This is a genomic window from Alphaproteobacteria bacterium (assembly GCA_030680745.1).
Classification (GTDB): domain Bacteria; phylum Pseudomonadota; class Alphaproteobacteria; order JAUXUR01; family JAUXUR01; genus JAUXUR01.
The window spans coordinates 1-57,254 of sequence record JAUXUR010000057.1 but is presented as its reverse complement, the minus strand read 5'-3'; the positions used below and the strand labels follow the sequence as shown (position 1 = coordinate 57,254).

The following is a 57,254-nucleotide window of genomic DNA, read 5'->3' as shown; positions in this document are numbered from 1 at the left end:
TGTTCACTGAGTATTAATTTTTATAGTGTGACGTAAAATTATGTTGTTTGCTCTGCTAAAGGGTTCGTCTCTACATTAGATTCTTTACGTAGTCGTGAGAATGTTTTTTGTAATGCTTTAATGATTTCTTCTTGAGGATCATTCGTGTTTTTAATTGATTGAAAGCTTTGATAGAATAAATTATAAAGGGCTGAAAAGCTTCTTTTTCCAAGTGTTAGGGTTGTATTTTTCTGAATATCGTTCCCAATATTATTGAACAATTCATTGCGTTTATCTGCTTTTAACTGATCAATGTTGTCAATGGTTTTAATGCGGTTTTTAGCGTAATCACAAATTTTATTTATCATTTCTTTTTTTGCTTCATAGGATAATTTTGAATTATAAGCCTTATGTTCTGAGTGTTTACGCTTTGTAGTTAATTTTCTTTTTTCTTTTTTTAATTTGTTGGTTTTGTCAAAATCATCAAATGCTTTGCGTAGTTCTTTCAGAATGTTTCTGTGATTGTCTTCTAGTTTTGGGTTTGATTTCATAAGACGCTGAAACATAATATTAAGAGCGCTAAAACTTCTTTCTCCCCTTGTTAGGTCATGTTTTTTTTGAATATCAGTTGCCATAAAGTTCCAAATATTAATTTGAATGAGTGTATGTTTTGATAATTTTATTTCATAACTTTCTTCAATTTTTTTGGAAATGTCATTATAAATAATTTTTATAGATTCGTTTTCTGTGTTGTTTTTCATATTTTCTTTTATGTATTCGCTTGCATCAGAAATTAATCTATCCATATCTTCTTTTTCTTTTAAAAAAATTTTTGTGGTTATTTCATCAATAATGATGTTTGTTGTACAATTAATTATATTGTCCAAAACATAATTAATTATGTCTGTCATCATGTCTTCTTTTTGTTTTGTTGTTAATTTTTTGTTCGTTTTAGTAGGTTTGTTGTTTTTAACATTAAGATTATTTTTGTTGTCGCTTGCTTCTTCTTGTATTTTTTGTTTTTTTATAGGTGGTTCAGAATTATCTAATGTAATAGTTGGGTATAACATAACATTTGGAACATCAATGATTTTGTTTTCAGTGATTATTGGTTGATCATTTTCTTTAAGATCATCATTGATATTAGTAAGATTAATTGGTGTATCTTTTGTTGCATACGATGCAGTTGATAATAAAACTAATGCAAAAATATGCGTATATAGAAGTTTTTTCATGTTTATTTCCATTTAAATAAGCTTTAAGAATAAATATGTTTTGACTTTAATTTATTTATTTTATGTTGTCAATAAAAATGTTTTATATTCATGAATATAGTTTTTTTGTTTGAATAAAAAACTATTTCAATAATGTCTTTAATTTTTCCTGAATCTTTAAACTTTCTTGCGTATTGCCTATTTGGTCAAGATATGTCGCTTTGAAATAAAGGCCTAATGGGTGATTTGGATTTATTGTTAAAGCTGTTTCAATCTTGTTTAGTGCATCTTGAGTGACCTCACCATTTTGGCTTTGAATAAGACATTCAGCATAATTAATCAGAAAATCAGCATCTTCTTTATAAGTTGAAAGGCAAATATCGTATGCAGTCATAGCTTGGGGGAGGTAGTTAATATTTTTATAAGCATCGCCTATAATACGCCAGGATTTATGATCATTTGGGTTTACTTTAAGATGTTCCTCTAATTTTTGAATGAGAGTGTTGAGTTCTTTTTCTTCCTCGCTTTGGTGGTAGGGCCAATCGGGTAAAGAGGGGGATCCTAAAAATGAATAAATACCTAACGATGTAATGCTTAAGAAAGTAATTGTTAAATATAGGTGTTTTCTATGTGCTTTGGGGTTGATTAAAAACATTATGATGAAAGCTAATAAAAGAAAAAAAGCTATATAAATCATTGTTTTTTGCGCCTGTAAAAATAAAGCAAAAAGCCTAATATGCCGCCAAAGGCGATAATTAGACAGCCTAACCAAATAAGAATCACTAATGGGTAATAATGAAATTTAAAACCCCAGCCTCGTTTCAATGGATCTTCCTCACCCAGGACTAAATAATAATCATTTAAAAATTGGGTGTGAAGAGCAATTTCGGTGGTTGATTTTTGCTCGATAGGATAAAGACGCCTTTCAGGGCTTAGAATACCTTTTGAAGCACCATTTTTTGTCAGTTGAAAATCGGCCATTAAGGATAAATAATTGGGGCCTTTGATTTCTTTAAGCGCTAAAAGTTTAAAGACAATGCCTTGAAATTCAATTTGTTGTCCCTCTTTAAGAAGCAATGTTTGTTCCTTGTGCCAGGTTGTTGATCCAATCATGCCTAATAGGGCAATGCCAAATCCAAAATGGGCGAGTAGCATCGGCATTTTTTCAATAATGGCTTGGAATTTATCTTTTTTATACAATTGATAGGCATACAGAATAGTGCCTAAAAGACACCAAAAACTTAAGAAAAGACCTAAAAAAGGATAAAATTTTGTGGTGTTATAATTTAATCCAATAATAGTGCTTAAGATAATGGCGGCAATAAAAGGAGCTGCAATAATATGTTTAATAGTTCGAAAATTACCATGTCGCCAATTCAGAAAAGGGGCGATGGGCAGCAAAAATGCAAATGGAATCATAAGGGGCAAAAAGCTTTTTTCAAAAAAACTGGGATCCAGGCTGATTTGATTGCCATTATAAATTTCAACTAAATAGGGGTAAAGCATTGAAAAAAAGATGATAAGGCTTGCTGCGATTAAAAAAATATTCTGTGCAACAAGGCTTGTTTCTTTTGAAAAAAATGAAAACTGAATCAGTGTTTTTTGAGGCGTTTTATAGAAAAAATAATGGAGAAGGCTTAAGGTAAGTAATCCTAATAATATGCTGAAAAGAATGATGCCACGTTGTGGATCAAGGGCAAAAGAATGGACTGAGGTTAAAAAGCCTGAGCGTACAATAAAGGTACCAAAAACACTTAAGTTAAAAATACATAAGGCTAATAATAATGGCCATTTTTGATCAATACGATTTTTTTGGACAAGGGGTAAAACGTGTAATAAAGCAGTGCCCAAAAGCCATGGCATAAGGGATGCGTTTTCGACAGGATCCCAAAACCACCAACCACCCCAGCCTAATTCATAATAGGCCCAGAAACTGCCTAAGGTGATGCCGATGGTGAGCATGCTCCAGGGCAGGATCGTCCAAAAACGTAAAGTTTTAACCCAATTTTGGGGGAGGGTTTTCTCTTTTAAAAAAGCGAGGCTTATGCAAAAGCAAATTGAAAAACCAACATAGCCCAAATAAAGAAAAGGGGGATGAAAGGCCAAAGCAGGGTCTTGTAATAGGGGGTTCAAGCCTTTGCCATCCGTGGGCGCTGGCCATAGGCGCTCAAATGGATTAGAGGTGAATAATAGAAACGCTAAAAAGGCGATGCTTAAAATTGCATGAAACCCAAGACTATTAGACGTGAAGGGGGTTGATTTTTTATTCATGAACACAAATAAAGCGCCAACAAAGCTGTGAATCCATATCCATAAAAGCATTGACCCTTCATGATTGGCCCAAATGCCTGATATTTTATATAAAAGTGGTTTAGATGTGTGAGAATTTTTAGCCGTTAAGGCAAGCGAAAAATCTGATAATACAAAAGCATAGGCAACACATAAAAAAGCGATGCTAATACATATAAAATTTAGAAGCGCAAGTTGTTGGGGCTGTATCGTTTTTTGATATAAAGGGCTGTTTCCCCAAACAAGGCTTCCTGATTGTAGAAGACTAAGGCTGAAGGCGATGATAAGCGCAAAATGTCCGAGTTCTAGTATAATGATTTTAGCCCATATTTTAGTTTACGCCACCATAACGTTGTTAAGGATATTTTTCAATCTTCTTGGGCAGGTAAAGATTTTTATCATTATTTTTTATAAAAATTTAATAATAAAGTAAATGATTGTTTTTATTGATTTTTAGTTTAAATTATAAGTAATAAGTACAATTACTAATGTTTTACTTTAATAATTATTGACATTTCTTTTGTATTATGCGACAGTGTTGTTCACATTTTTACGTATTATAAAAAATATACAGGGTAACATTATGAAAAAAATTATTACTTATGCTTTAATAGCTACTTTGTGCTGGAATAATTTGTCTTATGCTATTTCTGACGATGGAGATCATTCGCCCTTATCTACGTCTGAATTGGATCTTTATTATTATGAATCTTCGTCTGATAGTGAATTGAGTCCAAGAAGTTCAGATGAATTTATTGATTTAGAAAACAATGAAGAACAGATTATTCAAGATTCTATTGATAAAGCTGTAGAAGAAGCAAGGCCTAATCGAACAAGCCCCTGGATCCGATTCAATAGTCAAAACAAACAAATTGCGTATAATGAATATTATATATCTGGGAAAGATTCTGCTTGTGGCTTCAGAGCATTTGGATATGATTCAAGAGTTCAAGCTGTAGATACGTTAATAGGTGCATTGACTAATCCAGCAATAAACCCAGCAAAAAAAAATCAAATTAAGGAATATATAAAAAATTCTATTTATACTGCTGAAGATGGTGTGTTGTGTGCTATTTTTGGAGCAGATAGACCTACGTCAGATTCAAAGGAGCAATTTGCTTCCAATGAACAGAATCAAATTACTTATTTAAATTATTTTAAAACGCCTGGCATAGAATTATCTTTTCAAATACATTTTGATGATGAAGGTAATCCAATTGAAAATGATAGAAAATATGATTTGATTGATGCTTTTGCTGTTTTAAAAGAGGTTAATCTTTATATATACCGACCTCAGGGTGCAGATAAAAAATTGCGTTTGGCTCATTTTATTTCCTTTAATGCTGCTCGAAAAAACCTTTTATTAATATATAAAGACGCTCATTATAATCGGCTTGCTTTATGTGATGTTGCAGCTGATTGTAATGAAGCATTATTAGATGAAAACAGTGATTTAGAGATTTTAAGAAATTCTTTAAGTCAAGCAGGGGTAAGTGCGTCAACTTTGGATGAATCCCTTTTTACGCATACAAGTGAAGATCCATCTATTTCATATGAAGTATTGCCAGCGTTAACTTTGAATATTTCGTCTGAAAATCAATCTTCATCATCAGCAATAGATTGCGCTTCAACGTTTTCCTCGGTAAGGGATCAAGCAAGATCTAGGCGCGAGATTCAGCCCGTAAGAGAAGCAAGACCTTTGCCTGCTTTTACACGAGAACAAATTCTTCATTTTGTTAAAAATCCTGCAAGTCGCTTAGGCGCTTTGGGGTGTAATGATTCTTGCCAAGCTGCTTATGCGTTTTTAAAAGAAAAAGAAGATCTTGAGTCAAAATGTGTTTTAGTCCGATTAGCGCTTAATCATAATTTTATTCCACATGGAATGAGTCTACGATGTTTTTTTAACGAGTTGCTTGTTAGTATGCAGCAATCTATAAAAACTGCCAATCAAGAAAGAATAAGACATTATCTTAATGTTTATATTGGTAAAATATATATTAAATTAGGAGAATTTGATAAGGCTTGGCGTATTTTTAAAGGATTGAGTAAAAAATATACGCAAACTTTTTTAGTTGATATGGTTGAAATGATTATTGAGCATGATTTTTTGCCAGAGAATATGAATCAATGGGAAGCCTATAAATATGCAATGGATATTTTGGATGATTTATATCAATCTGGAAATGGTAAAGCACCGCATAGTCAACGTAACGGAAGAGCTCAAAAACCAACAAAAAATATAGAAGCGCCGGATTATCTTACAACGCGGATTGTAAAACAGCGCGTTGAATCTCTTAAAAGGCAGAGAAGGGTCGCAATAGAGCAAGATGCTCCAGTTGAAGAAGAAGATCAAGGTGAAGCAATTGAAAGAAGCTGTTATTCTACTTTTCAGGTCCAGAGAGATTTAGAAGCGAGCGTTTTGTCTGAACGGAGAGAAAGAGCGGCGCAAAGTGTATTAAGAAACGGACGTTATGATGGTGGACGCGATGTTCGAAAACGTCCAAGAGAAAATATTGAAAGTGATTCTGATAATGATTTAATGCATCATGCGAAGCGTAGCAGGACAACAGAGGTATCTCTAATTCAGCGTGATGATGTCGCCACAGTGTTAGATTCATCAGACTCTTCAAGTGCAGATGATGTTGAGATTGATTTCTTTGATGAAGAAAATGAGCAAATAAAAAATAGAATACGTTGCTTAATTATTAAGGGAAAATGTTTTGGAAAACAAAAGAATAATAAAAATTCTGTTAATTTTTATTTAAAATCACTTGAGCTTCTTGATAAACATGATGATGTCAATTTACGTGTTCAAACTTTGATTGGGCTTGGGAATGCTCGATATACAGATAGTGATCATCAATCTAATGTAGATTGGTATCTTGAAGCATTGCAGCTTTTAGGTGAAAGTGATGATATTAGTTTGCGTGCTCAAGCCTTGATCGGTCTCGGCAATGCTCGATATGCAGATATAGGACACCGAACTGATGCAAGTTGGTATAAAGAAGCATTGGATGTTTTGGGAGATTCCGGTGATATTAAGTTACGTGCTCAAGTATTAGTTAGTATTGGCAATGCTCGATATGAGGATCGTGATCATAAACGTAAAGATTGGTATCTTAAAGCATTGCAACTTTTAGGTCGTAATGGTGATGTAAATTTACGTGCTCAGGCTTTGATTGGTCTTGGTAATATGCGATATGCAGGTGATGTGCATCAATCTGATATAGGTTGGTATCTTGACGCGTTGAAGCTTTTAGGTGAACGTGGTGATATTGCTTTACGCGCTCAAGCCTTGATTGGTCTTGGTAGTGCTCGATATACAGATGATACGCATCAATCCGACGCCGTTTGGCATCAAGAAGCATTGAAGCTTTTAGGTGAGAGTGGCGATATCAATTTACGGGCTCAAGCCTTGATTGGCCTTGGTAATGCTCGATATATAGATGTTGGACATCAATTGAATGCGGCTTGGTATCTTGAAGCATTGAAGCTTTTAGGTGAGAGTGGCGATATTAATTTACGGGTTCAAGCCTTGATTGGTTTAGGTCGTGCTCGATATAAAGATGATGATCATCAATTCAATGCAGATTGGTATCTTGAAGCATTGGAGCTTTTAGGTGATTGCGGCGATGTAGGTTTACGTGCACAAGCGTTGATAGGTCTTGGTAATGCTCGGTATGAGAATCGTGAACATAAGCGTGAATATTGGTATTCTGAGGCATTGCAACTTTTAGGTCGTAATGGTGATATCAATTTACGTGCTCAAGCGTTGATAGGTTTAGGTAATGCTAGATATAGGGGTGAGCAGAATAAATGGTATTTAGAAGCATTGAAGCTTTTAGGTGGGCGTGGTGATGTTGCTTTGCAGGCTCAAGCGCTGATTGGTCTTGGTAATGCTCGATATGAGAATAGAGATCATAAACGTGAAAATTTTTATCGTGAAGCATTACATCTTTTAGGTGAGAGTGGTGATATTAATTTACGGTCTCAAGCTATGATAGGTCTTGGTAATGCTCGATATGAGGATCGTGATCATAAACGTGAACATTGGTATTGTAAAGCATTGAGGATTTTAGGTGAAAGTGGCGATATTAATTTACGCGCTCAAGCATTGATAGGTCTTGGAAATGCTCGATATATAGATGTTGACCATCAATTCAATGCGGCTTGGTATCTTGAAGCATTAGACATTTTAGGTGAACGTGGTGATATTGCTTTAGGTGCACAAGCGTTAATTGGTCTTGGGAATGCTCGATATACAGACAACAAACATCAAAAAAATGCAGATTGGTATTTAGAAGCATTGCAGCTTTTAGGCGATCGCGGTGATATTAATTTGCGTGCACAAGCGTTGATAGGTCTTGGCAATGCTCGGTATGAGAATCGTGAACATAAGCGTGAATATTGGTATCATGAAGCATTACGACTTTTGAAAGGGAGTAGCAATCGTGCTCTTATTCAAAAAGCACAGGAAGGACTCGGCAGGGTATAATATTATGAAGATAGATAATTATTGGTCGTAGAAAACTACTAGGCAAACTACCGGCTTTGATCGGTAGTTTGACAAATGTATAGCACATGGCTAAGATTAAAAAAACTTCTAAGTTTATAACAAGCTTCTTTTTTTATTGCAGTACTTTAATTATTAACTAGTTTTTTTTGTTCATTTTTTTTACGAATTTTTCCATATCTTTTGCATCCATTCTAGGGTTTCTTATTTCGACTTTACATTTAAGTTTATCGACGCCAAAGAATTTCCAAGATTTTGATTGATGCACTTTAACATTATGATACTCACTTGCTTTGAGTTCCTTATTGGGAACCGAACAACTGGCAGGTCTTGCTTTAGCGTTTAATGGTTTTATTTTAAGAGTTGCGCCTTTTTTAAGGTTTTTGCTTGTATTAAGTGATAGCTTTGAATCAAGTGTTTCACTCATGCAGGGTCCGTTGCAGGTTGGGTGTTTAACGTCAATTTTAATTTTATGTTGCGCGTCATTTTGAACATTTACTGTAAATCCATCATGTGCACAGAATAAAAAGGATGTTGTGATAAGTGTATATAATAGCGTTTTCATTTTATTTCTCCATGGTTAAAACAAAAAAACTTCTATTATAATTTTAGTTTAAATTATATTAATAAATAGTTAAGTAATATATATTTATTATTCTGTTTGTTTTTGTAATTGTATTTTAATGGAATTATACATAATGATTTAATTTTAAAAACGTGCATAAAATTAAAAAATATTTAAATTTGTATTTGGTGAAATTAATCTTCATATTTTGGTTAGCAAAGTTGATATAAAAACTTGATTTTCTTTAAGATTTTATATATAATTGATGTTTAATGTAGAAACTTAATCATTAAAGGTCAGTGTTCATGTCGGTTTTATTCAAAGATGGTCTTGTTTTCCAAGGAAAAAAAATTCTTCCTTCGGGTTTTTGTGTTCTTGTGGAAGGTAATGTCATTAAACGTGTTGCGCCACATGCAGAGTTTGTTGGCTTTGATGGTGAGGTTATTTCTTTAGAGGGAAAAACCCTTTTGCCTGGTCTTATTGACTGTCATGTGCATCTTGTTTTTTCTGGCCAATCAGATCTACAAGCAACGGTTAGCACATTAAAACAACATGATCTTGTGTTGCGATCTTTATATAATGCGCAACAAATTCTTGAAGGTGGCGTAACGTCAATCAGAGATTGTGCTGGCCATGATTATATTGAAGTTGCTGTCAGGGATGCCTGTAATGCAGGTTTGTTTAAGGGGCCTACCATTAAAGTAGCAGGTAAGGCTATTTGTATGACGGGTGGACATATTCATTTTATGGCGCGTCAAGCTGATGGTCCTCAAGAAGTTATTAAAGCGGTACGTGAACAAATATTGCATGGCGTTGATCTTATTAAATTAATGGCAACAGGTGGTGTTGTAACGGAAGGTGTCAATCCTGAAGATAGTCATTTTGATGATCAGGAATTGATTGCTGGTGTTAAAGAAGCACATCGTTTCCAAAAAACGGTTGCGTGTCACGCGCAAGGATCTGACGGTATTAAAAATGCTGTGCTTGCAGGTGTTGATTCTATTGAACATGGTATTTTCTTGAACGATGATTCGATGAATGAAATGGTTAAACGTGGTACATTCTTAGTGCCAACCATTTGTGCACTTAAAGCAATGCTTGATGGTGATGAAATTCCCGATTATATGCGTGAAAAATGTGCGCGTCTTGAAGATCGTCAAAAAGAAGCAATTATAAGCTTTTACAAGGCCGGTGGTAAACTTGTCATGGGAACTGATTCAGGCACACCAGGTAATCATCATGGCGATAATGCTCAAGAATTACAATTTATGGTTGAAATGGGTATAAGCCCAGAAGATGCATTAATTGCGGCGACGTCTAATGGTGCAGATCTTATGCGTTTGAAAGATCGTGGGTCGATTCAAGAAGGCTATAAAGCAGATCTTTTAGTTGTTGAGGGTAATCCTTTTAATCATATTGCTAAGGCGTCTGATAAAAACAATCATCAAATTGTCATGAAAGATGGTGGTATTGTTGTTGATCGTCGAACTTCAATTGCCCATAAAATGTCTTTAGCAGCTTAGAATTTTAGTGTTTGGCGTACTTTATTTTGTGCGCCAAATATAAGTACGTGTGTTGTTCCTTGTCTGAATTTCAAATTATACCAATTTCAGAAATGATTAATTAGTTTTTATAATTTTTTAGGTTTCAATATTTATGGAACCGCCCTCTTCCTACGTCCCGCGACTTGTTCGCGGGATCCAGTCCTAGAACTTACAAAGAGAAAAAATTATTTTTTTTCAGCACATTAAACAAGATGCATCTTTCTTTGTCATTGTAAGACTGGATCCCGTGGACAAGCCACGGGACGTAGGAAGGGAGAAAAAAAGTTATTCATTTAATTTTGAAAACACCCTATTCTTTTTTGAAAATGGTATTATTTCATAATAAGTTTTTTTTAAAGTAATTCTAGGTTTATTGAAGAAAATATAACTTGTATTTTAGTTTTTAATTTAAATTTATAAATATTAATTTTGCATGTTTAATATTATTTATTGAAATATTAATTTTTAAATGTTAATGCTCAATAGTTTTATAGTTGTATGTTGAATTTTTTTTTGACATTAACAAAATTAAGTGGTATTCAATATGTAATTTAATATTTTCATTAACAAAAGGCGATTTACATGAAAAAACTAACATTTATTTCTTTATTAGCATTTCTTTCATTGGAATTTAAAGCAAATGCATGGGTAGATACTCAAAAATTTGAAACAAGTTTTATTAATCACTTTAATATTTCTGTAGAACAACTAGATGCAACACTTCAAAAATTGATTTTTGAACGACAAAAACAATTAGAAGGAAAAAGCACTATTGAATCAAATATTTTTGCAGAAGCAAAATATTTACCTGATACAATGACCCGAATTAATAAACTAAGTCAGTTTCAAATTTGTAATCAAAGGGATTTAATTACAGCAACTACATTAGCCTTATCGTTAGAGCGTTTTTTTAAATTAGAATTAGAAATAGGTCAGGCAATTATTGATGATAGTATAAGAGTGCCACTTAAAGACTTATTATCATACATATTGAACACTATTTTTGATTCACCGTTCTATTCTAGCAGTGATTTAATAAGTCAATTTCAAATTCTTGAAATTGGTTATAATGCACAAATATTAACAGGCATTAATGGGTTTGATCTTCTGTCAAAATACTCTAGTCTTCTAACACTCGCCTGCGACAATGAGTCTAATTTAGTAGGTGATATTTTCATCAAAATAGAAGAATTAAATGCATCTACACTTATACAGTCAGATGAATCGCAAAGTTATAATTCTTCTACTTTTCCAGAATATACATCAAGTTCTTCATCCTCAGCAATTTCAGCGAGTTTGACACCAAAAACACCTAAAAGTGTTGAAATTAGTCTATCAAAATTAAAAACCGCATTAGCAAACTTTAATTACGAAGAATTCATAAAAATCGCTTATGAGTTAAATGAAGTATTAAAGGAAAACGTAGATCAAAAAAAATTAATCCTTACAACATTTATAGAAATTTTTAATAATTTCATAGATAAAAATTTGGTAAACAATTTATCGTGGAATGAAGAGAAAACACTCATTATTATTGCTCTAAACGATCATTTCGGTTCACGCATTAATGAATTTGGATTGCTCCGAAAAGCAATTTACGAAAAAAGTTTTAGTTCCATAGAAGGGACAGATTTATCAACAGTTACTGAAACGAGCGATACATCCTCTAGCAGTAGCTCTAGTGAGGTTAAATCTTCATCGTCTGACGATGATGTAATGGCCGAAACGTTGATTTGCCTCGGACATCTATTAAAGGAAAATAATTTTGATCAAAGCAAAGTTGACACAATGACAAAAGGAGATATTGTTAACTTTTTTAAAAACGCTACTATCCCAATAAAAATAGCAGCAGATTTTAATGCATTAACTGAGAATCAAAAAGTTAAAGCTTTTTGTGAAATGTTTTTTCTTGATTTATAGTACAAATGCAATGCCACGGGGTATGTCTCGTGGTGTTGCCCTATTATTTTCATTATAGTTAAATAACTTCAAATTGATACATCGTCAAACTTTTCTCATGTAGGAAGAGACTACACATTGCCCGTTATTCCTTGTCTGAATTCAAAGTTATTTAACTATACATAAATTGTCTTTAGCTACTTAGCATTTTATTGTTTAGCGTACTTGTTTTGTGCGCCAAATAAGTATGTGTATGAGTTCCTACTATAGTATTCATTTTAATGTTTTTGGTATTGAAGTATTTTTGTTTAATTTAGTATTAATTTTTATAAAAAAATAAGTCTTTTCAAGACAGTTAAAAACTTAACATGTTTTTCTGTTCTTGTGGATATCGATTATGCTCTTTCTTGTTTAAATTTAAGATGTTCTTTTTTAAAATAATTATATGTTTGTATTAAAAAATACAATTTTTCTTTTATTTTTTAATTTAAATTATTAAATAATATTAATTAATTATGTTTTGTTGTTATGTTGTTTTTGTAAAATTATATTAGTTTTATTTATCATATAGTTGCGTTATTTGCTTAAAATTTATTATCGATGTACTATTGTTCTACAAATGATAAAAACATAAATGGGAGACTAAGTGTGAGTAAAGATCAAAATCAAAATCCAGGTCAACAAAGAGATCCTAATCAAAAACAAAATCATGGTGGAACAGGAAGTACTAATCCAGGTGGTGGTACAGGCGGCGGATCTGGTGGTGGCAGCGGTGGATCAGGCGGCGGATCTGGTGGTGGCAGCGGTGGATCAGGTAGTGGCACTGGTGGACAAAAAGGCACTAGATAAAATTTGAGCGTTTTTAATTTTCGACGCTAGAACATAGTCAATAGAATTGAGAAGTAGACAAGGAACAACCAGCGAAGTGTATCCTTATATACATGAGTGAGGCGTGACTGTATCCTACCAATGTCTATTGACTATATATCGTAAAAAGGCTGTAGATCTTTGTTTTGCAGCCTTTTTATAAAAAGTATTTATACGTTAATTACAAAATATGCGTTACTTAGGTAAATCGCTTGTTTTGAAACATGGGGAGTAGACAGATGAATGAAGATATTTTTAAAGGATACTGGCATGAAATCAAAGGAAAATTAAGAAATCAATGGGGTAAGATTACAGACGATGAAGTTGCTCAAATGAAAGGTTCTTACGAAGAACTGCATGGGTCTTTACAAAAAAATTATGGCTATCAAAAAGAACAGGCCGAAAAAGAGATTAAAGATTTTTTTGATAAAAATAATTGGAAAAACAAGTAAGTTAACTTTTTACCAATCTACGGGACAAAAATTTAATTAGGACTCGAAACTTACCAAATGCCCAGTTGTTTCCCTGAACAGGCGAGAAGCAAAGCTTCGAGCACGGATTCAGGGTCCAGTTAAAAAGCATGATCGAAGATCATGACATGCTTTTATATAATAGAGTTATGCTCTTACGAGCATATATTTCTTTCTGGACCCTGAATTTGCGTATGAAGCGTCGCTCCAACGCGTTCAGGAAAGCAAAGGTATTTGCATGAATATCGCCGCTTATTTTTGATAATAAGCGTAGGTTTAAACCTTAGTTGTTTTTGTATCGTCTATGCCTTTTCTTAAGTTTTTACGCGCTTCTTTTGCTAATTTTTCATATTTCTCTTTGATTGTTTCAAGTTCTTTTTGTGTAAGCTCTTCAAGGTCTAAAAGAGCATTATGTGCGCCTTCATGGGAGCGAATGAGCTCATCAAGTTTTATTTGAACAGCTTCGTTGTCGCGGTTTTGAGTATTTTGTACTAGAAAGATCATAAGAAAAGTCAAGATTGATGTTGATGTATTGATGACAAGCTGCCATGTATCAGAATAATTGAAAATAGGACCAAGAAGCACCCAAGCAATGATAATGCAAACGGAGGAAATGAAAGTTACAGGATGACCGGCCAAAAGCGCACATTTACGTGCAAAATTAGAAAAAATCTTCATTATTTTCATTATGTTTTCCTCGTTATGTTTGTAACTGCCCAAGAGGGAGTGAGAGTTTTAAAGATCTCTCTTCCTACGTCCCGCGGCAAAACCCGCAGGATCCATAAAACTTTAGAAATCTGACAAAGACTTACATTGCACTTTTGACCCATGGACACCGTGGGTTTTGCCGCGGGGCGTAGGAGGGAGGGCTTGGCGATCATTTTATTTTAGTGTAGATAGATCTAAAGTCAAATAATCATTGTAGTGGTAAAATTAAAATCATCTGCTTTGTTTATTGGATGGCCTTCAAAAAGTAAGAATATTGTACATTTTTCTATTTTAAAAGAATATCATTCTAAAATTCTGTGTTCAAAATCTATGAATTGACTTTTAATCATTGTATAATGTATGTCTTAAGCTAATTATAAATTTTGGGTTTTTCAAATGCGTGTTTTATTTTTTGTGCTACTTGCAACTTTTTGTGTGTCTAAAACTGAAGCTCTTATCATTAATGAGTCAGCGATTATGCAGAAAATTTTCAATAAGGAAATTTATCATCCCGACTATCCAAATTATTTTGATTTATCAGATTTAATTTTGAATGATGATGGATCACCATTACCTTCAGGACTTTGGTATTGCAGCAATAATGGTTTTTTTGAGAATTTCAATGCTGACTTATCGGAAGGTTTTACAGTTATTATAGCTGATGTTGATGAAAGGTATGCGATTCTTTTTAAAAGGAATGATGGTTCTTCAAAAGATTTTTGTATAGATCAATTGAAATACAACGACAATGATTTATTTGTTGTGGGGGCCGTTATTGCAAATATGAAAGCTGGATTGAGTGCTATGTTAGGGTATGATGAAGAAGACCCTACTTCAACGTTAAAATCTTTGGACGCGCAGATTCAGAGTATTGAGCAAACACCTTATTTATTTGAATATGGATATTCTGACGACATAATTTATGATGAATCTTATGTTATGTCTAACGCTCTACAAGAGCATTTGGATGGGTTAAAGGTACAACGAGCTTCTCTAACGGAATTTACGCAACAACTTTTATCGTTAGATCAAATTTTGGCAAGATTATTTGCTGATGAAACAACACAACATTTTGAGCTTAATAAAATGTTAATTATTTTGCAAAGTATGGGCTTTTTCTGAATCTAAGGTCGATAATTTATTATTTTCTTTTTCGTCCATTTTTTGAATGGGTTCAAAGCTTTTGGGTAATGACGGATACGACTTAGGGTAACTGCCAATGGGGCCTGGTTGAACAAGCTTTCCTTTTTTGCCACAAGCGCTAAGTGACAATCCTAAAAATAAAATGGTAAATAATAAACGCATCATCCAAATATCCCTTTTTTCGAACGAATATACTCGATTTCTTGACGAATGTCTTGAAGTTTTTGACGTATTTGATGTTTATTTTGAATAAGTTTTTCAGAACGTAAAACCTGTTGCATAGCATCATCTATGTTTCCGATGGACATGTTTTTCTCAGCCAAAGCGTAGGCAGCCATCCCAATATCCCCATTTTGGCCATAGGCTGTTGCAAGAAGCTCCCAACCAAAAGTATTTTCAGGTTCTGTAATAAGTGCTTTTTCAAGATGCGCAGAAATTTCAGCTAATTTAGGGTTAGGGAGTGCAAGTTCAATTTGAGCAAGGCTAATGTGCATAAGGCTTGCATCGGGTTTTAAAGAGAGTGCTTTTTGATAGCAGGGCAGGGCTTCCTGTGTTTTTCCAGCTTCAAATAAGATTTGTCCTTTAAGCTCATGAAAAAAAGGATCTTCAGGATAATCATTGATAAGTGTATCGAGAATGCTGATGGCTTTAGGTGTTTCAATCTTCTTGTAATAGGCAATAGCACGCCCATAGCGTGACTCAATGGATTGGTCGCCCTCTTTATAATGACGCAGATTTTTGTTGGGGCTATCTAAATGGCCATTTAATTTGGCTGTTAATCTTTTATGTGCATTTAAAATCTCAGGTGAAAGATTTTTTGCGCGATGTGGGGAATGTGTGCATGCATTTTCAATGTGTCGCATACGTTCATCTGTCATCGGATGGCTTAAAAGATAAGGATCCTGAATGGACGTTGAAATGGCTATTTGATGATTAAGGGTTTTGAACATATCGTAAAGGCCTTGTGGCGATTGCCCTGATTTTTCAAGAAAAAGAATTGCTGCTTGATCGGCTGATGCTTCTTGTGTGCGCGAGAATCTTAAAAAACCACGCTGTGCCATACCCATACCAGCCATACCGCCAACGGCAAGTGCTGATGGATCTTTTGTAGCAAGGGCCGCTGCAGCACCCACTAAAAGTCCAGCAAGGCTTGTTCTGCTTGCGCGATCAATTTCAGCATCAAAACGGGTTAAATGACCACCTGCTATATGACCAATTTCATGCGCCATAACACCAATAAGTTCAGCCGGATGTTTTGATTTTTGGATAAGACCTGTGTGAATAAAAAGATTTTGGCCGCCAGCTACAAAAGCGTTTATATCTTTGCTATCTACAATGAAAATGCGTAAGGCTTTTGGATCTAAATGTGCAGCCTCTAAAATAGGTTTGGCATAAGATTTAAGAATATCTTCAATTTCTGAATCTCGAATGAGTGACATGCCATTGCCGCGTGCATTGACATTATTGAAAGATGTTAATAAAAGAATAAGCATTGAAAGGATGCGCATTTTTATGCCCTTGTGTTTTATACTCTTTTTTTAAACCTGCGTTTTAAATAATTTGAGTATAGGGAGTAAGATATAATTACTTCTACCACAAATTAATCAAGAAGAAAATAATTCAGGTCTTAGTCTTGCATTTTATCAATGCCGCTGGTTTTTTTATGATTTTTGGAACAAGGATGGCGTGTCAGGGAAGAATCCCTAACATCCTTAGTAATGATTCGTTTCTTTCTCTATTTGCACGTTTGCGTTCTCTTTTTTGTCTTTGACGTTCCATGATTTCCCAATGTTGCATTGAAATTGAGGGTGTTGCGTATCTGGTTTGTGGTACAGATCGAATTGTGGGTGTGGAATACCGCGTGGGTGGTACAGAAGTAGTTCCAGTTGTTGCCGGAGAAGAATTCATTGATTTGCCGCCAACATAAGTTAACCCAAAGTTACTTGAGTTTTCTGCATAAGAAAATCCAGAAATAATAACATTCTGTAAAAACAAAAGAAAAGACAAACTGCATATTTTCCACATTTTATTAAATCTCCTATTTTATTCTTTTATTAAAGCTATATTCTATTGTTCAGCTTAAAACAAATTATGGAATGCCAAACAATCTGAGTAAATCGTTATTCCTTTTTCTAATCTGTTTTTTTGTCTGCTTTTTTTCCATCCGTTTTTCGAGATAATGCGTTAAGGGACTACCACCACGATATTGAAAAGGCAAATAGACTCCACCTCCATACGGTTGTGTTGAATAACGTGTCGAGGGAACAGAAGTCGTGCCAGTTGTCGCTGGTGAAGAGGACATCGACTTACCTCCAATATATATTATGCCAAAATCATTCACACTATAACCAAAAAGCAAATTCGTGGCGCCTAAGTTTGACAAAAACAAAAAAAACATCAACGCAGTACCCTTAACCATTTCAGCTTTCCTTGTTAACACTACCCTACACTATAATTATACTACATAATTATTAATATTTACTGCAATATTATTGAAAATTTGAAAAACGTTTACTGCACAAGATATAGTTTACGATTTTAGTCAACATGATCCCCTTTCGCAACAGCATTTAAAAGTTAATTTGAATAACACGATGATATATTGAATTTCTGATGTGACAGGCGTATTTTCATATACAAAGAATGCTGTAGCGTTTGTTTTTGCTTCTAGAGTAAAAAACTAAAGATGTTACACTGTATAAATATGTATAAAAAAAATAGGTGTGTCTCATGCGTGCAGATTGGGGTAAACGATTTTTAATCGGGCTTCTTTCAATTATTGGTCTCAACCCATCCTTATGGGCGGATAAACCGCATCGTTGGCAAATGCTGCTTCAGGATCCTGTAACGCCTGTTGCTCATCGTATTGTTTCATTTCATAATCTTTTAATGATCGTGTTGTTGGTCATAGCGGCTCTCGTAACATTTTTGTTGATTGTTGTGATTTTCCGTTTTAATTCAAAAAAGAATCCTGTGCCATCAAGCTTTACTCATAATACATTTTTAGAGATTGTTTGGACGGCTATTCCTTCGATTATTGTTCTTTTTATAATGGTTCCAGGCGCTAAACTTATTTATTTTAGTGACAAAACGCCGAATGCCGAAATGACTTTAAAAGTGACAGGACATCAATGGTATTGGTCTTATGAATATCCAGATCATGGGAATATCAATTTTGAAAGTCGTCTCATTCAAGATGCCGATTTAAAATCAGGGCAAATGCGATTGCTTGACGTTGATAATCGCGTTATGTTGCCGATTAATACAAATGTTCGCGTTATTTTGACCTCTGGTGATGTATTGCATTCTTGGTCAGTACCTAGTTTTGGGGTTAAAACAGATACAGTGCCCGGACGTCTGAATGAAACATGGGTTAATATCGAAAAAGAAGGCGTTTATTATGGCCAATGTTCAGAATTGTGTGGCGTTGATCATGGGTTTATGCCTATTTCTGTGGAAGCCGTTTCGAAAGAAAAATTTAATGCATGGGTTGCGCAATCAAAAGATAAACATGCTTCTATTGTAGTGGATGAGCCTGTCAAGCTCGCTTCAATCAGTTCTAATGCTTTATCTGCATCATCTTCAGTGCCTAAATTATAAGGCAATCTAGGAGAGGTGAGTGCAGCTGAATGTACTTATAAGTATAAGAATGCTTAGACGTGATATAAATTTACCTATGTGATGGGCTGTTTATATCAATTAATCGTGATTTAGTAGGGGAATAGAATGTCACAAGTAAGCGCAGTTCATCATGATCATGTGCCAAGTTTTTGGAAACGTTGGTTGTTTTCAACGAATCATAAAGATATCGGAACGCTTTATATTGCTCTTGCAATTGTAGCTGCTGTCGTTGGCGGTCTTTTTTCAATATTGATTCGTATGCAATTGCAACAGCCCGGTGGAACCATACTTGCGGATCGTCAATTTTATAATGTGGTGATGACGGCTCATGGCTTGATCATGGTGTTTTTTGTTGTGATGCCGGCTTTAATTGGTGGTTTTGGAAATTGGTTTGTCCCATTGATGATTGGGGCGCCTGATATGGCTTTTCCAAGACTCAATAATATTAGTTTTTGGCTTATGATCCCATCTTTACTGCTTTTGGCCGCTTCTGCTTTTGTCGATGGAGGAGCAGGAACTGGTTGGACGGTTTATCCCCCTTTATCTGACTCTGTTTATCAGCCTGGTATGGCTGTTGATATGGCGATTTTTTCATTGCATTTAGCAGGGGCTTCGTCTGTTTTGGGCGCTATTAACTTTATTACAACTATTTTTAATATGCGTGCACCTGGTATGACGCTTCATAAAATGCCGCTTTTTGTATGGTCGATGTTAGTCACTGCTTTCTTGCTTGTGTTAACGATCCCTGTTTTGGGTGGTGGTATTACGATGTTGTTGACGGATCGTAATTTTGCTACATCGTTTTTTGCGCCAGCTGGTGGTGGTGATCCTCTTCTGTTCCAACATCTTTTTTGGTTCTTTGGTCATCCAGAAGTTTACATTATGATTTTACCTGCTTTTGGTATTATCAGTCATGTGATCTCAACATTTGCGAAGAAGCCAATTTTTGGTTATTTAGGCATGGTTTATGCGATGGTGGGTATTGGTGCTATTGGCTTCGTCGTTTGGGCGCATCATATGTTTACCGTTGGTCTTGATGTAACGGTGCGTGCTTATTTCTCACTTGCGACATTGATTATTGCGGTTCCAACAGGTATTAAAATTTTCAGTTGGATTGCAACAATGTGGGGCGGATCCATTGAATTTAAAACGCCAATGCTTTACGCGATGGGTTTTGTGTTCTTGTTTACAATGGGTGGTGTAACCGGTGTTGTGCTTGCAAATGCTGGGATCGATGTTGTGTTGCATGATACTTATTATGTCGTTGGTCATTTCCACTATGTATTATCCTTGGGCGCGCTTTTTGCGATGTTTGCAGGTTTTTATTATTGGTTTGGGAAAATGTCGGGACGTCAATATCCAGAGCTTTTAGGTAAAATTCATTTTTACATGACTTTTATTGGTGTTAATTTGACTTTCTTCCCTATGCATTTCTTAGGTCTTGCTGGTATGCCGCGTCGTGTACCTGATTACCCAGATGCTTTTACGCCTTGGAATCATATCGTATCAATGGGTGCTTATTTGTCAGGTATATCCGCTTTGTTCTTTATTTTCATCGTTATTTATACGTTGATAAAAGGTAAAAAAGCTGAAGCGAATCCATGGGGTGTAGGTGCAACGACATTGGAATGGACGATTCCGTCGCCAGCGCCATATCATTGTTTTGAAGAGCAACCTAAGATTAGTTGATTGGTAATACCGAATGAGCTCAAACATGAGAACAGCAAATATTGTAGTGCCAAATGAAATGACGTCAGAGGGTAACACCTCTGAGCTCAAGGATTTTATTGCATTGATGAAACCACGCGTCATGAGTCTTGTGATTTTCACAAGCCTTGTAGGGCTTATGATAGCACCTGGTCATATTCATCCTGTTCTTGGATTTACAACGATTTTGTGTATTTCGTTGGGGGCAGGGGCATCTGCTATTATCAATAATTGGTATGATCGTGATATTGATCGTCTTATGGTGCGTACACAAAATCGTGCGTTGCCTGCAAAACGCGTAGCACCTCAAGATGCTCTTGCTTTTGGCGTGTTTTTAGCGGTTTTATCGATTGCTATTTTGGCTTTATGCGTTAATTTGCTTTCAGGTCTTATATTGGCAGTGACTATTGGTTTTTACGTCTTCATTTATACAATGTGGTTGAAACGAACAACCCCTCAAAACATTGTGATTGGTGGTGCTGCAGGTGCTTTTCCTCCTATGATTTCTTGGGCTGCCGTCACTGGTGACATTACTTTGATGCCGGTTGTCTTGTTTTTGATCATCTTTTTATGGACGCCACCTCATTTCTGGGCGTTGGCATTGTATAAATGTAAGGATTACCAAAAAGCGGGTGTGCCGATGATGCCTGTCGTTAAAGGTGATTTGCATACTAAAAAGCAAATGATTTCCTATACATTGCTGCTTATTCCTGTGACGCTTGCACCTTATTTTTTGAATGTTGTTGGGCTTCCTTATTTGGCAATTGTGTCTTATTTAAATCTCGTATTTTTATATCTTGGATATAAAGTTTATAAGGATCCTGCACAAAAATTGGCGCCACGTATGTTTGGTTTTTCGATTTTGTATTTATTTGCCATTTTTTTGCTGCTTATGCTAGATCATAGACCTATTTAATGAACCAGAGTGAGATATAAAATGACAAAACCAATGAAAAATACGAAAAGAAGTAAAAAAAACATAGCGATAGGCTTAGGTATTTTTGCTTTAGCTATCCTGTTTTATGTGATTACTGTCACACGTTTGGGTGGTTTTAGGTGAGTGACCTTTTATTAAGTTCAGCAGATCAACAAGCAAGAAAGAATAAGAAATTTCTTTTCTCTCTTTTGCTTTTGTTTAGCGGAATGGTGATGCTTACTTTTGCTTCTGTGCCTTTGTATCAAATTTTTTGTAAAGTGACGGGTTATGGCGGGACAACACAAACGGCAATTCTGCCATCGAGTGTTGTTTTAGACCGAGAAATTAACATTCGTTTTAATTCTGATGTTGATCCAAATTTGCCTTGGGCTTTTAAGCCCCAACAACTTGAGTTAAAATTGCATATTGGTGAAACAGGTGTTGCTTATTATAAGGTTCAAAATTTAACGAATGAGCCTTTGGTAGGTATTGCGACTTATAATGTGACACCACTTAAGGCTGGTAAATATTTTAATAAAATTGAGTGTTTTTGTTTTACGGATCAATATATAGCGCCTGGTGAAACAAAGAACATGCCCGTTACTTTTTTTATAAGTCCTGACCTTGATCGTGATCGTCACATGAAAGAAATTGAAACCATTACATTATCTTATACTTTTTTTTCATCTAAAGCAGATCCGAAGGATGTGATAGGCCTTCACCGTGAGGGTATCGGAGATCAACTAAATTTAGGAAAGAGGGAGTCCTAATCATGGAACACGCAACGCATAAACATCCATATCATATTATTACACCAAGTCCTTGGCCTATAATGGCTGCTTTTTCGGCGGGTGCAATGCTGTTTGGTGGTCTATTATATATGCATCACCAAGTATTATGGTTGTCTTTAGTAGGTTTAGGCTTTTTGCTTTTGACATCATGGCTTTGGTGGCGGGATGTTATTAAAGAAGGCATTCATGATAAAGCGCATACAGAAGAAGTTTCGCACGGACTTCGTATGGGTATGTTATTGTTTATTGTCTCGGAAGTCATGTTTTTTGCTGCTTTCTTTTGGGCATTTTTTGATGCGAGTCTTTTTCCAAAAGAAGCGATTGAGTTTACGTGGCCCCCTAAAACGATTAAAACGCTTGATCCTTTTGAGCTTCCCTTTTTGAATACACTTATTCTTTTGCTGTCAGGTTGTACAGTGACTTGGGCGCATTATTCTATTCGCGAAGGCAATAAGGATGATACGGTTAAAGGGATTGGGCTTACTGTTGTTTTAGGAATTATCTTCTTATTCGTTCAAGCTTATGAATATTCACATGCAAGTTTCAAATTTGCCGATGGGATTTATGCGTCAACTTTTTATATGGCGACAGGCTTTCATGGTTTTCATGTGTTGATTGGAACGATCTTTTTAGCTGTGTGCTATTTTAGGGCAGCTAAAGGTCAGTTTACGTCAGAAAAACACATTGGGTTTGAAGCAGCTTCTTGGTATTGGCATTTTGTCGACGTTGTGTGGTTGTTCCTTTTTGTCTCAATCTACTGGTGGGGCGGCGCACATTAATTAATGTGCTTTTCCCTTTTGTGGATTTTATAATGTCCTACAATAAGCGGTTTTGACAAAAACGTTTATTGTCGATAGACTTAGGTGAATCAAAATTTATGATGAAGGATTTATGATGTCTTCTTGTCCCTTTAGTAGAAAAAAAATTGTGTTGGCTTTTGCAGCAAGTTTATTTCTTTCACCTTGCTTTGCAGAGGAAACATCTCTTACAAAAGATGATGTCGAAAAAATTGTTAAAGAGCTTTTAACAAAAAAAAGTCCTGAAATTGTGGATGAAGCAAAGACAATCGTGAAGCAAAAAAAGCTTGATGAGAAAAAAACAAAACTTGCTGAAGTTATTTCAAGTTACAGGCAATCTATTTACGAGCGAAATGGTGATCCTATTGGTGGCAATCCCCAGGGTGACGTAACAATTGTTATGTTTCAAGATTATCGATGTGGACATTGTAAAATTGCACATAAAATATTAAACGAGTTGGCGGATATAGATAAAAATATTCGAATTGTTTATAAAGAATATCCTGTTTTAGGTCCAGATTCTATTTATGCATCTAAAGCATCGCTTGCAGCCCTTAAGCAAGGAAGTGAAAAGCAATTCAAGTTTTCAGAAGCAATGATGGCTTCATCAGACCCCGTTTCCAAAGATGATGTTTTAAAGCTTGCACTAACCTGTGGTCTTAATACAGATCAACTTAAAAATGATATTGGAAGTGCAGATGTTGATCATTTGATTGCTGAAAATCTTAAAATTGCAAGAACTTTGGAAGTTAGAGGAACGCCTTCTTTTGTTATTGGGCCTAAAGGTGAAGAAGAAGTTTTAACAGGCGTTCTTGAAAAAGAAGAACTTGAAATCTTGGTTAAAAAAATGCGCGACAAGCGTGTTCAAGCCTAAGACGATTTGAATCGTTATAGTCGATAGACTTGAGAAGTAGAGAAGGAACAACGAGCGAAGTGATCCTTATATACATGAGTAAGTCGTGGCGATGATCGTTCCAATGTCTATCGACTATAAATGAGTAATTTGGACTGTTTTTGCTAAACAGTCCATTTTTACTACTATACCCCTCGTGAATTAAAGTGTACGAAAACAAAGCAAAAAAAGCTATGCCATTGATATAAAAAATTTTTTAACAGAAGAATTACGATCAAGGTTAAAGTTGCAGCACCGAACTGAAAAGAATGCTCGTGTAAAAGATCGAATCAAAGCAATAATATTGAGCGACATGGGATGGACGTATCTAAAAATAGCAGAAGCTCTATTAATAGACGATGAGACGGTTAGTCGTCATATAACTGAATATATTGAAGAAAAGAAACTAACACTTGAAAGTGGTGGGTCAGAAAGCAAATTAGATTCAGTTCAATCAGAGGAATTAATAAAGCATCTTGAAGATAATTTATATACAACAATTTTAGAAATTTGTTCGTATGTAGAGAAAAAATACAAAGTAAAATATACAATTGCAGGCATGACGTCTTGGATGCATTTGCATAGATTTTCATATAAAAAACCAAAAGAAACGCCTGCAAAAGCTAATGCTGAAGAACAAAAAAAATTTATTAAAAAGTACACTGAATTAATGAGAAATACGCCTGAAAATGAACCTATTGAGTTTGGTGATGGCGTACACCTAATATTGGCAACAAAAGTTAGTTACGGTTGGATACGCACAGCTATTGAGAAACCCATTTCAACGACAGCATTACGAACACGGGTAAATATGATGGAATCCTTGAATTTAGAAACCATGGATGTTATTATTGATCCATATGAAACAATCATCAATAGTATTGCGGTCAGTGAGCATTTTAAAAAATTGAAATTAAAATACCCAGATGCACCTAAAATTCACTTGATTTTAGATCGTGACCCATACAATACAAGCCTTGCAACACAGGAGGTTGCCAAAGATTATGGCATAACTTTGCACTATTTGCCCCCTTACATTCCAAATTTGAATTCGATTGAGCGCTTATGGAAAGTCATGAACGAGCATGTTCGTAATAATAAATTTTTTGCATCAGCTAAGGAGTTTCGTACATCAATTATGAACTTTTTTAAAATTACATGGCATACAATAGCAGGCGATATGGTTGATAGGATTAATGATAATTTCCAGACTTTAAAATCGGTACTTTGAGTTTAAATAAGTATATACCCAAATAATTTGGAAATGCCGATTTTTTAGACATGAGATTTGAGATCATTTTTGATGCCAAAAATTACGACAAGTAATTGATTTACGTTAGAAATTTTTGTCTCAAAAAGCAACCAAAGGTCATCGACTAAAAACTGTAGTTTCAGACCATTTGGGTATAGATGTCTAAATAAAAATTAAACTTCTTTAGATCCATGGCTTGCCTTTAAAATCAATCAATTCATTCACTCTAAACCAGGGTAATTTATCCATAAATCAATTTCTTGAGCGTTATTATTAGGATCCTCTAAATATTGATATAGCTCGCTTGTCTTTACTTCTCGGGCATAATGACACCATCCCTCTTCGTAAGCAGCAATGTAACCCACGCCTAAGCTTTTAACAATCAAGGCAGCCATTGGTGTGGGCTTGGTAAACAATCTTGGCTCAAGTGACCCCTGCAATTGATCCGATGGTTTTAGTAAGTTAATACCAAACTGATTATAAAAAAGTGACCCATCCATGCCGTACCTATTGCCTGCAGTACTAATATAAGCAATGTCAATCCAAGAAAATTCTTTTGTGATAGGGTCATAAAATAAATTGCCTATATGCCCATCAGGATGCACTACAAACGGTAATCCATTCTCATTAACCAAGCGATCCAAATTGCCCATTTGGAAGCCAATATTTTCAAACATTTCTTTTACATCTTCATCATGCATATCAAGAATGCTAGTATCTTGAAGTGATTTGCCTTTTGCCAAAGTTTGAATTTCTGCTTTCATGTTATCTAAAACTTGAATCTCTGCAGATGAAACAATTAAGTTTGGTATTTTCAGATTATTTTTTAAAGCCAAAAAATTAATTTTGTTAACAAAATTTAAATCATTAATTATATTTTTTGGATTGCACGATGTATTAGTTTTATATAATTTTATTATTTTTTTCAAATTTAAATCTTCCACATAAATAAGACCAACAACTTCTTGTGTAAGTATGTCTTCCTTAATGTTTATAATTTTTGCTGGATTGTTTAACAGCCCTTTTTGAATAAATTTTTGAACTATTTCTTCATGAAATGCTGAAAAAGGAAAGCGCCCCGATGCAATGATCGGATCTTGATTTTCATGATCAGCATTAATAATCTTCGCATCATTATTGTTGGTATTGTTGTTTAATAAAGATTTATTACTATCAATCTGATCGTCGTTTGGGTTATTGATAGTAACAACAGGCCAATTAACTGCAAAAGAATCAATCGATTGACATAATAACGTCAAGCTTAGAATTATTAATAGTAATTTTTTAATAATTACATCTGTTAAGTAATTTTGTTTTATCATCTCATATATCCATTATTAATTAATATTAAAATTAATTATAAAATAAATAATAATAAAAATCAATTTTTTTTGTTTTACGAATATTAAATTGCAAAAGCTATGAAAATTAATGAATCCACAGAATATTCAACCATAATATTAAAAAAATTATTTTTTATGAATATACCCAAAATGTTTCAAATTGTGGGTAGAAAGATGAGTGGTGAGGCACGCGGAGTGTACCTTCTTTTACATGAGTATGCTGAATCCCGAAATCTCACGACCTCCACAGTTTGAAACAAGAGTGGTATAGTCGATAGACTTGAGACGCAGACAAGGAACAACGAGCGAAGTGTATCCTTATATACATGAGTAAGGCGTGACGGTGTATCCTTCCAGTGTCTATCGATTATCAATCTACGGGATAAAAAATAACTTTGGCTAAAATCTGCCAAGTATCCAGCCGTTTCCCTGAACAGGCGAGAAGCGAAGCTTCGAGCACAGATTCAGGGTCTAATTAACAATCATGATCGAAGATCATGACATGTTTTATATAATAGAGCCATGCTCTTCGAGCAAGTATCTCATTTTGGATCCTGAATCCGCATCCGAGCCTTTTGGGCTCTCATTGGTTCAGGAAAACAGCTGATTTGTTGACAGGTTACCCACTGAAACTAAATTTTTGTCCCGTAGATTGATTAATTCGAGTTATTTGACTATATTTAGAACAATCTATCATCTTGTTCCAAAGCGCCAATCTTAACCAACGCTTTAACCGTCCCATCAAGAGTAATCACAGGCGCATCTTTTTCATCTAGCTCAAAATCGTCTGGATCTTCGCCCAAGAGATGAAAGAGCTCGGTATAAAGTGTTGCCCCGTCAAGTGTGTTGATTTGATTGTTAATCTTTGCTTGTATGATAGTAATAAGGTCCTTTAAAGAAGCATGTGCATGTTTATAAAATAATTCTAAAGCTTCTTGACGTGATAAATCGAGTAAGGGTGTGTAGTAAAGGCCAGCATTTAGATCAAATTTAACCTTGTGCCAGGATCCAACTAGATCACCAATAAGATTTCTTAAATAGAGCCCTTGATGAACAGGCTGTGAGATATTTTTAATTAACCCCTCCTGAGAAATTTCGAGCATTAAATCATTTGTGCCAGAGAACATATTTTCAACCAAGCCATTGAGTGTCGCATACAGAAATTCGCATGCTTTTGGTGTTGTGGCTAGGTTGCGATTCATCGCCATAGAATCAAATATGTCATTTGACAAAGTTTTAAGCTTGAATTCATTGTCTAATTGCAAATAAGCCTCGTTAATCGCACCATCCCTTCCTGTGGTGCAGTTAAGAATTGATGCAAGGGTTTTAAGAATCGCCATTTCTTGAGTCGATAATTCAGTCTCACTTCCGTCTTTTGCTTCAAGCTTTGATAACTTATTGAGAATGCATTTAAGTTGCGCCGCAATATAGCTATTGCCGCATTTTAAAAGATTTTCTAAATAATTATTTTCATCCGTTGCACCTATTTTTATATCCGCAAAACTCATTTTCGTTATGGTTTGAATCTGATTCAATAAATTCGGATTTAATCTGGCTTCAATAACATTAAGCATCACTTGAATGATCATAGGATCAATAAAAGGTGCCGAACTCAAATCCACTTGCATTTCAGATAATTTTTTAAAAAAGCTTGGATTCAAAGAAAGTTTATAATCTTTGAAATTACCCTTTATAAATTGAAATTGTCTTAAATTTTCAAAACTGATTTCAGATATTCTTTTATTTTCAAGGTCGCGATAAATTTTATAAGGATTTTTAGGATCGTCAGACTGATCTAATAAAATGCGCACACGTATAGCCTGCTGCACAAACTCGTCTTCTTCAGTAAGCCCTATAACCTCAAATTCTTTTGTTACGAAATAAGAAGCGCCAAGCGCAATATTCTCATCAGGCAAATGAATAGCATCACGTAAAAATTGATTTAATTCTTTTTTTGTTTTTTCGTCGGATTTTTCATATATCTCTTTAAGAGTAAAGCGAATCAAACGAGAATAATTATTGCTAAATCTTACTAAATCCATTGCATTTTTTACAAACGGCTCAAATAAAGAATCAGGCAAACTATTTGCAAAAAAAATTACTTTTTTCAACAATTCTAATTCTTCACTTCTTTTGTAAAAATTATTTAAAAGATAATATTTAATGTTTTTTATGATTATTTTATTTTTATTATTCTTAAATTTTGGCATTATGAATTTGATAAAATCTGTGATGTGTGAATCACATAAATGTTCAATTTCTTTTATTTCATCAACGGAAAATATATTTAGAAATTGTTGATATTCTTCATCATTAAAATTTTCTAATATATTGCTAAATATTAAAAAATTCTTAACATTCAAATCATCTTTTATAATTTTAATTACTTCATCTGTTTTATTTGCAAACGATTTATTTGTTTTAAAATCAAAATAATTTGCTATTCTATACAAATCATCCACATCTATTCCTCCAAATTGATTGCATAAAAAGTCAATCAATTTTTTCATTTTTTGCAAATATTCCTTAACTTTAATATTTTCAAAAAATAAAGGAAAAATAAAAAGCCTAGTGTTACATAACTTAAATAATTTTTCTTTTCCCAATATATTTTGACAAATAGATTGTATGTATTTCATTGTTTCTATTATGTTTTCAACATTGTCCTTGCTCATTTCTGTTGCAGCTTTAAAAAATTCTCCAACAGAAGAAAATTCATCCACTTCACGCCAATCAATAAAGGGTGAAAATTTTTTATGTAAAACATAATAATTAAAATTATCTAAAAACCAGGATAGTGTTGCTCCAACTATAAGTTTATCTATATGTGTATCTATATCCAGATTAAGAGAATAAACAAATAACTCTTTGGATTCTTTAAATTTTTGCATAGCATTTCTAAAGCCTACCGAGGCATAACGTGAATAAATTTGATTGTAAAAATTAACAACTTTTTTAATATTTATATCGAATATTTTTAATTCATCAAAACATTCAACAAAAAATTCAAAATCCTTAATATCTTGTCTATTAATATTTTGGATCATTTTTTTAAAACAAACATGAAAATCTGTTACGATGCCTAAATCTCTTGTATCTTCAAATCTTAATTCATTCCATGAAAATCTTCCTAGGAATTCTGTCAGATGGGGTAGTTTATCATTATCGCAATGTCCTAACCGGCCCAACAAAAAGAGCATAGCATGTAAATTCATTCTATTTTCAGGAATAGATTGAATTTGATTGATAATTTTAAGTCGTGCCTCGGGCTTTATATTTTTAAGGTGGATTACAATTTGATCTCGCAGATCTGCTAGCGCCTTAAACCCAAGGCGAAGGGCATATTCCTGAATAGCTTCAAGGGAAACATAGATTGAAAGCCAATCATTACCCTTGAAGAAATCAAAATAAATAAATAAATCAGGATCATTTCCAAAATAATATTTAATAAAAGAACATATTTTTTTACAATCTAATCGATTTTTTAAGCTTTTTATAAATAGGTCTAATCTTAAATCGTCTTGAGTTATACAAAAATTTGTACCGAATGTGTTAAAATTTTCTCTAAGAATTACAGCAACCTCATTTGCCCCCTCTGGCAAACCCTCTTCAAACAAACCTTTTGATTTACAAAATTTATAAGCAAAATGATCTTTTACTTTTTGCAAAACCAGTAAAGTTAACGCATAATTTTCTTCCTCGTGGATATTTTCCAGAATATCAATTGGATGGGAGCGCGAAATCTCTTCAATCGCAGAAATCCCAGCCGCACGATGCGCTAAATCTACTTGATTTGGATCAAAAACATCTTTTGCTGTACTTGAATACAAAAGTTTTGCACAATTATATCTAATTAGGGTATCAATTTTTGGATCCCGTGCAATTTTTAAAAGTGCTTCCTGCATTAGATCCATTTGATCTATATCCAAAAGAAGCTTCATGCTTTCTTCAAAAAATTCACCTAAACACGATTCATAATCATTTAAATTTAATTGACGACATTCAATATCTTGAATGATTTGATTTTTAACAGTTCTCTGTTTTTTGTGTATTTCTTCTAATGTTACAGTTGCAGCATCACCAGCTCTGTCTCTTTTGAGGCCAGTGTTGCCACCTGAAAAAGCGTTAGATTGAAACAATAATGATGTAATAAGTACAAAAAGCGTTTTTTTCATTTTAAACCCTACATTATAATAATAAAACAATAATAATTAAAGATATTATCATAAAATAAAAATTATTTCAACAATTCTTTAATAAATGACGTTATACTTAATGTAAATCTAAATATAATTTATTTTATTTTGTGTTGTAAATAATTTTAACCTAATTATTTGAAATTTTTTATAACCAAACACATTTATTTTGAGTTTAGAAAAGAATTACAAAGTATATGTTTATATAACTGAATCAATATAAAGCGGTTAAAACTGATGATTTTGAAAAATATTGTCAATAATATGTAATATATTATTTTTAATACACTTAATTTAATCAATTTGTTAATAGGGGGTTATCTGATGGAACTAAATGTGACATCACCCACTGGCTATGCTCTTCTTAAACACTTAACAGGCCTAAAGTCCCAGAAAATTATCTGGGACAAAGCCCTAGAAAAACGATGATCTAATAAAATAACGCCTATAGATTAAAACAATCTATTATTTTGCTCTAAAGCGCCAATTTTGACCAACACTTTAATCGTGCCATCAAGTGTAATAACAGGTGCATCATTTTCATCGAGTTCAAAGCTGTTTTTATCTTCATTCAACAATTTAAAGAGCTCGTTATAAAGAACGGCTCCCTCAAGTGTGTTGATTTGATTATTAATCTTTGAGTGTATGATTGTGATAAGATCCTTTAAAGAAGTATGTGCATGTTTATAAAACAGATCTAAAGCCTCTTGCCGTGATAAAGCGAGTAAAGATTCGTAGAAAAGCCCCGCATTTATATCAAATTTAACCCTATGCCAGGATCCAACTAAATCTCCAATAAGGTTTCTTAAATAAAGTCCTTGATGAACGGCTTGGGAGATATCTTCAATTGCTTCTTCCTGAGAAATTTCGAGCATCAAATCATTTGTGCCAGAGAACATATTTTCAACTAAGCCGTTAAGCGTCACATACAAAAATTCGCATGCTTTTGAGGTTGGAGCCAAATTTCGATCCATCACGATAGAATCAAATACATTATTTGTGAGGTTTTTCAACTTGAATTCATTATCCAATTGTAAATAAGCCTCGTTAATTGCCCCATCTCTTCCTGTTCCACATTCAAGAATGGATGCAAAAGTTTTAACAATTGCCATTTCTTGAGTTGATAATTTAGTCTCGCGTCCATCTTCCCCATTAAGCATTGATAAATTGTTCAAAATGCATTTAAACTGCGCAGCAATATAACTATTCTCGCATTTCAAAAGATTTTCTAAATAATTATCTTGACCCGTTGCAGCTGCTTTTAGATTCTCAAAAGTCATTTCCGTTATCGTTTCAATCTCACTGGAAATATCAGCATTCAACCTAGATTTAATGCTATCAAACATATCGCCAATAATGCTAGGGGCGATATGAGGCGCCGAATCCAAATCGACTTGAATTTCCGATAATTTTTTGAAAAAACCTGGATTCAAGGATATTTGATATTCCCTAGAATCACCTTTTACGAACTGAAATTGACGAAGACACTCAAAATTAATTTCAGATTTCCTTTTATTTTCTAAGTCGCGGTGAACCTTGTATGGGCTTTTGGGATCATCAGATTGATCTAAGAGAATTCCGACACGAATTGAAAGTTGAACAAATTCAGACTCAGCAGTCATCCCCATCGATTCACAATAAGTATTTATAAAACGACTTACACCCGAAACCAATAATTCATCAGAAGATTGAATTGTTTTATATAAAAATTTAATTAGCTCTTCATTGTATTCACTATCCAAAGGTTTGTAAAAATACTCTAATGTGTAATAAATTACATCTGAATAATTGTTTTGTTTATTTTTTTTGCTACACACGTTAATGGCGATATCTGTTATATCCTTAGCAAATGCATCAAACAAGGAATCAGGTAATGTATCCGCAAAATAAATGATTTTCTTTAATAACTCAAAGTCACTAATATCTGTATAGCTGAAATTCATAGCTTCAAAATATTCACCCATATTTTCTATTATTGTTTTAATTTTATGATTTGAAAAATTTTTCATTAAAAATTTAATAAAATCTGCGAACCTTGGTATATATAAATAAGGTATATTTTTTATTTCATCCAAAGAAAATATATCTAGAAATTGTTTGTATTCTTTATCATTAAAATTTTCAAAAATATTAAAAAATTTCAGAAAATCTGAAATTGTTAAATCTTTTATATTGAGATTTATTCTTGAAAAATTACAGAGTTTTTCTTCATCGCTCATAAACAATATATTTGATTTGGATTGCAAATATATTAAAACATTTGAAAAATCATGCTTACTCTTTGCATTAATATTATTTTTTAAAAACAACATAAATTCATTTACTTTTTTGAAATATTCTTCAGCATTAATTTCTTTAGTTTCAGAATAACAAAGAAGAAGATCTCTATTAAAATTACCTAAAAAAATTGATTGCATTTTATTGCCCATTACGTTTTTTGCTATTTTCTTCATTGTGTCAGCTATATTTTTAAGTTTATCCTTGGTAAGATCTTTGATTGGATCATTAATAATAGAAAAAATATCTTCCTCTTCATATCTATTACTCCAAGAAACTAAATATTCAAAAGCTTTAATCATTTCATAATGATGAGGATTTTTTAATAAAGTGTCCCAATAATAACTGCTTTGATCAAATAAAAAACTTAGAATATCATTATCTTTATTGCAAAAATTTATAAATTTTTCACTACAATCATCATTTTCAAAATAAATTTTTTGATATAAATCAACAGGAATTTTAATATGTTTATTCTTTACATTTAATTTTTCTAAAAGTTTTGAAAAACTTTCAAATTTTTTAATATTTTTATTGATATGATGAATCATTTTTAAAAATTCTCTAGAAAAATCATATGCATACCCACTAGTATTATAAGTTGGGAATCCATTCCAAGAAAATTTCCCCAAAAACTTTACAACATCTGGCAATATTGAAATCGAACAATGCCTTAAATGATCTAACAAAAAAACAATATTTTCAGAATTTATTTCTTTTTCTAAAATTGAAGTTGCATAATTCGTCATTATCAATCTGTCTTTTGGATCTATTTTACTCAGTCGATCTATAATTAAATCTCGGGAATATACAAGATTAGGAAGTCCATAACGAATAGCAGATTCATGTATAGCTTTAAGGGAAAAAAAGATTGAGTTCTGAGAGTCATTTACTTTGAATAAATCAAAATAATCAAATATTTCAGGATCTTCACCAAAATAAAATTTAATAAAAGAACATAATTTTGATTTACTTCCATGACGTGCATCTGAATAATCTGCGTTGGTAAAACTTTGTATAAAAGAATCTAATTTCAAAAATTCCGATCCCATAAAAATTGCAGCAAGATCCTCTCTCAGCTCTGGCAAAACATCTTCTAAAAAAAAGTCTTTTGATTTGCAAAATTTATAAACAAAATGATTTTTTATTTTTTGTAAAACGAATGAAACTAACTCAGAATTTTTTTCCTCGAGAATACTTTCTAGAATATCAATTGGACAAGATTGTGAAATTTCTTCAATAGCCGTTATTCCAGCTGCGTGATGTGCTAAATGTACTTGGTTTGGATCAAAAAAATCCTTTGCTGTACTTAGAAACAATAGCTTTGCACATCTATATCTATCGCGAACAGAAAAACAATTGTTTTGAGAAGCTTTAATGAGTTCTTCTTGCATTCTGTACATCAAATCTGGATCTAGAAGCGTTTTGCTGCCTTCCTCATAAAAATCATCAAAAAAAATTGAATAATCACTCAAATCAAAAGTATTATATTCTAAATCATGAATAATTTTATTTTTTATGTTTAGGTGTTTTTTATTTACAGAATTCTCCATCAGAAATGAATCCTCTCCTATTTCATCTCTTTTTCTTTTCAAAGACTCCGATTCGATTTCATTTCCTGCTGAAAAAGCATTTGATTGCACCAGAAACGATACAATAAGTACAAAAAATATTTTTTTCAATTTAACACTCACAATCTGAACAAAAATGTAATAATAATTACTTTAATTTACAATAAAAAACATTTTTTGTCAACTTTATTATTATATATACGGCAAGCAATACATTAATGTTCAATCAAAACATAAGTATTTGAAAAAAATAAAATGATCTAATTTGTTTGAACAATTGATAAAAATATTTAGGGAGTCGCAACCGAATGGTCGCTCGAATTTCAACCATCGCCTTTCAGGGGATTGATGTCTTAAACATCGATGTCTAAGTTAGCTTTACCCCTGGCTTGCCAGCCTTCACCATAGTGGCGCTTCCCGATAAAGCTGTCGGTGAATCCCGCGAACGAGTAAGAACGGCACAGTTGAATCACATGATTTGATGCCTCGAGAAGAAAAATTAGCTTTAGTCTTAAACCCTTTTTTAAAAGAACATGGTCTTTTTTAGTTGGTATCGATATCATGGGGGATTGCCTGAGGGAAGTAAATGCAACATCCCCCACCGGATATACTCTTCTCAGTCGCTTAACAGATGGGAAGTTCCAGAACATTATCTGGCAAAGCCCTTGCAAAAAGACGATCAAGCGTCTCTCAAATCAGATCACGTATAGTTAAATAACTTGAAATTCAGACAAGGAACAACGAGCGAAGTGTATCCTTATATACATGAGCGAGGCGCGACGATGTTTCAATTCGAGTTATTTTGCTATATTTAGAACAATCTATTATCCTCTTCAAGAGCGCCAATCTGAACCAACACTTTAATCGTGCCATCACGAGTAATCACAGGCGCATCATTTTCATCAAGTTCAAAGCTTGTTTTATCTTCATTCAACAATTTAAAGAGCTCGTTATAAAGAGCTGCCCCGTCAAGTGTGTTGATTTGATTGTTAATCTTTGCTTGTATGATTGTAATAAGGTTCTTTAAAGAAGTGTGCGCATGTTTATAAAATAATTCCAAAGCTTCTTGCCGCGATAAAGCAAGTAAGGGTGTGTAGTAAAGGCCAGCATTTAGATCAAATTTAACTTTATGCCAGGATCCAACCAGATTACCAATAAGATTTCTTAAGTATAGTCCTTGGTGAACAGGCTCATGGATTTCTTCAATCGTCTCCTCTTTGCAAATTTCGAGCATCAAATCATTTGTGCCAGAGAACATATTTTCAACTAATCCATTAAGTGCCGAATATAAAAATTCGCATGCTTTTGGTGTTGTGGCGAGATTTCGATCCATAACCATAGAATCGAATATATGATTTGAAAGGGTTTTAAGCTTAAATTTATTATCTAATTGTAAATAAGCCTCGTTAATGGCCCCATCTCTTCCTGTTCCACACTCAAGAATGGATGCAAAGGTTTTAACAATCGCCATTTCTTGAGTTGACAATTCAGTCTCATTTCCGTCTTCTACGTTCAGTTTTGATAAATTGTTCAGAATGCATTTAAGTTGCGCCGCAATATAGCTATTGTCACATTTTAAAAGATTTTCTAAATAATTATTTTCACCCGTTGCACCTTCTTTAATATCAACAAAATTCATTCCAGCTATTGCTTTAATTTGATTTGACAAATTGGGATTTAATCTGGCTTCAATAACATTGAGCATCATCTGAATGATCATAGGATCAATAAAAGGTGCCGAACTCAAATCCACTTGCATTTCAGATAGTTTTTTAAAAAAGCTTGGATTCAAACAAAGTTTATAATCTTTGGAATTGCTTTTTATAAATTGAAAGTGTCGCAAATTTTCAAAACTGATTTCAGATTGTCTTTTATTTTCAAGATTACGTTGAATTTTGTATGGGCTTTTGGGATCTTCAGACTGATCTAACAAAGTTCGCACACGTATTGCGAACTGAACAAGGTCCTGCTCTTGGATCATATGCATGTCTTCAAAATGTTCTATTACGAAAAAACAAGCCGCATTCGCCATATTCTCATTTGAAGATTTTAGTGACGTAGAAAGAAAATCTTCAATTTTTTTTCTATCTGGTAATTCTGATCTTTGATATAAATTATATAACATTTTATTTAGTAATTCTTTATAAGATCTTTTTGCATGAAAATGAGGATCGAACCTATATCCAGGAATGTTTTGTATCATTTTTTGAAATAAATCATTTGGAAACTCTTTTGTGAAATAAAAAACATCATTTAATATATGAAATATATCATTGCGTTCATTTAAATGATAAGTTAATTTTCTAGAAATATCGTTATAATTATTTATAGCAATTTTAAATTTTTCTTCGTTTAAAAATGATTTTATAGAATCTAAAAAGTTTAAATCACTTGGAAAAATAAAACTATCTATCAATTTTATTTTTTCTAATGAAAACAAATTCGTTAATTTTTTGAATTCTTCGTCATTAAAATTTTCAAATATATTTAGAGTAGCTAAAAAATTTTTTATATCACAATTATTTTCTAAAAATGTCTCTACTTTTAGAAAATTATTTTTATCAGGATGATTTTTGTCTATTAGAAAATAATGAGATAAGCCAGAATTATGCAATTCATTAACACTACATTTTTTTTTGGATACATACTTAGTAACAATTTCCAAATAATTGATATGCTCTTTGAAATTATATTTTGATTTATACATTCTTAATATATCTAAATAATTGATATTCTCTTTGATATTATTATTTGATTCATTCATACTTGATATGTCTAACATACATAATATGTCTAAATTATAATCTGATAAAATACAAGGAGCCCGTTTCAATTTAAGGTGAGCTTTAATATTTTTAAGTTTTTCCATTACTTCTTTTAAATAATTATCACTTTTATCAATATCAGTTAGAATTTCAATTAGTTCGCCAAAAGAATTATTTTCATCATTTTCTAATAGATCAAGTGTATATCCCACGATCTCATAGCGTTTATCTGTCTTAATAGATTCAATAGCTTTGATGATAGAGCAAATGAGTGCTTGATTCGGAGCATTAGGATTAGAAACAGTAACAGATGTATATTTTGCTGTCGCTGGAATCATTTTAAGAATGTTTACCATTTGCTCTAAATTTTCTTCATGAACATCTTTTAATGCTTCAAATAATGTACGAAAATTATTTTGGTTGATGTTTTCTTGTAAAATAACAAAAGCATATATCGCAATTTTAGTATTCATATTTGGGATAGCAGATGTTTGAAGCAACAAATATTGACGTAGCCAATTAGGCTTAATGATATCTGTTTTAACATTCATATTTACGATAGCTGATATTTGAAGCAAATATTGATCTAGACAATCATTCGTCGTATATAAAGGATCTTCAATGATATCTATTATTTTTAATAAATTGTCAGGATTTAAAAAATGTAATTCTTTACATAGATCAATAAAAAAATTAAAATCTTGTTCATCGAACATAATTGTTTTGATAAATTTTACAATTTTATTTCGATTTTCTTCTTTCATGTTTTGAAATAAATCGTGAATATACTGAAAATTATTAAAATTAAAATTAAATTTATTAATCAGAGATTTTTTGATAAAAGTTTGCAGTGATTGTGAAAAATTTCCAAACAAACACATATAGAGATTTATGGGTTGAGCGGATATCATATCCTCTGCTGCTGCTTCACTTTTCTTCCACCATCTTTTGTCCGAATTCGAAGATATCTCTTTACGACTTGAGAACAACAATTCGAGGCATTGCAGTCTATCGTTTAAATCAAGGTTCGTGTTTTGTGTAATTTTAACAAGCGCTACTATCATGTCTATTTGATGAATTGGGTCTAGAAGAATTTTACGGCTTTCTTCAAAAAAATCGTCTTTGCAGAGTTTAAAAGCATCAAAATCAAAATGAAAATTTAAACTTACACTTTGAATGTGTTGAATGATTTCTTGTTTAATATTTTTTCTTTTTTTGGAATTTAATTCATCTTCACCTCCAACTGAAAAGGCATCCGTGTGAAATATTAATGATAATATAATTATAAAAAAATAGTTTCTCATTTAAATTTCTCCAATTTTAAAAAAAATATGACACAATATATAAATATTTCTCTTTTTTGTCAATTTTTTACTTTCAGGAAAATCTTCAAGAGCTTTTCTTAATACTGCTCTAATGTTTTCCGAGTGACCAAGATTATTTTTGATACGTATTGGTTTAAAAAAAATTTGAGTAAAATAAACTTTTGTTTTTTTTCAAAATAGTTTCTTTGCTTGGTTTTTTACATTTGATCTAAAAATTGTCCGGGAAATGTTTTGTGTAGATCGGCCATTATTTAATGATTGAAACATGTATAAAATTTAATTTTAACGTATGATTTATTTAATTTTGAACTAAAAAATCTATTTTATAATATAGTTTTAATATACTTGTTGATTTTTAGAAAATTTTATGTAAAATGCTTTTAATGTAATTAATTTTAATTTGTAGGAGTTGTTTTTTTGGGATTTAAATTTTTAAATTCAGTTTTTTTTCTTTTTTTCATTTCTTCTTTTTCATTTGCTGTTGGAAATGATGAGGATGGTAAAATTCTAGGAAAACGCGGGAGAGATGAGTGGAATCAACAAGTTCTTCAACAAGAAGGTTTTCCTGAACAGGTTGTTCCTGAAGATGCGCTTCCCCAGCAAGAGATTAAGAAGCATAAGCCTTTGAGTACACACACAGATTTTCTTCTTCATTATTATAATACCAAATATTTAGAATCAAGAAATATAACCTATGATGCGCTCAACAAAATTTTGGACCCGCAAAATGCTGAGATTATAGAATATAAGGCTGCAAAAAAGGCGTTTATTGAGCTGAGCTGTAAACAATTATTGGAACCCGCTTGGAACTTTTCTATGCCTGAGGCGCCTCACATTGCGCTTGAAATGGCAATGATTCTTTTTTTGGATTTTGTTCCTGCGTATCAAACAACAAATGAAGATTTTGAAAAAGAGGGCGTCCCATTTTTATATAATGCTATTTTAAAAAACCTATCAAAACTTGAGCCAGAAAGATACAATCGGCATTTTGCGGTTTGGGTGGCAATTTTCCTTAACTGGCGCGAAATCCAAAGACCAAAACCTAAAAAGGCAGTTTTACATCAAAAACAAATATTGCAAGATAAAATTAGAGATTATCTTCATCAAGACGTGACTCAAGAAATGGGTATAAATACATCTGGCTTATATGCTTATCCCTATCCCTATGTTGATGTAGTCAATAAAAACACTCTCTTTTTTGATCGTTTTAGTGAATTTCCGCATATTTTGAATGTCTTGAAAAAACACGGAATAGAAGTAAAAGGAGCTAATCAACAGAATTTTGTTCCTAGAGGCGCACGTGTGTTGCCTATCCAGCAACCACAGGCAGTGCCGCAGCAAGTTGGTGTTGTTCCACAATTGGCTCACATTCTTGCAGGTGCATGGCACAATGCAATGAATCAACAAAATTTTGTGCAGCAAGCAGGAAATCTTCCATTGCAAGCGGTGCAGGGGCAGCCTATTCTTATCCAGCAGAATTTTGCGCCTATGGGCGCACCTGGATTTGGAGTGGCCCCACAACAATTTGCTTTGCCTATGAATAGAGTGCATCACCAAAACCCTCCTCAAGGTTTGGTAGGTGGAATGGGAAATCCAGCTCCCCAAAGAGTTCCACTAACCTATGATGCTGCATTTTGGAAGCAAAAACTTGAAATTATCCACACTTATCAAATATGGGGAAATCAATTTGAAGTAAAACGGCACTTAGTTCAAAATTTGGATATCCCGCGTGCAAGCAGCACGCATCCGCGCTACAATATTGAAAATGCGACCGATATTCCGCTTGATGATCCGCTTTTTGAAGACATTATCCCTGTTTATCAGTCTCTTGGCTATGAAATGGATTCCAGAGTCATGAAATATTTAAGATCTCTTGAAGCTTTATGTAAATATAATATTCTTGTGACTTATGAATTGGCTACCAGAGGAAATGTTCAAGGTGGATTATCTTCTAATCTGCTCTATCATGGTTTCGGACTCAATGTTGTTTTGCATCCGGAGCAAAGTGACGCAAATTTAGAAGCAAGGGCTCCTAATTTCTACTATATTCTTCAATCTGCTTGGAATGAGATTAAGGAGATCCAAGATCATGATTTTAGGCAAATCGTAGCAAGGCGTTTTGCAGAAGAAGCATTATCTTCCAATGCAATTTGCATGGAAGGGATATCTGCTTCTATTGATGCGTGGTATCAAAATAATAAAGACTTGATTAAAACAGCAAATCTTTTTGAAAAATATAAAGATAATTATATGTGTCAAAAAGATAAATATTCGCTTTTAGCTGAATTATATCAAGATCTTGAAGCGCAAAAAATTTATAAAGATCAAACCTATTACTGTTTTAAAAATGATTACGATCAATATGTAGAAATTGTTCGTAATGCGCAATCTGGAAGCAAGATTAAATTAGGGAATGGTGAGATTTCAACAGATTTTCTAAAAGGAATGATTGTAGATCTGAATACGCGCATGGATAATAGACGAAATCAAATTCTAGAATCAAATGCTTCTGAATTTGGGGTTATGATCCATAGTCTTCTTTGCGGAAGAATGGCTTCTGATGGGCAAATCACGATAGAAGATCTGAAGCAAATTGCAGAAGGATTATGTATTCAGATTGAATTTCCTGAGGAAAATGGTCTTCAAATGTCTGTTTCTGATGAGGTGAAAGCTGACTATTCTTATGAGGAAGATTTAGATTTTGAAGCGCGTTTGAATGAATTATTGGGCTGAATTCATATTTTTTCTAGGTTTTTTTCTCCATTGGGTTTGTTGTTTAAGGCAAACCCATATCTGGCAATGTTTTTTGTATGTTAGAAACAAAATTTAATCACATCCTGATGATTTTTAGATAATTAAAGCGTATCCACTTGCTTCTTATTAAGTTTTTTGAGTATCCTTATATTAAGAGTTTACGCTTAATGTAAAGCATCATGCTTTATAGTCGATAGACTTGAGGAGTAGACAAGGAACAACGAGCGAAGTGTATCCTTATATACATGAGCAAGGCGTGACGATGTATCCTTCCAATGTCCATCGACTATAGTAACTGAAAGGAATTATCTTGAAGCAAGTTGTTGAAGCGCCCATTACCATCAGTGCCGTTTTTCAAGATAATATGCTTTTGCAAGTTTTATGCGGTCCACAGGATCGTAATTTGACGCGAATCGAAGAAAAATTAGGGGTGCAGGTAAGACCACGTGGAGAAGTGCTTGAAATTACAGGTTTGTCTGATGTGGCGTATCAAGCTTTACACGCATTGCAAGATTTGTATGAACAGCTTCAAAAACGCGGTAGTTTAAACCCTGAAGATATTGACGCGCATTTAGCATACAAAACCTATGATGAGTCTCAAAAAGATCAATCAGATAAAAAATATTCTGAAGACGATTTTGCGATTCGAACACGTAAAAAACATATCAGACCAAGGTCACCCGTTCAGGCATCATATATTCGGTCATTACAAGAATTTGATTTAACTTTTGGGTTGGGGCCAGCAGGTACTGGTAAAACCTATTTAGCGGTTGCGGTTGCGGTGTCGATGTTGTTGGCAGGCAAAGTTGAACGCATTATTGTGTCACGTCCTGTCCGTGAAGCGGGCGAAAGTCTGGGTTTTTTACCTGGTGATATTAAGGAAAAAATAGATCCTTATTTACGTCCTATTTATGACGCTTTGAATGATATTTTATTGCCAGATCAAGTCGAACGTTATATGAGTACTGGTGAAATTGAAATTGCACCTTTAGCTTTTATGCGCGGTAGGACCCTTTCAAATGCTTTTGTTATATTAGATGAAGCGCAAAATACGACAGCTGTTCAAATGAAAATGTTGCTGACACGGTTGGGTGAACGTTCTAAGATGGCGATTACGGGTGATTTAAGTCAGATCGATTTGCCGCCTGGTTTGAAGTCAGGATTGCGGGATGCATTAGACATATTGCGCAATATGGATGGGGTCAATTTTGTCTATTTTACAGATAAAGATGTTGTGCGACATCCGATTGTGGCTAGAATTATACGAGCATACACAGAATTTTACGGCATTTAAACTCTACTACTGTGGATGATTGATGCGTCGCTTCGGTACTCAGATCCTCATGTATGAAGAATACACTCCGGTCTTCCGTGCCGAATCTCCGACCACTCGTCTCACATTAGCGAGTTTCAAAAAGATGTATATATATATTGTGGGTATTAAACAGGTGAATGATTAGAGTGTTATATGAGTAATTTTAGCTGCAATGTAGACGTTTTTGTCGAAGAAGATCAATGGGTTAAAGTCTTACCTTTATGCGAAGATTTATGTTCTAAGGCTGTTAAAGCTGTTTTTGATTTTAAAGATTTAATTAAAGAATCATTTCATGTGAATATCATTCTTGCGAATAATGATTTTGTTCAAAAACTAAATCGCGAGTTTCGTGGAAAAAATAAACCAACTAATGTTTTATCTTTTCCATCAGAAACAGATTATAATGATGATGACGAAAATATGTTGGGTGATATATTTTTGGCTTTTGAAACGATTCAGAGTGAAGCTGTTACCGATTCAAAGTCTTTAGAGCATCATTTGCAACATCTTGTGATTCACGGATTTTTGCATTTGTTGAGTTATGACCACGAGATTGATTCAGATGCTGTAATTATGGAAGATTTAGAAATTAACATATTGAATTCTATGGGTATAAAAAATCCCTATTTAGATCTTTGTGACAAAGAAGGTTTGAAATTAAATGACTGATGCTGGCCAAAAATCTGCAGATGAAGATCCGTCTCAAAAGAAAAATATAGAAAAAAAAGACAACTTTTCAATTATTAATTGGGTTAAAAATTTGTTTCACAAACCTGTTTCTGCGAAGCAACTGCCTGTACATAGTAAGGAATTAGAGGCTTGGTTGAATGAGGCCAAGATGACTAAAGCCGAACGCGAGATGTGTTATAATTTGCTGGTTATTCGTGAATTAACCGTTGAAGATATTATGATTCCGCGTGTGGATATTGTGGCACTTCCTTTTAAAAGTACTTTTACTGATATTTTGCACCATTTTCAAGAAACACGCCATTCAGCTTTGCTTGTGTATTTAGCAGATTTAGATGATATTTTGGGTATTATTCATTTAAAGGAAGTGATTGATCTTGCTTTAAATCCAGCAAATAAAAGTTTGAAGCCCTATATTCGTAAAGTTCATTTTGTGTCACCATCATTACCGGCTCTTGATTTGTTGTATCGTATGCGTTCAACGGGTATTCATTATGCCGTTGTTGTTGATGAATATGGTGGTACTGATGGTCTTGTTTCTATTGATGAAATAATAGAACGTATTGTTGGTGATATTGAAGATGAAACTGAAATTGGTGAAGACCCTGAATTGAGAGGTCTTGAAGATGGAAGTTATATAGCTGATGCGCGCGTCTTTTTAGACGACCTTGAAGAAACGTTAGGGTGCCGGTTTTCAGATGATGAACATGAAGAATCTGATACATTAGGCGGGCTTATTTTCGATCTTATTGGGCGCATTCCTGTTCGGGGGGAGGTTATTTCCCATGCGCAAGGTCTAGAATTTCATGTTTTGGACGCTGACCCAAGACGCATTAAGAAAATCCAGATTTATATAAAAAAACAAGATGATTAGGCTTGTGTCTGTGTTTTTTTGAGTTTTGCTTGAGTGCTCATGCATAGATCTTTCAAATTAATTGACGTATAATCTGGAAATAGTGTTTGTTTAAATAAGAAAGAGGGTAATATGAAAAAAAGTATCTTTTATTTTCTTTTTATTGTTTGCAATTATTCGATTAATGTTAATGCGTCTAATAATTCAGTTAATTCAGTTGTGGTGCAGCAATTTGAACCAGATGTTGTAATTTATGATAATAATCCTATTGTTGTTGTGGAAGATGAGTGGAGAATAATTAAATCTCCATTAGATTATGCCTCTATTAATATATTTTTAAAGGGGGATAATAATTCAGAAGAAGTCGTTATCGATATTGAAAAATCTTTAACATCAACTAATTTTTTACACACTAAGTTGTATAATGGTTTTAAAAAGTTTCTCTCAAAATATATAAAAAGTAAGTATAGAATTGAGTATTGTGATCTTTTTGTAATGTTATCGATTGCAGGACAATGTGAATATGATTCAATAATGATTGATCCTAATTTAGTTTATTCCGAATGGCTCATGAATTTTGATTATTTTAATTTTCATACGACCCCTGAAAATTGTATAAAAAAATTTAAAGAAAAATTTCCTAAATGCAATCGTATTAGATTAAAACCATTTTCATTGGATCAAAAAAATGTGCTTGAGAATAGCTCTGATATGAACAAATTTATAAAATTATTAAAAAATGAAAATCTAGAAATTTTATTAGAAAACGAAATTGTTGATGTTTAATATTTAAATTAACGCTAATCTCATTAAGAATATTGCTTTTTTGCCCTGTTGATTGAAATGATATTAGATTGTACCCTAAAGGAACGATTATATTTAAAATATAAATCGAGCATGTCATATAGAGGATTGTTATGAGAAAAAAATCTATAGTGCTTTCGCTTTTGACGTTTTATGTATTCAATGTTGAAGCAATGTCGGAATTATCAAAGAATATTCAAAACAATGTTGGTTTAAAAAATAAAAAACGTGAAAATTTTAATCAAATTGTCATAGACGAAAATGATAATGAAGATGTAATAGAAAGTCAAGAAAACCCTTATGAAAGAAAAATTTCGTATTTTGACGATGGGTGGAAGATCATTAAATCACCAATGCAAAAATCATATTTTATTGATCCTGGTGTTGTGGTTTATATTCATGGAGATGAAGATGCTGAAGAAATTGTAATTGATGTTGAGCGCTCTCTTTCTGCAACTGATTATTTTATAATGAAGTTAATCTATACAGCAATTGATATGAGTTCATCTTATTTGTTTCATGATTATGAATTAAGTTATTACCAACTTTTTGTCATGTTGGGGCTTGCTGCTGAAATTCCTTATAAATGGGAGACTAAATATCCTTATCCTTTTGCTTCGGCATGGAAATTAAATTATGATTCTTTGGCTAGCCGTCATAATCTTGAAGTGCTTATGCGTAATTTTAAATATAAATTTCCTAATTGCAAACGCATTATGTTGAAGCTTATTACGTCAAACCAAAAAATAATTTTAAAACATGGTTATACGTGGAATTCTTTTTATAAAGAACTTAAAAAACATGATTTAATAATTGTAGATCAAAATGGGTTGGAAATTGAAACCGATCCAAAAGTTAAAAATTTAGATGGTGTTGAGATTCATTAGATTTTTTTATTTATTAACGATTTCAGTGTGGTTATTTTTGGAAGGATGATTTATCCTGTGGCAGGTTTATGCCATTTTTAACTTGCGTAGACTCCAGAAATGAGTAAAAATTTTTTAGGTTCATCTGTATGAAAAAAATACTTAACTACAACATCTCTAAAATTATTTTTCTTTTTATATTAGGATCACTGACTGCATTTTCTTTTGCGCCCTATAAACAAATTTGGACAATTTTTTTTGCATTTCCGTTTTTGTTTCATTTTTTGTCTATTGCTCATTCTAAAAAGAATGCTTTTTTTTATGGGTGGGCATTTGGTTTTGGTCAATTTGTTTTTGGTCTTCATTGGATTTCAAATGCGTTTATGAATCAAAGCGTAGATCTTGTTTGGCTTGTACCAATAGGTATTATTGGTTTTCCTTTTGGTCTAGCTTTTTTCACAGGATTTATGGGTCTGACGTATCAATATCTTTTTCAAAAATATCTTAAGCAAATTGATCTTAGGGCTGTTTTTTGTTTTGTGTGCGTTTGGTATTTTTTTGAATATTTAAGATCGACGCTTTTTACAGGATTTCCCTGGAATTTAATGGGTTATGCTTTTTGGCCTTTTGAATCGATTCTTCAAACGACATATATTTATGGCATTTTTGGTTTAAGTTTTTTGACTGTGTTATGGGCATCTTTGCCATATTTTCTTGTTAAATCGAAAACAAATTTTGTGCGCATAAGTGTTTTTCTTTTTCTATCTATGACCATTGGTGGTGCCTATTTTTATGGAGAAAAGCGTTTAGAGCACAACCCTATAGAATCCCTTGCCTATCATCCGAATGTGATGCTAAGGCTTGTTCAGGGGAATATTGATCAAGATTTTAAATGGGCACCAGGATTGGCCTACGAGCATTTAAAAATTCATAAGGATTTATCTAAAAGTGCAAATTGGGAAAATGTTACGCATATCATTTGGCCAGAAAGTGCCGTTCCTTTTACATTAAATCAAGATCAAAATTGCAGGGATGCTTTATGTGAAATTATACCCTTAAAAGGAGATCTTATCGTTGGTGGTGGGCGCTATGATAAAGATCAAGTTTCTGATCAGTTTCTACGTTGGAATTCAATTTATGCGCTTAATGCGATGGGTGAGATTGTTGGGTATTATGATAAACAACATCTGGTGCCTTTTGGTGAATATACCCCTTTTAAGGGAATATTGCCTATTGATAAACTCGTTGGAGGTGGATTAGACTTTAGTCCTGGGCACACATCCAAGGTGCTAACGCTTAAAAAATTGCCGCCTTTTAGACCTCTCGTGTGTTATGAAGTTATTTTTCCAGATGAAGCCATGGACATAGATAATCGCGCGCAATGGTTTTTAAATGTTACGAATGATGGTTGGTTTGGTGATTCTGCAGGACCTTATCAACATCTACAAATGGCACGAATGCGTTCCATTGAAAATGGTATACCGTTGATGCGCGTTGCCAATACGGGTATTAGTGCAGCCATTGATCCTTATGGCAGAATGTTACAAACTTTACCTTATGGCGTGCGTGGTATTATTGATACAAAATTACCGAAGCCACTTCCATATAAGAACGTTTATTTCTTGCTATGGGATTGGTTTTTCGTGGTAATTCGCTTTCTTATATTTTTGCTCTGTTTGTTTTATTGGAAAGGGCAAAAAAATTGACAATTTATTTTGTATTTTTCTTGACTACATACTATTGTGTGACTATGAATCCTATACATTAAGTTAATCGTTTAGAGAGGTTCTGATGAATTCTTCTCCACATTTGGTCGATATCTATGTTGGTGCGCGCTTACGTGCGCGACGTACTTTATTAGGTATGACACAAGAAAACTTAGGGGAGGCCGTGAGCTTAACCTTTCAACAGATACAAAAATATGAACGTGGGACAAATAGAATTGTTGCTTCTCGTCTTTATGAGTTTGCAAAAGTTCTTAATGTTCAGGTGAGTTATTTTTTTGACGGCTTTGAATCCACGGTATCGAAAAGTGGTGTAAAAGAAGAAAAAACTGATTATGAAATTGAACCAATATTAACAAGATCAAGTATAGAGCTTATTCGAAAATATAGTTCTATATCGGATCCAAGCAAAAAAAAGCTTGTTCAAGATCTTGTAAAAACTTTGTCATTTCAGGAAGATGAATAATTTTAGTTTACAATTATTAGAGGTTTTTTGAATGCGTGTCATTCAAGTGAATTAATAATGTTTGCTAAAACAAAAAAAGAACCCTGGCCTGTTAGGCAGGGTTTTTTGTTTATTATAAATCAGAACCCTTCTGAGGGTTTGCAAATAAATTGAAAAAATCTTGACAAAATAAAATATATAAGTAAAGCTCATATTTATTTAAGGTAAATAAGGCATATGTTATGAAAAAAACTGTTATATTTTTCTTTTTTCTTTTGGCTTCGCATTCTTTAATGGCACTTGTGGAATGGCCAAGTTTTACAAATCAAGTAAATCAACATCAAAACCAAATAAGTGTTGATTGGCTTCTGGAACATTTGTTGCAGCCCTTACAGCACGTAGGCAACAGGGAAGCTGCTTTTAAATCTTATCAAAATTATGCTTATAAGATCCAAAAAAGAAGAGGATTTGTTCCTGTGCTTTTTGAACAACTTCAAGATTCGATTATGGATCGAAACGATATTGTAGAGTTAAAGCCAGTGGGTGATCCATGGAATGAAGGTTCGCCAACAAATTGGATGAATTATAAACTTTACATCAATGATCAACTTGCTCAAGAAGAAGTTATTGTTATTGGGCGTTGGGAAATTATAAATAATTAAATTTGTCGAAATTGTTACAAAGAGTTAGATAAAAAACTGAAATTAGGATCTTGGTACTATTTGTATCATCTTGATAGAAAATTGTCGAATTTTCTAATTTCAGTTGCAAATGTGTTTAATTAAATTGACCGCCGTTCATAATGGAATCTACCAAAACTTTGAGCCGTTGGCATGATTTCAAGGGCGTTAATATTGATATGTGACGGTAATGTTGATATCCAGAAAATGGTTTTTGCAATATCTTCTGATGTTAAATAAGCGATATTTTCATATGCTTTATTGGCTTTTTCATGATCACCTTTATATCTGATTTCCGAAAAGTTAGTTTTAACCATGCCTGGTTCTAAACAGGTGACGCGAACATTGGTGCCAGCAAGATCAGCACGTAAATTGAGTGAAAATTGATGAATGAAGGATTTTGTTGCTCCATAAACATGACCACCTGGATAGGGATAAGTCCCAGCAATTGACCCAACATTAATTATAAGGCCTTGTTTGCGCTCAACCATTTTAGGCAGTATCGTATGCGTTGTATATAATACGCCTTTGATATTAGAATCGACCATTATGTCCCAATCATCCAAATCAGATTTTTGAGCTGGATCCATGCCTAAAGCAAGTCCTGCATTATTTATAAGAATATCAATGTCATTAATTGAGGAAAGTGCTTTAGTAACTTTTTCTTTGTCACGCAGATCAAGAAGTAAGGGTGTTACAAGATTAGGATATTGTGATTTTAATTGTGCTAGTTTTGCTTCGTTTCTGCCAATGGCGATAATGTGATCATTGTTTTGAGCAAAAAGATGAAGGCTTGCTTCGCCAATACCTGATGTTGCACCTGTTATACATATTTTCATTTTATACTCCTGTTTAAAACTGTGGAGGGCGTCAGACTTCGGGTTTCGTATGCTCATGTATGAAGGGATACACTCCGCGTGTCTCACCCTCGTCTTCCTACTCACATTTTGAAACCGTTCGTATATTATCCCTTATTTTTTTTTGCTTTTTTCCAATAATTTTCTTTTTCATCAAGATTCATCGTGTTGAAATCTTGACCTTCAAGTGTTGCCAAAAGATAGGCTTCTTCAAAACGTGTACGATATTTACGTGCGCATTTTCGCATTGCGTGTTCAGGGTCAAGGTGTAAAAATTGAGCAATACCAATAACGCTTGCAAAAAGATCACCTAATTCGCCGAGAATTTTTTCTTCATCAGCTTTTATATTGATTTCATGAACCAATTCATTAAGTTCTTCTTGTGTTTTGGCAAGAACTTGTTGAATTTTTTCGAATTTAAATCCTAATGAACTTATCTTTTTTTGAATTTTTAAAATTTCTAAATGTGCTGGTTGGTGAGCTGAAATATCGCTCAATATGCCTTTTTGTGCTGGCACATCTTTTTTTTCTGTCTGTTTTATTTTTTGCCAATTGAGGGCAACTTCATCAGCCGTTAAATTTTGCGATTTTTCAAAAACATGAGGATGGCGTCTGATTATTTTGGCAGATACGTTTTCAACAATATCGTTAAAATTAAATTCATTTTTTTCGTCAGCAAGTTGTGCTTGTAAAACAATTTGAAGTAAAAGATCGCCTAATTCTTCCTTAATATCTACGGGTTTTTTCGTTTCAATCGCTTCAACAGTTTCGTAAGTTTCTTCAATAAGATGTGGCACAAGACTTTGGGGTGTTTGTTTCAAATCCCAAGGACATCCTGTTTCAGGATGCCTAAGGGCCTTGATAATACTAACGAATTTTTCTATGGGGTGATGATCCATTTTTCTGAATAACCTCAATTGTTTTTGCAACAAGCTGAGGAATTTGTACATCAAAAGAAGCGCTAAGGGAATAGGGTAGAATATGCATATTGTTTTTAAAGAAGGGGCTTTCAGTTTGGCCTAAGGTGCTCCATTCTTCAACTTTTGTGAGTTGAATGACTTCTACACCTAATAATGCTGCAAGATTGGCTTCATGCGAGAAGGGCGTAATAACAAAAGATAATTGGCTTAGAAAAGCTGATTTTTCTTCGCTGCTTGCATCTTGAGGATAAGGACAGGGATGAATGCCGTAATTGGGTTTAAGTTCAAGATTTATGTCATGTGTGAGTGCAAAAAAATCTATATTGGATTGTTTGAATAAGGGTTCCCATTTTTCCCAGAAAGGATTCAAGAAACGATACAATTCTGGGTTGATGCCAACTTTAAGGCGATTATTGAGGTGTTTTGACTCATTTTGCCAATATTCAAGTCGTTGAGGTGCAGGCTTTAAAGCGGGCAATGTTAAATGTGCTGCATAATTGTTAAGTCTATATTGTGCTAGATCACCAAGTTGCACCCAATAATCATGCTCAATTAGGGTTTTTTGTCCAAAAAGATGATATTTTTTGGTATTAATTTCAATTTGTTCAGATGTGATAAAGCTTGTGCTATTGAAAGAACGCGCCAAAAGACTTAATGAATCTTGATTTGCTTCAATCGTACAATGCTTTGACTCTTCTATGATGCCTTGAAAAAGTGATGCAAAAAGAAAAAAATAAGGTGCATTAAGATCATTTACAATCAAGATTTTTTTGTCTTTTAGGGGTTCGCCTTGCCATTTTTTATTTTTTTGTAATTGTGGAAAAATATGTGTTGGAAAATCAGTGCATTCTGATCGTTTTTCAAAATCTTTGAAGCCTTCTAGATTGCCACGACGAAGATTCATGAGTCCTTTTTCATATAAGGTATCAGCATCATTTGGATGTTGCGATAAAATATCTTGTAGAACAATATCGGCTTGATCCCACAAATCAAGCTGAACAAAAATCCGTGCTAAAATACGTTTGGCTTGCAATCCTAGGGGTTGAAGTTCAAAAACTTGTTCAAGGCATTTAATGGCTGCTTGAAATTCACCTTGCTGGCAGCAAATATTCGCCGCTATTAACCAATATTCAGGTGTTTGTGGCGCGCGTGTTGTTGCTTCACGTAAGGCGGTCGTCGCATCATCAAGTAAATTCATTTTTATAAAAACATCAGAAAGGATGGCATATAATTGCGATTGATGGGGATAAAGATCAATACTTTTAATTAAGAAATGCGTCGCAAGTTCAGGCATATTATGTTGTACAAAAAATTCAGTGAAGGGGGTAATGCATTGTGTTAGTTCTTTTTCTGAAAGTCCTTCTAATGCATTTTCATTGAGTAAGATGTTTTTAATTTTTTCGGCATGATCAATAGCTTTGGTTAAATCTTGAATATAATTAATGTGTAATTTTTCGTCCAATGAGGGAAGAATCTCGTGAATAACACCGATTTTCTCGAAAACACCAAGATAGGTTAATTTATTTAAAAAAGGGGCATAATTGAGCAATTTTTTTCTCCCAGAGACTCATTTTAAAATCAGCGTATTTCTAAATTTAAAAATAATAAAGAGATTTAAAAAAAAACTTTGAGGAAAATGGATAAATGTGATTAGATTGATTCAAAGGAAAACAATAAAAAGATGTTTTAAGGTATGGGAGAGACAACACCCTTTAAGCGGCCTGGTATTTTTAGATCCGCTCATTTGCTTTATTTGGCACAAATTTCTTTTCAAGCACAACAATATGAAAAGGTGAGAGATTTATGTCTTGAAGTTCTTAAGTTGGCGCCTGATGATCCAGAGGCTTTGTTTTTGTTAGGTCTATCATATTATTATATGCAAGATCATATTCAAGCTATACCGTATTTTTTAAAACTTTTAGACGATGTGCCTGATTATCCAGAAGTACATTATTTTTTAGGTAAATGTTACAATTTTACAAATAATAATTTGAAAGCTATAGAACACCTTAATCTTGCTTTTTTATATGATCCAAAAAATAAAAAAGCGCCTTATTCGCTTTATGAAATTTATCGTGATACTAAATATTGGGTTGAGGCAAAAGAATATTTAATCCAAGTGATGTTATTATCTCCAAATGATAAAAAATTATGGATGGAATTTGGTCTATTATTAAAGAAACAATCATTTATTCATGAAGCAGAAGATATTTTAAACCGAACAGAATTGCTAGGCAATGGACTTTATCAAAAGCCTGCTTTAAACGCATTATATTCTTTGGGTGAATATTTGTTTTTAAGCAATGATGCTCAAAAAGCGAGTTTTGTGTTTCAAAAATTGCTGATGGAAGAAATAAACGATTTATCGTGTCTGTCTTATTTATCCTACATTGCTTTTTATAAAAAGAATATTAAACGTGGTTATGACTTATTAGTAGGTCTTGAAGAAATTGCTCAAAACTCAAGCCCAACAAGACAATTTGAAAAAAAGTTACCCATTTGGCGTGGCGAGGATTTAAAAAATAAAAAGCTTTATATTCGTAAAGCAAATTCAATTGCTATAGAATTGCTTGCGGCCCATTCTTACTCAGAACTTATAAAAGTTGCGCAAGAGATTTATATTGAGGTTTCTCCAACATTATTTGATCTATTCGTACACTCTTTTCCTAAGGCACATATTCTTGTTGAAAGTAATGATAAACAGGATATTGATGTTGATTACGAGATATCATCCTGTTGTCTTTTACGTTTGTTAAGGTCAGATATTACATTAGGTCAATATAAAAAGTCGTATATTAAAGTTCACGAGAAAGATAAAAAATATTGGCAAAAAAATGTGGATGCTTATGGATTAGGCATTAAAATAGGTGTTGATGCTTCTTTCTCTAAAATGTTTCCTCCAATCCAAGCTGATATGCCGCAAGCACAAGATTGGAACAATTTAGAACTTTATCACAATCAATTGCTGATCACCGTAAAGGGAGACCAAAAATTTGATTCAAAATTTATGAAATTAGAGGAAAAGCCAACAGATATTGTAGGTTTTTCGGCGCTTGTTTCGGCTTTGGATTTGATTGTTACAACCAATTTGGAAACGGCACATTTGGCAGGTTCTATGAATGTTCCCTGTTGGTATCTAACCAATGGATTTGAATGGTTTTTTTATGGCGAAGAATATCATCCTTTTTATAATTCGGTAACGATTTTTAAAAAAGATTACTTCAAGTCTTGGGACGTGTTAATGAATGATGTTAATAAAAAATTACAAGAAGAAAAAGAATAGACTTCTTTCGAAACTCTACTACTGCGGACGATTGATGCGTCGTTTCGGTACTCAGATCCTCATGTATATAAGGATACACTGCGGTCTTCCGTGCCGAACCTCCTATCACTCGTCTCACATTAGCGAGTTTCGAAAGGAGTCTAATAAATCATTAAAAATTAGGTGAGAAAATGTTTAAGACTGATTCAAGACGATTTACAAAAATATTTCCTGAAGGGTCTTTTAAAGATAAAACAATCCTTGTAACAGGCGGTACAGGCTCATTTGGAAAAGCTTTTGTGCAAGCTTGTTTGGATCGACTCGATTTAAAAAAACTGATTATTTTTTCACGCGATGAACAAAAGCAATTTGATATGCATGAAGAATTTTCGACACATCCAAAGCACAGTATTTTGCGTTATTTTATTGGCGATATCAGGGACATTGACCGCTTGGATATGGCCATGCGTGATGTAGATCATGTGATACATGCTGCAGCATTGAAACATGTGCCGATTGCTGAATATAATCCTTTTGAATGTATTCAGACAAATGTTCAGGGTACACAAAATGTCGTGATGGCGTCATTACGTAATAAAGTTCAAAAAGTTATCATTATTTCAACAGATAAAGCTGTTAATCCTGTTAATTTATATGGTGCTAGCAAATTAAGTGCTGAAAAAATAATGATTGCATCCAATCATCTAAGTGGCACGATTAAAACACGTTTTTCTGTTGTCAGATATGGCAATGTTGTTGCATCACGTGGAAGTGTTATTCCTCTTTTTAAACGTTTTATAGAGAGAGGTGAAAAATTTCTGCCTATCACCGATCCACGTATGACACGTTTTTGGTTAAAGCTTGAGGAAGGTGTTGACTTTGTTTTATCTTCCTTGAATTTAATGCGCGGTGGTGAAATTTTTGTGCCTAAAATTCCGTCTATGAAGGTAAGTGATATGGCGCGTTGGATGGCACCGCATTTGGAACATAAAGTCATTGGTATAAGGCCTGGTGAAAAATTGCACGAGACTCTTTTGACACAAAATGAAGCGTCTTACACAATGGATCTAAAAGATAGATATATTGTTCAACCATTTTCTATTTTTGACGATCACTTAACTTTTGATCCTAAAACGTCGCAAAAAGTGGATGATGATTTTTGTTATTCAAGCGATCAAAATCCAACTTTTTTGGACATTAATGATTTACCAAAATTAATGCAGGGAATGGCCGCATGAAAAAAGTTGCCCTTAAAGATCAATCATTTATTCCGTATGGTCAACAATGGATAGATGAAGAAGATATTCAAGCTGTCAATAATGTATTAAAAAGTGCTTTTCTAACTTGTGGTCCTATTGTTGACCAATTTGAAGTAGCGCTCGCTAAAAAAGTAGAAAGCCAGTTCGCTATTGCTGTTTCCAGTGGTACGGCTGCGTTACATTTATGTTCACTTGTGCTTGATTTAAAGCCAGGTGATAAAGTGATCGTACCAAGTATCACATTTTTAGCGACGGCCAATGCTGTTAAATATATGGGTGCTGACGTTATTTTCGCAGATGTTGACACTGAAACAGGTCTTATGTCTTATGAACATTATCTGCGTGCTTATGAAAGTGGCGGCAATGATGTTAAGGCTGTTTATTATGTGCATCTTAATGGTCAAGTGAGCGATGATTTTGTAAAGATTGCAAAAGATGCAAAACAAAAAAATATCTTTATTGTTGAAGATGCAGCACACGCAATTGGAACAAAACATAGTATTGATGACGATGTAGTAAAACCTGTTGGTTCGTGTGCAATAAGCGATTTATGTATTTTCTCGTTCCATCCTGTTAAAACCATTACGATGGGAGAAGGGGGGGCAATTACAACAAATAATGAGCATTATTACGAAAAGCTTAAAACCCTTCGTCATCATGGTATGGTCCGAGACCCCGCCCTTTTTACCTTGAAAGAATTAGCTTTTACGCATGAAGGGCAGCCTTATCCTTGGTATTATGAAATGTCTGAAATGGGGTTTAATTATCGTGCAACAGATATTCATTGTGCCTTGGGTTTAAGTCAATTAAAAAAATTGGATTATTTTGTTGCACGTCGTCAAGAAATTGTGCGTCTTTATGATGATGCGTTTGAGTCTTTAACTTCTTTACTAAGGCCTATCCCAAAAACAGATCCGAATTTAACAGCTTTTCATCTTTATCCAATATTGATTGATTTTTCTGCACTTAAAAAAAATCGCTATCAGGTCATTCAAGAGTTAAAGAATTTAGGCATTGGTACGCAAGTTCATTATATGCCTTTACCTCTCCACCCGTTTTATAAAGAGAATTATAGGACGTCTAATATTCCAGGCGCTATGATCTATTATTCTAAGGTATTATCCTTGCCGCTTTATCCTAAGATGCGCAATGATGATGTGTTTCGGGTTATAGATGCTGTGCGAGATGTTATTCGAACCTAAACATTTTCTAATCGTTCTCTTAAGTATATTTTTGGCTATTCTTTTTCCAATGCGTTCCACGTCTTTCAAAAGAATGGCCTATTTTTGTCGCTTTTTTAGCAATTTTTTCGGCTGTGAGTGTAAGAAAATTTATAGTCGCGTTTTTGAAACGAACATATTTTTGAGATGGGTTTTCATGAGCAATTTCTTTTTTTATCTTGATTCTGCCATGGTTTTCTCCATTGACGTTAATATCATATTTGCAAATCATTAAATTGTTTTTGGTTTCATCTGATGGTTTAAGAATGATATGAGCAGAAGAATTTGCCATAATTTCTTGAAGATGTTTGTAATGTTCTGATTTTTTGTTAAGAGTATAAACAACAACATTGTGTTGAAGATTGCCCTCAGAGGTTAATTTGGTAAGGGGTGCATTATTATTTTCTGTATCTGTTGAAAAAAAAGGCCAAGAATGAATGTCATGTATATTGTTCTCTGTATAAATTAAGGCTGCAAATGCGAGCGTGCAAAGAAAGGTTGCAAAAAAATAAATACTAAATTTTTTAAGAAATTTATTCATAGAGGTCTCCTATGAGCTTATAAAAATGTATAAAAGGCATAATAGCTGCATAAAATTAATACAATGTTTTGTAGGATTAGGCAATGATTAATGTTTCACGAATGGGCGGATTTTTTAGTGTATTACTTTTGACGAGTATTTATTTAATTAGAATTTGTGGCCTAAATTTTATATTAAGATTATTGCGTACTATATAATCAAAAAAGAACGTGATATCTTTATTGTGTATAATTGTTGCTTGTTTGTTAGTCAAAACAAATGAATAAGAAACATTATTACAAGTTATAGTGAAATGAGTTGAAAATCTTACAAAGTTGCTATAAAACAATGTGTTATGAGTTATTCAGTAGATTTAAGAGAGAAAGTGCTCTCTTACATTGAAGAAGGAGGAAAAAAATCTGCAGCAAGTAAATTGTTTAAGAT

42 protein-coding genes and 1 pseudogene are annotated in these 57,254 nt (G+C 33.4%); 26 read left to right on the top strand and 17 right to left on the bottom strand.

Translation table 11 applies throughout. The features are described 5' to 3' along the window. Positions 1–38 precede the first annotated feature (38 nt). The 3 genes from Q8L85_06505 to Q8L85_06495 all read right to left on the bottom strand — a co-directional run bounded on the left by Q8L85_06505 (position 39) and on the right by Q8L85_06495 (position 3,539). A complete protein-coding gene (locus tag Q8L85_06505) occupies positions 39–1,214 on the bottom strand; it encodes a hypothetical protein (protein MDP1724336.1) in 1,176 nt (391 codons plus the stop codon). Between the two features lie 121 nt (positions 1,215–1,335). Continuing rightward, positions 1,336–1,890 carry a hypothetical protein gene (locus Q8L85_06500; protein ID MDP1724335.1) on the bottom strand — a complete coding sequence of 185 codons (555 nt, stop codon included), beginning with the start codon at positions 1,888–1,890 and terminating at the stop codon, positions 1,336–1,338. After that, a complete protein-coding gene (locus tag Q8L85_06495; GenBank protein MDP1724334.1) occupies positions 1,887–3,539 on the bottom strand; it encodes a heme lyase CcmF/NrfE family subunit in 1,653 nt (550 codons plus the stop codon). Before Q8L85_06495 ends, Q8L85_06500 begins: the two co-directional genes overlap by 4 nt. A gap of 526 nt (positions 3,540–4,065) precedes the next feature. Between Q8L85_06495 and Q8L85_06490 the strand changes: the two genes are divergently transcribed. Beyond that, complete coding sequence (locus Q8L85_06490; protein ID MDP1724333.1) at positions 4,066–7,977, top strand: hypothetical protein; 3,912 nt, start codon at positions 4,066–4,068, stop codon at positions 7,975–7,977. A gap of 157 nt (positions 7,978–8,134) precedes the next feature. Here Q8L85_06490 and Q8L85_06485 read toward each other — a convergent pair whose 3' ends face one another. After that, positions 8,135–8,560, bottom strand: a complete 426-nt coding sequence (locus tag Q8L85_06485; GenBank protein MDP1724332.1) for a hypothetical protein — start codon at positions 8,558–8,560, stop codon at positions 8,135–8,137. Between the two features lie 305 nt (positions 8,561–8,865). Between Q8L85_06485 and Q8L85_06480 the strand changes: the two genes are divergently transcribed. The 4 genes from Q8L85_06480 to Q8L85_06465 all read left to right on the top strand — a co-directional run bounded on the left by Q8L85_06480 (position 8,866) and on the right by Q8L85_06465 (position 13,322). Further along, on the top strand, positions 8,866–10,083 hold the full coding sequence (locus tag Q8L85_06480; GenBank protein ID MDP1724331.1) for an amidohydrolase family protein: 1,218 nt from the start codon (positions 8,866–8,868) through the stop codon (positions 10,081–10,083). A 603-nt stretch (positions 10,084–10,686) separates the two neighbouring features. Further along, entirely contained in the window at positions 10,687–12,024 is a 1,338-nt protein-coding gene (locus Q8L85_06475; GenBank protein MDP1724330.1) for a hypothetical protein, read from the top strand. A gap of 627 nt (positions 12,025–12,651) precedes the next feature. Next, a complete protein-coding gene (locus Q8L85_06470) occupies positions 12,652–12,852 on the top strand; it encodes a hypothetical protein (protein ID MDP1724329.1) in 201 nt (66 codons plus the stop codon). A 257-nt stretch (positions 12,853–13,109) separates the two neighbouring features. Continuing rightward, positions 13,110–13,322, top strand: a complete 213-nt coding sequence (locus Q8L85_06465) for a CsbD family protein (protein ID MDP1724328.1) — start codon at positions 13,110–13,112, stop codon at positions 13,320–13,322. Positions 13,323–13,616: 294 nt separating this feature from the next. Here Q8L85_06465 and Q8L85_06460 read toward each other — a convergent pair whose 3' ends face one another. Then, a complete protein-coding gene (locus Q8L85_06460; protein MDP1724327.1) occupies positions 13,617–14,027 on the bottom strand; it encodes a low affinity iron permease family protein in 411 nt (136 codons plus the stop codon). Positions 14,028–14,444: 417 nt separating this feature from the next. Here Q8L85_06460 and Q8L85_06455 point away from each other — a divergent pair, with 417 nt between their 5' ends. Continuing rightward, complete coding sequence (locus tag Q8L85_06455; protein ID MDP1724326.1) at positions 14,445–15,170, top strand: hypothetical protein; 726 nt, start codon at positions 14,445–14,447, stop codon at positions 15,168–15,170. Here Q8L85_06455 and Q8L85_06450 read toward each other — a convergent pair. The 4 genes from Q8L85_06450 to Q8L85_06435 all read right to left on the bottom strand — a co-directional run bounded on the left by Q8L85_06450 (position 15,138) and on the right by Q8L85_06435 (position 17,610). Further along, positions 15,138–15,356 carry a hypothetical protein gene (locus Q8L85_06450; protein ID MDP1724325.1) on the bottom strand — a complete coding sequence of 73 codons (219 nt, stop codon included), beginning with the start codon at positions 15,354–15,356 and terminating at the stop codon, positions 15,138–15,140. The genes Q8L85_06455 and Q8L85_06450 overlap by 33 nt on opposite strands. Then, on the bottom strand, positions 15,353–16,699 hold the full coding sequence (locus tag Q8L85_06445) for a M48 family metalloprotease (protein ID MDP1724324.1): 1,347 nt from the start codon (positions 16,697–16,699) through the stop codon (positions 15,353–15,355). The genes Q8L85_06450 and Q8L85_06445 overlap by 4 nt, the downstream gene beginning before the upstream one ends. 181 nt (positions 16,700–16,880) lie before the next feature. Next, a complete protein-coding gene (locus Q8L85_06440; GenBank protein MDP1724323.1) occupies positions 16,881–17,216 on the bottom strand; it encodes a hypothetical protein in 336 nt (111 codons plus the stop codon). Positions 17,217–17,280: 64 nt separating this feature from the next. Then, a complete protein-coding gene (locus tag Q8L85_06435; GenBank protein MDP1724322.1) occupies positions 17,281–17,610 on the bottom strand; it encodes a hypothetical protein in 330 nt (109 codons plus the stop codon). A gap of 311 nt (positions 17,611–17,921) precedes the next feature. Between Q8L85_06435 and coxB the strand changes: the two genes are divergently transcribed. The 7 genes from coxB to Q8L85_06400 all read left to right on the top strand — a co-directional run bounded on the left by coxB (position 17,922) and on the right by Q8L85_06400 (position 25,146). Further along, entirely contained in the window at positions 17,922–18,791 is an 870-nt protein-coding gene (gene coxB, locus Q8L85_06430) for a cytochrome c oxidase subunit II (GenBank protein ID MDP1724321.1), read from the top strand. A 126-nt stretch (positions 18,792–18,917) separates the two neighbouring features. Further along, entirely contained in the window at positions 18,918–20,501 is a 1,584-nt protein-coding gene (ctaD, locus tag Q8L85_06425; protein MDP1724320.1) for a cytochrome c oxidase subunit I, read from the top strand. 25 nt (positions 20,502–20,526) lie between these two features. Further along, positions 20,527–21,435, top strand: coding sequence for a heme o synthase (gene cyoE, locus Q8L85_06420; GenBank protein MDP1724319.1), 909 nt, complete (start codon positions 20,527–20,529; stop codon positions 21,433–21,435). Positions 21,436–21,575: 140 nt separating this feature from the next. After that, a complete protein-coding gene (locus Q8L85_06415; GenBank protein ID MDP1724318.1) occupies positions 21,576–22,205 on the top strand; it encodes a cytochrome c oxidase assembly protein in 630 nt (209 codons plus the stop codon). A gap of 2 nt (positions 22,206–22,207) precedes the next feature. Continuing rightward, the gene (locus tag Q8L85_06410) at positions 22,208–23,005 is read left to right on the top strand and encodes a cytochrome c oxidase subunit 3 (GenBank protein ID MDP1724317.1); all 798 of its coding nucleotides are present in this window, start codon (positions 22,208–22,210) and stop codon (positions 23,003–23,005) included. Between the two features lie 112 nt (positions 23,006–23,117). Beyond that, positions 23,118–23,897: a DsbA family protein gene (locus tag Q8L85_06405; GenBank protein MDP1724316.1), complete on the top strand. Its 780-nt coding sequence runs from the start codon at positions 23,118–23,120 to the stop codon at positions 23,895–23,897. A 265-nt stretch (positions 23,898–24,162) separates the two neighbouring features. Beyond that, a complete protein-coding gene (locus tag Q8L85_06400) occupies positions 24,163–25,146 on the top strand; it encodes an IS630 family transposase (protein MDP1724315.1) in 984 nt (327 codons plus the stop codon). Between the two features lie 242 nt (positions 25,147–25,388). On the opposite strand, the gene Q8L85_06395 is transcribed toward Q8L85_06400, so the two are convergent. From Q8L85_06395 to Q8L85_06385, 3 genes are all read right to left on the bottom strand, one after another. Further along, entirely contained in the window at positions 25,389–26,489 is a 1,101-nt protein-coding gene (locus tag Q8L85_06395) for a hypothetical protein (GenBank protein ID MDP1724314.1), read from the bottom strand. 701 nt (positions 26,490–27,190) lie between these two features. Beyond that, positions 27,191–30,685 (bottom strand): hypothetical protein, encoded by a 3,495-nt coding sequence (locus Q8L85_06390; GenBank protein MDP1724313.1) that lies wholly within the window; start codon positions 30,683–30,685, stop codon positions 27,191–27,193. Positions 30,686–31,158: 473 nt separating this feature from the next. Next, on the bottom strand, positions 31,159–34,665 hold the full coding sequence (locus tag Q8L85_06385; protein MDP1724312.1) for a hypothetical protein: 3,507 nt from the start codon (positions 34,663–34,665) through the stop codon (positions 31,159–31,161). Positions 34,666–34,862: 197 nt separating this feature from the next. On the opposite strand from Q8L85_06385, the pseudogene Q8L85_06380 reads away from it, so the two are divergent. Beyond that, a pseudogene (locus Q8L85_06380) lies at positions 34,863–35,015 on the top strand (magnesium chelatase domain-containing protein). Positions 35,016–35,365: 350 nt separating this feature from the next. On the opposite strand, the gene Q8L85_06375 reads toward Q8L85_06380, so the two are convergent. Further along, entirely contained in the window at positions 35,366–38,623 is a 3,258-nt protein-coding gene (locus tag Q8L85_06375; GenBank protein MDP1724311.1) for a hypothetical protein, read from the bottom strand. A gap of 438 nt (positions 38,624–39,061) precedes the next feature. On the opposite strand from Q8L85_06375, the gene Q8L85_06370 reads away from it, so the two are divergent. From Q8L85_06370 to Q8L85_06330, 9 genes are all read left to right on the top strand, one after another. Continuing rightward, positions 39,062–41,377: a hypothetical protein gene (locus Q8L85_06370; protein ID MDP1724310.1), complete on the top strand. Its 2,316-nt coding sequence runs from the start codon at positions 39,062–39,064 to the stop codon at positions 41,375–41,377. A gap of 331 nt (positions 41,378–41,708) precedes the next feature. Continuing rightward, positions 41,709–42,692: a PhoH family protein gene (locus tag Q8L85_06365; GenBank protein ID MDP1724309.1), complete on the top strand. Its 984-nt coding sequence runs from the start codon at positions 41,709–41,711 to the stop codon at positions 42,690–42,692. A 174-nt stretch (positions 42,693–42,866) separates the two neighbouring features. Continuing rightward, on the top strand, positions 42,867–43,382 hold the full coding sequence (gene ybeY, locus Q8L85_06360) for an rRNA maturation RNase YbeY (protein MDP1724308.1): 516 nt from the start codon (positions 42,867–42,869) through the stop codon (positions 43,380–43,382). Beyond that, entirely contained in the window at positions 43,375–44,274 is a 900-nt protein-coding gene (locus Q8L85_06355; protein ID MDP1724307.1) for a hemolysin family protein, read from the top strand. The genes ybeY and Q8L85_06355 overlap by 8 nt, the downstream gene beginning before the upstream one ends. 111 nt (positions 44,275–44,385) lie before the next feature. Beyond that, on the top strand, positions 44,386–45,039 hold the full coding sequence (locus Q8L85_06350) for a hypothetical protein (GenBank protein ID MDP1724306.1): 654 nt from the start codon (positions 44,386–44,388) through the stop codon (positions 45,037–45,039). A 131-nt stretch (positions 45,040–45,170) separates the two neighbouring features. Further along, positions 45,171–45,944 carry a hypothetical protein gene (locus Q8L85_06345; GenBank protein ID MDP1724305.1) on the top strand — a complete coding sequence of 258 codons (774 nt, stop codon included), beginning with the start codon at positions 45,171–45,173 and terminating at the stop codon, positions 45,942–45,944. Positions 45,945–46,072: 128 nt separating this feature from the next. Then, entirely contained in the window at positions 46,073–47,629 is a 1,557-nt protein-coding gene (gene lnt / locus Q8L85_06340; GenBank protein ID MDP1724304.1) for an apolipoprotein N-acyltransferase, read from the top strand. Positions 47,630–47,714: 85 nt separating this feature from the next. Continuing rightward, on the top strand, positions 47,715–48,113 hold the full coding sequence (locus tag Q8L85_06335; protein MDP1724303.1) for a helix-turn-helix transcriptional regulator: 399 nt from the start codon (positions 47,715–47,717) through the stop codon (positions 48,111–48,113). Between the two features lie 221 nt (positions 48,114–48,334). Continuing rightward, entirely contained in the window at positions 48,335–48,754 is a 420-nt protein-coding gene (locus Q8L85_06330) for a hypothetical protein (GenBank protein ID MDP1724302.1), read from the top strand. Between the two features lie 119 nt (positions 48,755–48,873). Here Q8L85_06330 and Q8L85_06325 read toward each other — a convergent pair whose 3' ends face one another. From Q8L85_06325 to Q8L85_06315, 3 genes are all read right to left on the bottom strand, one after another. After that, complete coding sequence (locus Q8L85_06325; protein MDP1724301.1) at positions 48,874–49,611, bottom strand: SDR family NAD(P)-dependent oxidoreductase; 738 nt, start codon at positions 49,609–49,611, stop codon at positions 48,874–48,876. A gap of 125 nt (positions 49,612–49,736) precedes the next feature. After that, positions 49,737–50,528: a nucleoside triphosphate pyrophosphohydrolase gene (gene mazG / locus Q8L85_06320; protein ID MDP1724300.1), complete on the bottom strand. Its 792-nt coding sequence runs from the start codon at positions 50,526–50,528 to the stop codon at positions 49,737–49,739. Then, complete coding sequence (locus Q8L85_06315) at positions 50,497–52,098, bottom strand: tetratricopeptide repeat protein (protein MDP1724299.1); 1,602 nt, start codon at positions 52,096–52,098, stop codon at positions 50,497–50,499. The genes mazG and Q8L85_06315 overlap by 32 nt, the downstream gene beginning before the upstream one ends. A 144-nt stretch (positions 52,099–52,242) precedes the next feature. Between Q8L85_06315 and Q8L85_06310 the strand changes: the two genes are divergently transcribed. From Q8L85_06310 to pseC, 3 genes are all read left to right on the top strand, one after another. Then, entirely contained in the window at positions 52,243–53,832 is a 1,590-nt protein-coding gene (locus tag Q8L85_06310; protein MDP1724298.1) for a hypothetical protein, read from the top strand. A gap of 170 nt (positions 53,833–54,002) precedes the next feature. After that, on the top strand, positions 54,003–55,049 hold the full coding sequence (gene pseB / locus Q8L85_06305) for a UDP-N-acetylglucosamine 4,6-dehydratase (inverting) (protein MDP1724297.1): 1,047 nt from the start codon (positions 54,003–54,005) through the stop codon (positions 55,047–55,049). Continuing rightward, complete coding sequence (gene pseC, locus Q8L85_06300) at positions 55,046–56,272, top strand: UDP-4-amino-4,6-dideoxy-N-acetyl-beta-L-altrosamine transaminase (GenBank protein ID MDP1724296.1); 1,227 nt, start codon at positions 55,046–55,048, stop codon at positions 56,270–56,272. The genes pseB and pseC overlap by 4 nt, the downstream gene beginning before the upstream one ends. A 19-nt stretch (positions 56,273–56,291) precedes the next feature. On the opposite strand, the gene Q8L85_06295 is transcribed toward pseC, so the two are convergent. Next, positions 56,292–56,831 (bottom strand): hypothetical protein, encoded by a 540-nt coding sequence (locus Q8L85_06295; GenBank protein MDP1724295.1) that lies wholly within the window; start codon positions 56,829–56,831, stop codon positions 56,292–56,294. Positions 56,832–57,254: the final 423 nt, after the last annotated feature.

Coding starts and splice junctions, on each gene's coding strand:
- Q8L85_06505 (MDP1724336.1), bottom strand. CDS start 1,214: ATGAAAAAACTTCTATATACGCATATTTTTGCATTAGTTTTATTATCA.
- Q8L85_06500 (MDP1724335.1), bottom strand. CDS start 1,890: ATGATTTATATAGCTTTTTTTCTTTTATTAGCTTTCATCATAATGTTT.
- Q8L85_06490 (MDP1724333.1), top strand. CDS start 4,066: ATGAAAAAAATTATTACTTATGCTTTAATAGCTACTTTGTGCTGGAAT.
- Q8L85_06485 (MDP1724332.1), bottom strand. CDS start 8,560: ATGAAAACGCTATTATATACACTTATCACAACATCCTTTTTATTCTGT.
- Q8L85_06480 (MDP1724331.1), top strand. CDS start 8,866: ATGTCGGTTTTATTCAAAGATGGTCTTGTTTTCCAAGGAAAAAAAATT.
- Q8L85_06475 (MDP1724330.1), top strand. CDS start 10,687: ATGAAAAAACTAACATTTATTTCTTTATTAGCATTTCTTTCATTGGAA.
- Q8L85_06465 (MDP1724328.1), top strand. CDS start 13,110: ATGAATGAAGATATTTTTAAAGGATACTGGCATGAAATCAAAGGAAAA.
- Q8L85_06460 (MDP1724327.1), bottom strand. CDS start 14,027: ATGAAAATAATGAAGATTTTTTCTAATTTTGCACGTAAATGTGCGCTT.
- Q8L85_06455 (MDP1724326.1), top strand. CDS start 14,445: ATGCGTGTTTTATTTTTTGTGCTACTTGCAACTTTTTGTGTGTCTAAA.
- Q8L85_06450 (MDP1724325.1), bottom strand. CDS start 15,356: ATGATGCGTTTATTATTTACCATTTTATTTTTAGGATTGTCACTTAGC.
- Q8L85_06445 (MDP1724324.1), bottom strand. CDS start 16,699: ATGCGCATCCTTTCAATGCTTATTCTTTTATTAACATCTTTCAATAAT.
- Q8L85_06440 (MDP1724323.1), bottom strand. CDS start 17,216: ATGTGGAAAATATGCAGTTTGTCTTTTCTTTTGTTTTTACAGAATGTT.
- Q8L85_06435 (MDP1724322.1), bottom strand. CDS start 17,610: ATGGTTAAGGGTACTGCGTTGATGTTTTTTTTGTTTTTGTCAAACTTA.
- coxB (MDP1724321.1), top strand. CDS start 17,922: ATGCGTGCAGATTGGGGTAAACGATTTTTAATCGGGCTTCTTTCAATT.
- ctaD (MDP1724320.1), top strand. CDS start 18,918: ATGTCACAAGTAAGCGCAGTTCATCATGATCATGTGCCAAGTTTTTGG.
- cyoE (MDP1724319.1), top strand. CDS start 20,527: ATGAGAACAGCAAATATTGTAGTGCCAAATGAAATGACGTCAGAGGGT.
- Q8L85_06410 (MDP1724317.1), top strand. CDS start 22,208: ATGGAACACGCAACGCATAAACATCCATATCATATTATTACACCAAGT.
- Q8L85_06405 (MDP1724316.1), top strand. CDS start 23,118: ATGATGTCTTCTTGTCCCTTTAGTAGAAAAAAAATTGTGTTGGCTTTT.
- Q8L85_06395 (MDP1724314.1), bottom strand. CDS start 26,489: ATGATAAAACAAAATTACTTAACAGATGTAATTATTAAAAAATTACTA.
- Q8L85_06390 (MDP1724313.1), bottom strand. CDS start 30,685: ATGAAAAAAACGCTTTTTGTACTTATTACATCATTATTGTTTCAATCT.
- Q8L85_06375 (MDP1724311.1), bottom strand. CDS start 38,623: ATGAGAAACTATTTTTTTATAATTATATTATCATTAATATTTCACACG.
- ybeY (MDP1724308.1), top strand. CDS start 42,867: ATGAGTAATTTTAGCTGCAATGTAGACGTTTTTGTCGAAGAAGATCAA.
- Q8L85_06355 (MDP1724307.1), top strand. CDS start 43,375: ATGACTGATGCTGGCCAAAAATCTGCAGATGAAGATCCGTCTCAAAAG.
- Q8L85_06350 (MDP1724306.1), top strand. CDS start 44,386: ATGAAAAAAAGTATCTTTTATTTTCTTTTTATTGTTTGCAATTATTCG.
- Q8L85_06345 (MDP1724305.1), top strand. CDS start 45,171: ATGAGAAAAAAATCTATAGTGCTTTCGCTTTTGACGTTTTATGTATTC.
- lnt (MDP1724304.1), top strand. CDS start 46,073: ATGAAAAAAATACTTAACTACAACATCTCTAAAATTATTTTTCTTTTT.
- Q8L85_06335 (MDP1724303.1), top strand. CDS start 47,715: ATGAATTCTTCTCCACATTTGGTCGATATCTATGTTGGTGCGCGCTTA.
- Q8L85_06330 (MDP1724302.1), top strand. CDS start 48,335: ATGAAAAAAACTGTTATATTTTTCTTTTTTCTTTTGGCTTCGCATTCT.
- Q8L85_06325 (MDP1724301.1), bottom strand. CDS start 49,611: ATGAAAATATGTATAACAGGTGCAACATCAGGTATTGGCGAAGCAAGC.
- mazG (MDP1724300.1), bottom strand. CDS start 50,528: ATGGATCATCACCCCATAGAAAAATTCGTTAGTATTATCAAGGCCCTT.
- Q8L85_06310 (MDP1724298.1), top strand. CDS start 52,243: ATGGGAGAGACAACACCCTTTAAGCGGCCTGGTATTTTTAGATCCGCT.
- pseB (MDP1724297.1), top strand. CDS start 54,003: ATGTTTAAGACTGATTCAAGACGATTTACAAAAATATTTCCTGAAGGG.
- pseC (MDP1724296.1), top strand. CDS start 55,046: ATGAAAAAAGTTGCCCTTAAAGATCAATCATTTATTCCGTATGGTCAA.
- Q8L85_06295 (MDP1724295.1), bottom strand. CDS start 56,831: ATGAATAAATTTCTTAAAAAATTTAGTATTTATTTTTTTGCAACCTTT.